We start from the raw sequence: 57,005 nt of genomic DNA on the forward strand, positions 1-57,005 counted from the left end.
ATGGAACGGGCCGCCTGCACGCTGCTCGCGCGCTTTCTGGAGCCGGGGCAGACGTCAGTCGGCACGGCGATGGACGTGTCACACACGTCGGCCACGCCGTCCGGCATGGCGGCGGAGGCGTCGGCGGAGATCGTCGCGGCGGAGGGCCGCCGGGTGGACTTCACCGTGTCCGCGCGGGACGCGGCGGGGGAGATCGGCCGCGGCACGCACAGCCGGGTGATTGTCGACGCGGCGCGCTTCCAGCAGAAGACGGACGCGAAGGCGGGTGCCGCGGAATGAAAAAGCTCGTGATTTTCGACCTCGACGGGACGCTGCTCAACACGCTCGACGACCTCGCCGCGGCGGGCAACCACCTGCTGCGGGCGCACGGCTGGCCGGAGCACCCGGCCGAACGGTACAAGCTCTTTGTGGGCAACGGCGTCTATAAGCTCGTCGAGCGGATGATCCCTGCGGACGCCGATCATTCGCCCGGTGCGCTCGCGCTGCTGCGGGACGAGTATAACGCCTATTACAGCGCGCACAATGCCGATTTGACCGCGCCCTACCCGGGGGTTCCGGAGCTGCTCGGCGCGCTGGAACAGGCGGGCGCCGCCTGCGCGGTGCTCTCCAACAAGCCGCACGCCTTTACAGTGGAGCTCTGCAGGAGCCTGTTGGGGGAGCGGTTCGCGGTCGTGCACGGCCAGCGGGAGGGCTATCCCACCAAGCCCGACCGGCTGCTGACGGCGGAGATCCTGGAGGAAACGGGGATCCGCGCCGCCGACACGGTCTACGTCGGGGACAGCGGCGTGGACATGCAGACGGCGAAGAACGGCGGGCTTTTCGCGGTCGGGGCGCTGTGGGGGTTCCGGTCGGAGGAGGAGCTGCGGGAGAACGGCGCGGACGCGGTCGCGGAGCGCCCGCTGGACCTGCTCCGGTATATCCGCTGAAAATTTTTTGAAAAAAACGGTATTGACAACGCCCAAAGTTTGCAGTATGATAGCGTCAATAACTTTTCAAAGACGATGACGGGGACGGCGCAGACACAGCCCAGCCCACAGAGAGCCGGCGTATGGTGAAAGCCGGCGGCGGGCCGTTTGACAGCTCATCACCCCCGAGTCGGGAGCCGAACGGAGATCAAGTAGGCTTCCCCGCTGGACGGCGTTAACGGTCGGGAGCTTGTTGGAGCTTCGCTAAGCGGCGCATTGTTGCGCAATTTGGGTGGTACCGCGGGTCGTAAATCGGACTCGTCCCTTATCTGAGGGACGGGTTTTTTTCATTTTCGCCGCGCCCGTTCCCGGGCCGCGGCCACAACAAATCCGGTCAATTTTGAGATGGAGGTCACCGATATGCAAGAGCAGAAACTACAGGAAATTGCCATGCGGATCCGTACGCTGCGGGAGATTATGGAGATTCCGGTCGCGGAGATGGCGCAGCAGACCGGCCTTTCCGCCGAGGAATACCTCGCCGCCGAGGACGGAAAGAGCGACTTCACCTTTACCTTCCTCTATAACTGCGCGCAGGCGTTCGGCGTCGACATCATCGAGCTGCTCACCGGCGAGGCCCCGCACCTCTCCTTCTACTCGATCGTCCGCAAGGGGGAGGGGCTGAGCATCAACCGCCGCGCCGGCTTCACCTACAATCACCTGGCCTACCGCTTTTCCCGCAAGATCGCCGAGCCCTTCCTCGTCACCGCGCCCTTTTCGCAGGAGGAGCAGGAGAAGCCCATCCACCTCTCCCAGCACGACGGGCAGGAGTTCGACTTTGTCCTGAGCGGGCAGCTCAAGGTGCAGATGGAGGACCACACCGAGTATATGGGACCGGGGGACGCGATCTATTACGACTCCGGCCACGCGCACGGCATGATCGCGACGGGCGGCGAGGACTGTGTGTTCCTCGCGGTCGTCATGAAGGATGAAAACGACAAGGGGGAGAACGACTGATGGATCTCGAGAATTTTTATCAGCGCTTCTGTAAGGAGGGCTTTGACGAAAACGGCGTGCTCAACTACTTTGAGCCGGTGATCGCCGACAACTTCAACTTTGCCTACGACGTGGTGGACGAGATCGCCCGCCTCGAGCCGAACCGCCGCGCCATGGTCTGGTGCAACGTGGCGGGGGAGGAGCGGGTGCTCACCTTCGGCGAGATGAAGCTCTATTCCGACAAATGCGCCCAGATGCTCGCCGACCACGGCGTCAAAAAGGGCGACATGGTCCTGCTGGTGCTGAAAAGGCACTATGAGTTCTGGTTCACCGTCCTCGCGCTCCACAAGCTCGGCGCGGTCGGCGTGCCCGCCACCAACCTGCTGACCACCCACGACCTCGTTTACCGCTTCGAGGCGGCTGGCATCACCGCCTGCGTCTGCTCGGGCGAGTGCAACATCTCCGAGTATGTCGACGAGGCGTGCAGGCAGTATGACGGGGTCCACTCCAAGTTTATCGTCCGCGGCAGGCGGGAGGGCTGGCTCACCTATTCGGAGGAGCTCGAAAAGTACGATGGGAACTTCGAGCGGGTCCAGACCTCCAGGGACGACCCGCTGCTCCTCTACTTCACCTCCGGCACGACGGGCATGCCCAAGATGGTCGTCCACAACCACGCCTACCCGGTGGCGCACATCATCACCGCCCGCTACTGGCACAACGTCCACTCGGACGATCTGCACCTGACCGTCTCCGAGACGGGCTGGATGAAGGCGGTCTGGGGCAAGCTCTACGGGCAGTGGTTCGCCGCGGCGTCGATCTTCGTCTACGACTTTGACAAGTTCGTCCCCCACGACCTGCTGCACATGATGGAAAAATACAAGGTTACCACCTTCTGCGCGCCGCCGACCATCTACCGCTTTTTCATCAAGGAGGGGATGGAGGGATACGACCTGTCCGCCCTGCACTATTCCACGACGGCGGGCGAGGCGCTCAACCCCGAGGTCTACAACCGCTGGTACGAGTTCACCGGCCTGCGCCTGATGGAGTCCTACGGCCAGACCGAGACGGTCATGCAGGTCGCGAACTTCGTGGGCACCACCCCCAAGCCGGGCTCGATGGGCAAGCCGTCGCCGATCTATGACATCCACCTGATCGACGAGGACGGCAACGACGTGCCGCGCGGCGCCGTCGGCGAGATCGTCATCAACACCGAGAAGCCCCATCCCGGGCTTTTCGGAGGCTACTACCGCAACCCCGAGGAGACGGCCGCGTCCTGGCACGACGGCTACTACCACACGGGCGATACCGCGTGGATGGACGAGGACGGCTACCTCTGGTATGTCGGACGCACCGACGACGTCATCAAGTCGTCGGGCTACCGCATCGGGCCCTTCGAGATCGAGAGCGTGCTGATGGAGCACCCCGCCGTGCTGGAATGCGCGGTCACCGGCGCGCCCGATCCCGTCCGCGGTATCGTGGTCAAGGCGACGATCGTCCTGACGAGCAGCTACCAGCCCTCCGAGGAGCTCAAAAAGGAGCTCCAGACCTTCGTCAAAAAACAGACCGCTCCTTATAAATACCCCCGCATCGTCGAGTTCGTCACCGAACTGCCCAAGACGATCTCGGGCAAGATCCGCCGCACCGAGATCCGCGCGAAGGATCAGAAGAAATAATCCGCTGAAAAAACGGACGCCCGACCGGCAGGTCAGGCGTCCGTTTTCGTTTTCCGGACGGTTTCGAGCGCCTCCGCGAAGGAGAGCCGCTTGGTGAGCGCGTCGAGCTCCGGGCTGGCGATCCAGTCGGGATGGGAGCAGTCCCCGAATTTGACCGTGTGCACGACGGTCCCGCGCGCGAGGCATTCGTTGTGGGGCACGCCGGGGACGGTGACCGCCCAGCCGCCGGGCGGGAGCTCCCGCAGGCGCGCCGTCCCCTCCCGGTATTCGGCGAAGACGACGCAGCCCTCCTGCACGATCACCATCTCCCGCAGGGCGCTGTGGGAATGGCTGTTTTCCCACACCGGGCCGCCCGTATTCTCGCAGCGGATATAGCTGCTGCCGTCCCGCCCCGTGAGACGGAAGCGGACCTCGCCGTTTTCCATCCGCTCGTGGTTGGTTGTGATCCCGAACTCCGCGAGCTCCCGTTCGTTCAGCTTTTGCGGCATGGCGTTCCCTCCTTTTTTTCCATCCTAGCACGAAACGCCCGGTTTGTCACCCAAAGCGGAGGGATTTGGCCGGATTTTCCGTCTGCGAGAACGTTTTGGAGCGGGGCCGAATACATTTATAGATAGACGCATACGGAAAGGGGGCGGTGCGGTGAAACCGATCACCATCCGCATCAGCCGCCGCAAGCTGCGCGCGCTCAAGATGCTCGCGGCGGGGATGCTGATCCTGCTGGCGGCCTTCTGGGTGGACGGGCGCATCCGGCCGCTCATTTCGACGGTGTCCACCTACCAGTCCAAGCTGGTGGCTACCCGCGCGGTCAACGACGCGGTGCTGCGGGTCATTTCCGAGGAAAACATCACCTATGGGAAGGTCATGAACGCGGTGCTCGATGAGAAGGGCAAGGTCACGACGGTCACCACCAATATGGTCGCCCTCAACCGGCTCAAGGCGGAGATCAACAACGCGGTCAGCGACGAGCTCCAGAAGGGGATCGACCAGCCGATTGACCTTCCGCTGGGCACCCTGCTCGGCGGGCATTTCCTGTCGGGGCGGGGGCCGAACGTCCAGTTCAAGGTCGTGCCGATGGGCTACACCGAGACGCAGATCTACAACAAATTCCAGTCGGCAGGCATCAACCAGACGCTGCACCAGGTGATGGTGACGGTCAACACCCGCGTGGCGGCGATCCTGCCCCTCTATACGGTCGAGACGGACGTCTCGACCGACATCTGCATCGCCGAAACGGTGATCGTGGGGGAGGTGCCGCAGTCGTTCACCGATATCTCGGGCGACAACCGCGGACTCATCGACAAGGTCAACGATTACGGCCTGAAAAATGTGGATTGAGACGGGGATTTGTGATAGAATAACAGGGAATGATACCGAACTGGAGGAAGAACGGCATGGACCGGAAAACGGCGGAAAACCGGGCGGGCGAGCTGCGCCCGATTTTGGAAAGATACAGCTATGAGTACTATGTGCTCGACAACCCCTCGATCAGCGACTATGACTACGACAGGCTGCTGCACGAGCTGCTGGATATCGAGACGGAGTTTCCCGACCTCGCGACGGAGAACTCCCCGACGCGCCGCGTCGGGGGCATGGCGCTCAACACCTTCGCGCCGGTGCGCCACGAGGTGCAGATGGGCTCCTTGCAGGACGTTTTCGACACGGCGGACATCGCCGCCTTCGACGCGCGGGTGCGCGAGACGGTGGCGGACCCCGTCTACATCGTCGAGCCGAAGATCGACGGGCTGTCCGTCTCGCTCGAATACCGGGACGGCGCCTTCTGGCGCGGGTCGACGCGCGGGGACGGCGTCACCGGGGAGGACGTCTCGGAGAACCTCAAGACGGTCGGGTCGATCCCGATGACCCTCACCGAAAAGCTCCCCTTCCTCGAGGTGCGCGGGGAGGTCTACATGCCGCGCGCGAGCTTCGACCGGGTGGTCGCCCGGCAGCTCGAAAACGAGGAGGAGCCCTTCAAAAACCCGCGCAACGCGGCGGCGGGCTCCCTGCGGCAGAAGGACAGCCGCGTCACCGCGCAGCGGGGGCTGGATATCTTCATCTTCAACATCCAGCAGATCGAGGGGAAGACCCTCACCGGCCACAAGCAGTCGCTCGACTACCTGGCGGCGCTCGGCTTCAAGGTGATCCCCTCCTATAAGGCGTTCACCGACATTTCCGACGCGATCGCGGAGATCGGGCGGATCGGCGAAAACCGCTATGACTTCCCCTTCGACATCGACGGCGCGGTCATCAAGGTCGACGACTTTACAGAGCGCGAGCAGCTCGGCGCGACGGCAAAATTCCCCCGCTGGGCGGTCGCCTTCAAGTATCCGCCCGAGGAGAAGCCGACCACTCTGCGCGAGATCGAAATCCGCGTGGGGCGCACCGGCGCGCTCACGCCCACGGCGGTCTTCGAGCCGATCACGCTGGCGGGCACGACGGTGAGCCGCGCGGTGCTCCACAACCAGGACTTCATCAACGAGAAGGGGATCGCCATCGGGGACACGATCGTCGTGCGCAAGGCGGGCGACATCATCCCCGAGGTCGTTTCGGTCGCCTTCCACCAGCCGGGCGCGCCGGTCTACCGGATTTCCAGCGTCTGCCCCTCCTGCGGCAGCATCGCCGAGCGGGAGGAGGGGGAGGCGGTGCTCCGCTGCGTCAACATGGCCTGCCCGGCGCAGGTGGCGCGCAACCTTGTGCATTTCGCCAGCCGCGACGCGATGGACATCGACGGCCTCGGCCCGGCGATCGTCCACCAGCTGCTGGAAAGCGGGCTCGTGCATTCGGCCGCCGACCTCTACACCCTGGAAAAGGAACCGCTTGCCGCCCTCGAACGGATGGGGGAGAAGAGCGCGCAGAACCTGCTGGAGGCGCTCGAGCGGTCGAAATCCCGCGACCTGTCGCGGCTGCTCTTCGCGCTGGGCATCCCGGGCATCGGGCAGCGGTCGGCGCAGCTGCTGGCCCAGCGATTCGGCAGCATGGACGGGGTGCTCGCCGCCACGGCGGAGGAGATCGCCGGAATCGACGGCTATGGCGGCATCATGGCGCAGAGCGTCGCGGATTTCTTCGCGCTCGGCCAGAACCGCGCGCTCATCGAGCGGTTCCGCTCCCTTGGGCTCAACATGCTCTGCGAGACGGCGCCCGCGGCGGACACCCTCGCCGGGAAGACCTTCGTGCTGACCGGCACGCTGCCGTCGCTGACCCGCAGTGAGGCCAAGGAGATGATCGAGGCGGCGGGCGGCAAGGTGAGCGGAAGCGTCTCGAAGAAGACCGACTACGTCGTGGCGGGCGAGGAGGCGGGCGGCAAGCTCACCAAGGCGCAGAGCCTGGGCGTGGCGGTGATCGACGAGGCGGGCCTGCGGGCGCTGCTCGAACCATAACGGACGGCCAAGGGCCGCCGGGGAAAACCCCGGCGGCCCTTTCTGCATGTTTGGGGGCCTTCTGGTAAAAATATCTGCGAACGATTAAAGAAATGGCGGTTTGCAGATGGACGGGAATAAACGGACGATGATCGAGGAACGGGTGCGCGCGGCCGCGCGGGAGGTCCCGCGCGGCGGATCGCGCCGGATCGCGCGCGGGCTGCGGCGGGAGCTTTCGGACCTGCGCGCGCGGTTTTCCGCCCTGCGGGAGACCGGCGCGCCCGAGGGCTGGGAGCAGTGGCTTTCGGACAATTTCTACGCGCTGGAGGCGCACGCCAAGCAGTCGCTGCTCGACCTGCGCGGCTGCCGAAAGCGGAGCGCGCCGCTGCTCGGGCTCTATCTGCAGCTCGAGGCGGTCTTTGCCGACGGGGAGATCCCGATCGGCATGGAGGAGGTCCGCGCGGCGCTTACGGCAGCGAACGAGCTTTCCGAGCTTGGGGAGCGGCAGCTGGAATTCACCTACACCGCGCTCAAATGCGTCCTGCTGCACGCGGCGGCGGACGCCTGCGCGGGGGAGCGGGATTCCGCAGGGCGGGAGCGCCTCCTCTCCTACGCGGTTACCGGGCTGACGGCGGTCTACGAACTCGATTTCGACGCGCTCACCCGTTCGGTGAGCGCGGTCGAGCGCATCTTCGAAAAGGACCCCGCCGGGGTCTACCCGCGCATGGCGGAGCAGTCCCGGCGGCATTATCGGCAGGTCGCCGCGCGCATCGCAAGATATACCGGAGCGGCGGAAAGCGCCGTCGCGCGCGACATCCTCATCTGCGCCGGGGACGCGAAGGGGGAGCGGGAGCGCCACGTCGGCTACTATCTGCTCGGGCACGACCCGCGCGCCATCCGCGCCCGGCGGCGCGGGCGCGCGGCGCTCCTGCTCTCCTGGGCGCTGCCGCTGGCCCTCTGCGCCTTTCTCTGGGCGGGCTTCGGTCCCGCCGCCGCGCTGCTCGGGTACCTGCCGCTCGTCGAGATCGTGCGGGTGCTGGCCTCCTCGCTGGCGATGAGCGGCGTCCCGGCGGGGCATATTCCGCGTGTTGAACTGACCGAGCTGCCGAAGACGGCGGTTGCCGTGACGACCCTGCTGCCCGCTGCCGACAAGGCGGACGGGCTGCGGAACCGGCTGGAACAGCTCTACTTTTCCAACCCCGCCGAAAACCTCTTTTTCTGCGTGCTCGCGGATTTCGGGGAGGACCGCCGCCCCTTCAGCCCGCAGGACGGCCCCCGGATCGACGCCGCCAAACGGGTGATCGAAGAGCTGAACCGCCGGTACGGCGGCCGGTTTTTCCTCTTTGTGCGGCGGCGGGTCTACAGCCCGACCCAAAACGCCTACTGCGGCTGGGAGCGCAAGCGGGGCGCGATCATCGAATTCATCCGCTTTGTGAAGGGCGGGGAGACGCCCGTGGCCTGCTTCGCGGGGGACCGCGAGGCGCTCGGGAACCTCAAATACCTCATTGCGCTCGACGCGGACACCAACCTCTCCTTCGACGGCGCGCGCCAGCTGCTCGCAGCGGCGGAGCACCCGCTCAACCGCCCGGTGATCGGCAAACACAACACCGTCGCCGCCGGCTACGGCATCTTGACCGCGCGGATCGGCACCGATTTGGAGTCTGCAAAGGTTACTGACTTTACACGCATCATGGCGGGCGCGGGCGGTATCTCCTCCTATGAGCAGGAGTGCAGCGACTTCTATCAGGACCTCTTTGGACAGACGGTCTTTTCCGGTAAGGGACTCATCGATATCGACGCCTTCCACGCGGTCGTCGGGCGGCGGTTTCCCGAAAACCGCGTGCTCAGCCACGACATCGTGGAGGGCGCCTACCTGCGGGTGGGGCTCCTCTCCGACGTGGAGCTCACCGACGGAATGCCCACCAACGCGCTCTCCTGGTTCACGCGGCTGCACCGTTGGATTCGCGGCGACTGGCAGAACCTACCATTCCTGCGCCGGACGATCGTGCTGAACGGTTCCAGCCGCCCCAATCCGGTCGGCCTGCTCGCAAAATACCAGCTCCTCGACAACCTCCGCCGCTCGCTGACGCCGGCGGCGGCGCTTTCCTGCGTGGTCGCGGCGGCTTTTCTGCCGCAGGGGACCGCGCTGCTGCTCTGTGCGCTGGCCTTCCTCTCGGGCGCGCTCGCGCCGCTTTTGGGCGCGGTGCGCGCCATCCTGAACGGCGGGCGGTTCGCGCTGACCCGCCGCTATTTCGCGCGCACACTGCCGCGCGTCTTCGAACTGCTGGGGCAGGCGCTGCTCGGCACGGTCATGACCGCCCAGCAGGCGGTCGTCTCCCTCGACGCGGCCTGCCGCGCCCTCTGGCGGATGGCAATCTCCCACAAGAACCTGCTCCAGTGGACGACCGCCGCACAGGGGGAGACGCGCGACGCGGGGGTGCTCGCCGTGCTGCGGAGAAGCTGGCTTTCCGAGCTCATCGGTCTCTGCCTGCTCATCTTCGCGCCGCCGCAGAGCCTCATCGTCAAGCTCTACGGCGCGCTCTTTCTGCTCTACGCGCCCGTCGCGGCAGCGTCCGCCCGCCCGACGCCGGAGGTCAAAGCGCTGCCCGGCCGCGTCCAGCGGGAGCGCCTGCTCTCCCTCTGCGCCCAGATGTTCCGTTTCTACGAGGACTATGCCGGGAAGGAGAACCACTACCTGCCGCCCGACAACGTCCAGTATTCTCCGGTGGAGGCCGTTGCGCGGCGCACCTCGCCGACCAACATCGGCATGATGCTGCTCTCGATGCTCGCGGCGCGAGACCTGCACCTGATCGACACCCCGGGTCTCTACACCCGCGTCGAGCATACGCTCTCGACGGTCGAAAAGCTTGAGACTTACCGGGGAAATCTCTATAACTGGTACGCGACCGACGACCTGCGGGTGCTGCCCGAGCCGTTTGTCTCGGCGGTGGACAGCGGAAACTTCCTCTGCGCGCTCGTCGCGCTGGGGGAGGGCCTGCGGGAGTACGCCGCGCAGGAGCCGCGGATGGGGGAGCTTGTCGGACGCGTGGAGGCGCTGCTGGAACGGACGGATTTTTCCGTCTTCTACAACCGCCGCCGCAAGCTCCTGACGATCGGCCTCGACCGGAACGGCAATCCCTCCGGCTCCCACTACGATTTCCTCATGAGCGAGGCGCGCACCGCCAGCTATTACGCGGTCGCCACCCGGCAGGCGGGACGGCGGCACTGGAGCGCGCTCGGGCGTGCGATGTCCCGCTGCGGCCCCTACGCGGGGCCGGTCTCCTGGACGGGCACGATGTTTGAATACTTCATGCCCCATCTGCTGCTGCCCGCCTACGACGGGTCGCTGCTGGGCGAGGCGCTCCACTACGCGCTCTACTGCCAGAAGCGGCGCGCCCGCCGCGCGGGGGTTCCGTGGGGGATCAGCGAGAGCGGGTATTTCGCCTTCGACCCGCACTTAAACTACCAGTACAAGGCACACGGCGTGCAGGCGCTGGGGGTGAAGCGGGGGCTCGACCGGGAATGCGTCGTCGCGCCCTACGCGACCTTTCTGGCGCTGCCCTTCGACCTTGACGGCGGGATGAAAAACCTCGACCGCCTCGAGGCGCTCGGCATGGCGGGACGGTACGGCTTCTATGAGGCGGCCGACTTCACGCCCGGACGCGCCCCGGCGGGAGGCTTTGCGGTGGTGCGCTCCTATATGGCGCACCATGTCGGCATGAGCATTGTCGCCTGCGCGAACGCGCTGCTCGACAACGTCATGCAGAAGCGGTTCATGCGCGACCACGCGATGGGTTCCGCCAGGGAATTTTTGCAGGAAAAAATATCAAAGGATGCGGTGGTGTACGACCAGATGAAACCGGAAAACGACCAGCGGCAAAAACCCGCGCCCGAGGGCGCGCCCATCGTGCGGGAGGGGCTCTCCCCGCTGTCGCCCGCCTGTACTCTGCTCGCGTCGGGGCTCTGCTGCCATCCGCTCTCCGAGACGGGGAACGGCTGGCTTCGCTATGGAGACTGCGACGTGACCCGCCGTTCCGACGACCCGCTGCTCCACCCGCAGGGGATTCTCGCCCTTGTGAAGGCGTGCGGCGAGACGATCTCGGCCACGGCCGCGCCCTTCTGGCAGGAGGGGGTGGCGCACCGCTGCGAGTTCACGACGGACGGCGCGTCCTACCACGCCCGGAAGGGGGAGATCGAGCTCACCCAGCGGTTCACCCTAGACGCGGTCCGTCCGGTGGAGCGGTGCGCGCTGACCGTCCGCAACCACACCGCGTCCAAGGCGGTCGCGCAGGTCTGCTTCTACTTCGAGCCGGTGCTCGCCCAAAACAGCGAATACGCCGCGCATCCCGCCTTCTCCAAGCTCTTTCTGCTGGGAAGCCGGGACGCGGCCACCGATTCGGTCAGCTTCTTCCGCCGCCACCGGGACGGCTCGGACGGGCTATTCCTTTCGGCGGGGCTCGCGGAACGGATCCCGTTCGACTGCTGCCTGCGCCGGGAGGAGATGACCCCCTATCCCGAGGGGCTCCAGAACCTGCTGCATTTCGACGCGCTGCCCTTCGGCGGCCAGACCGCCACGCCCGACGGCTGCTGCGCCCTCCGCCTGACCCTCACCGTCCCGGCGCGCGGGGAGGCGACGGTGACGCTGCTGCTCTCCTGCGGGCCGTCGCTCGCCGAGAGCGCGGGCAACCTCGCGGCCGCGCGGGAGGAGCGTTCGGCCCCCGCGCCCTCGCCGCTCATGGGCGATTCGATGGCCGCGCGGTTCGGTCTGCGGCTGCTGCCGCAGATGCTCTTCGGCGCGGACTGCGGCGATGCGGCGCGGGCCGCCCTCGCGGAGAACACCCGCGGGCAGGACGCGCTCTGGTCGCTGGGGATTTCGGGCGACCGGCCCATCGTCCTCTACGACTGGGACGCCGAGCCGGACGGGGCGCGGCTGTCGGCTTACCTGGAGCTCTGGACGATCATGCGGCTGCACCGGCTGGAATTCGACCTCTGCGTGCTTGGCGCGCCGGAGAATCCGCTTCCGGAGGGCGTGTACCGGATTCCGCGGGAGGTCTCCCGGGAGGTGCTCACCGCCCTCAGGGCCGCCGCCTGCCACACAGCGTCCGACGCGCGGGAGCCCGCCCCGGCCGAGTGGCGGCCCGCGCCCATCCTGCACGCCGAGCCGGCGGAGATCCCGCAGGACCCCAACCGGTTCGACTTGGTGGGCGGGGCCTACCTCGGGGAGGGCTTCTGCGTCGAGCGGGTGACGCCGCTGCCCTTCTCCCACGTGCTGGCGAACCCGTCGTTCGGGTGCCTCATGCAGGACGCGAGCCTCGGCAACACCTGGTGGCAGAACGCCCGCGAATGCAAGCTCAGTCCCTGGCGCAACGACATCGCCACGGGCAACGACGGCGAACGCCTGCTGCTGAAGCTGGGGGAGGAGATTTACGACCTGGTGAACGGCGCGCGCGCCTTCTTTTCCCCGTCGGAGGCCCGCTGGAAGGGGCGCGCGGGGAACCTTTCGACGGAGGTGCGCGTGACGGTATCCGACGCGGGGAGCGCAAAATTCCTCGATGTGACACTGGAAAACGAGAGCGACGGGGAGGTGGAGGCCATCTGCGCCTATGTGATCGAGCCGGTGCTGGGCGTCAGCCGGCAGACGGCGAAATATATCCGGTTCGGGCAGCTCGACGGCTGCCTGACGCTGCACAATCCCTATCACGCTCAGCTTCCCGCCTGGATGGCGGTCCGCGTCCCGGACGGGCATCCGAGCCACACGACCGACCGCGCCGCGTTTTACGCGGGGGACTGGTCGCCGCGGGAGCTGCTGCCGAATAACGACCCCATTGCGGGCACGGTGGTGCGCAAGCGCCTGCCGCCCCACCGGCGCGCGTCGCTCCGCTTCCTCCCCCCCCCCCCCCCCCCCCCCCCCCCCCCCCCCCCCCCCCCCCCCCCCCCCGCAGCTCGCGGGGCGGCCGCTGCCGCCCTCCGGCGGCTCCGGCCGCCGCTCGATCTCGATCTCCACCCCGAGCGAGCCGCTCGACCGCTTCATCAACACCTTCGCGCCCCACCAGATCCTCGCGGGGCGGCTGTGGGGCCGGTGCGCCTTCTACCAGTGCTCGGGCGCCTACGGCTTCCGCGACCAGCTGCAGGACGCGGGCGCCTACCAGCTGCTCGACCCGGAGATCGCCAGGGAGCAGATCGCGCGCTGCTGCGCCGTGCAGTTCCCCGAGGGGGACGTGCTCCACTGGTGGCACGCGCTGCCCAGCGAGACGCGCGGGGTGCGCACCCGCTTTTCCGACGACCTGCTCTGGCTGCCCTACACTGTCTGCGGCTATGTCGAGGCGACGGGTGACCGGGAGCTGCTCGACCTCGAGATCGCCTTCTGCGAGGGGGAACCGCTCACGGAGGGGGAACAGGAGCGCTACCAGGCGGTACGGCAGTCGGAGGAAAAGGCGACGGTGTTCGAGCACTGCGTGCGCGCGATCGAAAAGGCGAGCAATTTCGGGGACAAGGGCATCCCGAAGATCGGCTGCGGCGACTGGAACGACGGGTTTTCGGGCGTCGGCGCGGGCGGGCAGGGGCAGAGCGTCTGGCTCGGGATGTTCCTCGCCGTGGTGTGCGGGCGGTTCGCGCCGCTCTGCGCCGAACGCGGGGACGGCTTCCGCGCCGAGCTCATGAAGGGCACGACGGCGCTTCTGCGCCAGAACCTCGACAAATCCTGCTGGGACGGGAACTGGTACCTGCGCGCCTTCTACGACGACGGGACCCCGCTCGGCAGCCATAAGAGCGAGGAATGCCGCATCGACCTGCTCTCCCAGAGCTTCGCGGTCTTCGCGGGGATGCCCGACGCTTCGCGCGTGAAGACGGCGCTCGACTCCGCGCTCGGCCGCCTTGTGGACCATGAAGGGCGGATCGTGAAGCTCTTTACGCCCCCCTTCGACCGTTCCGACCACAATCCCGGCTATATCAAGGCGTACCCCACCGGCATCCGGGAAAACGGCGGCCAGTACACCCATGCGGCCATCTGGCTCGCGCTCGCGCTGCTGGAGGCGGGCCGCGCGGAGGAGGGCTGGCGGCTGCTCGACATGCTCAACCCCGCCTCCCGCTGCACCGACGCGGCGCTCGCCCAGAGCTACAAGACCGAGCCCTACTACCTCGCCGCCGACATTTACACCCACGCCGGGTGCTGCGGCCACGGGGGCTGGAGCATCTATACCGGCGCGGCGGCGTGGTACTACCGCGCGGTGGTCGGCGGGCTGCTGGGACTGGGCTTCCGCGGCGGGGCGCTCACTCTTTCGCCCCGCCTGCCCAAAAGCTGGAACCGTTTCTCGGTTACGGTACGGGAGGGGGAGGCGACCTACGCGATCGAATGCTCCCGGACGGGGAAGCGGACGCTCACGGTGGACGGGAATCCGGCGGAGGAAATCCCGCTCGACGGGGCGAGCCACACCATTTTGTTAACGATTTAAAAACGATGGAAAAAAGATGGTGCGCGCGCGGATTTTTATGGTATAATAACTTCTCGTAATATAGAAATATCCCCAAAGGAGATCATCGAATGAACGACCGCTTCCAACGGGAATCCATCGGCGACGGCGTCTGGTTCAGCAGCGTCACCGATCCCAAATTTAAACACAACCGCATCTCCGCCAATCTGCTGGTCGGGCTGGAGAGCGAAACGGCCTCGGTGAACGCGGCCCTGCCCTTTATCCTGCGGCGCGGCTGCCGTTCCTGCCCCGATTTTACCATGCTCAACCAGAAGCTGTGCGAGCTCTACGGCGCGTCCCTCTCCTGCGACGTGTCCAAGTTCGGCGGCTACCAGGTGCTGGAGCTTTCGATCTACGGCATCGACGACCGCTTCACCCTCGATAACGCCCCGCTCGCGCGCGAATGCGCGGCGCTGCTCTGCGACGTGCTGCTTGACCCGAAGCTGTCGGACGGCGCGTTCGACGAGCAGGACACGGCGCTCGAGCGCCAGCAGCTCGTGGACACGATCGAAGGGCAGATCAACGACAAGCGCCTCTACGCGCTGACCCGCTGCAAGTCGCTCATGTGCGCGGGCGAGCCGATCGCGGTCGACAAATACGGCTCCATCCCCGACGCGAAGGCGATCACCGCCCGCTCGGCGGCGGAGGCCTACCGCCGCGTCGTCGAAACGGCGCAGGTGGAGCTCTTCTTCGTGGGCAGCGGCGACCCGGCCGAGGCGAAGGAGACCTTCCGCAAGGCGTTTTCCGGAATCCGCCGCAGCCCTGCCGCGCTCGAAAAGGTCCAAACGGCCCTGCGCGCCGACAGGGTCCGCGAGCAGACCGACGAGATGGACGTCGCGCAGTCCAAGCTGGTAATGGGCTTCCGCACCGGCGAGATTAAGGATCGCCGCGCCTTCGGCGGCATGCGCATGATGGTCGCGCTCTTCGGCGGCACGCCGACCTCGCGGCTCTTCACCTACGTGCGTGAAAAGCTCAGCCTCTGCTACTACTGCGCCGCGCGGTTCGACCGCCTGACCGGGCTCATGTTCGTCGACAGCGGCGTGGAGAAGCAGAACGGGCGGAAGGCCTACGACGAGATCCTCCGCCAGCTCGACTGTGTGCGCAGGGGCGAATTCACCGACGAGGAGCTCACCGCCACCCGCCTGCTCATGCAGACCTCCCTGGAGGCGGTCGGCGATTCGCTCAGCGCGACCGAGGAGTGGTACCTCACCCAGATCGTGGGCGGCGCCCAGTACTCGGCCAAGGACGAGAGCGCCCTGCTCGACGAGGTCACCCGTGAGGACGTGATCGCGGCGGCCGGGCAGGTCACGCTCGACACGGTCTACTTCCTCACAGGAAAGGAGGCGGAGTAAGATGGATCAGCAGATTGTCAAATCCGCGCGGCTCGGGGAGGAGATGGTGCGGATCAAACACCGGTCCGGCCTCAACATGCTGCTCTGCCCGATGAAGGGCTACTCGACCGCCTACGCGACCTTCACGGCCAACGTGGGCTCGGTGGACACCGGCTTCAAGACGCAGGACGACGCGGAGTTCGTCGACGTGCCGGAGGGGATCGCGCATTTCCTCGAGCACAAGATGTTTGAAAACGAGGAGGGGGACGCGTTCGAGCGGTACGCCAGGACGGGCGCCTCGGCCAACGCCTATACCTCCTTCGACAAGACCGCCTACCTCTTCGCCTGCACCGGCAACTTCGAGCAGTCGCTCGAGATCCTGCTCGACTTTGTGCGCCGCCCCTACTTCACGAAGGAGTCGGTGCAGAAGGAGCAGGGGATCATCGGGCAGGAGATCCGCATGTACGACGACGACGGCGACTGGCGGGTGCAGTTCAACCTGCTCGCCGCGCTCTACCACAGGCATCCGGTGCGCATCGACATCGCCGGCACCGTCGAGTCGATCTCCAAGATCGACCACGAGCTGCTTTACCGCTGCTACCGCACCTTCTATAACCTGAACAACATGGTGCTCTGCGTGGCGGGCAACTTCGACGTGGACACCGTGCTGAAGGTCGCCGACCGGGTGCTCAAGCCGGATGAGAAACCGGTGGAGATCGAACGCCGCACGGTCGATGAGCCGGACGGCGTCTGCAAGCCGCTCGTCGAGCAGAAGCTGTCGGTCGCCACGCCGCTCTTCGAGTTCGGCTTCAAGGGCCGCGCCGGCGCCCCCCGGGAAAACCTCAAAAACCAGGTGCTCGACGAGCTGCTCGCCGACATCATCGCGGGGGAGGCGTCGCCGCTCTACCGCCGCATGTACGACGCGGGCATCATCAACGCGACCTTCGGCAGCGAGATCATGGCCGGGCGCGACTATATGTGCGCGATCTTCTCGGGCGAGAGCCGCGAGCCGGAACGGGTCGCGCGGGAGATCAAAGAGGAGATCGCCCGCATGAAACGGGAGGGGATCGACGAGCGGATGTTTGAGCTCTGCCGGCGGGCCACCTACGGGCGCTATATCGGCATGTACAGCCGTGTGGAATCGGTGGCGGGACTCATGGCCGCGACCTATTTCGCGGGCGTCGACGACATCTATTCGCTGCTTGACATCGTGGCGGACGCGACCGTCGAACAGCTCACCGAACGGCTGGAGACCGCCTTCGATGAGACGCGGTCGGCGCTTTCGATCGTGCGGCCGCTCGACGAATAAGCGGGGGAGGCTGACAGCATGGACTTTTACAGGCACGCGGTCTCCTTCCCGGGGCTTGGCATCGGGGAGTTCGAGATCAACCAGACCGCCTTTACGATCCCCGGCATCGACTGGCCGATCCGCTGGTACGGCGTCATCATCGCGGCGGGGTTCCTGCTCGCGATCCTCTATATCCTGAAGCGCACCCGCACCTTCGGCCTCGACGCCGACCGGGTGCTCGACGTCATCATCGGCGCGGTCATCGGCGGGATCGTCGGCGCGCGCCTCTACTACGTGATCTTCAGCTGGGAGATCTACGCGGACGACCCGATCAGCGTCTTCTACCTCTGGAAGGGCGGCATCGCCATCTACGGCGGCGTGATCGGCGGATTTCTCGTGGGCTACCTCATCTGCCGCTGGCGGAAGGTGAAGTTCCTGCCCATGGCCGACCTCGCGGTCGGCGGGCTCATCCTCGCGCAGTCGATCGGCCGGTGGGGCAACTTTGTCAACATTGAGGCATTCGGCTCCAACACCACCGCTCCCTGGGGGATGGCGGGCCCGGCGGTCCGGCAATACCTCGCGAGCCACCAGGCGGCGCTCGCCGCGCAGGGGGTGGTCGTCGACCCGTCGCTTCCGGTGCACCCGACCTTCTTCTACGAGTCGGCCTGGTGCCTGCTCGGGTTTCTGTTCATCGCGTGGTATGCCAAACGCCGCCGGTTCGACGGCGAGCTGGCCCTCGTCTATGCCGCGTGGTACGGCGCGGGCCGCGCCGTCATCGAGGGCCTCCGGACCGACAGCCTCATGTGGGGGAGCGTCCGGGTGTCGCAGGCGCTGGCGGTCGTCCTTGTGATCGCCGCGCTGGCGGTCGAGGTCTGGGTGCGCGGGCGCATCCGCGCGCACGCGGGGGATCCCGATTATCTGAAGCTCTATGTGGATACCGAGGAGGGACAGGCCGTGCTGGCCGGGACCTTCTATCAGCAGGCGGAGGCGAAGGCGCCCGAACCGTCGGAGCCTTCGGGAGCGGGGGAGGAACCCGTTTCTCCGGAACCTTTGGAGACGGGCGCGGACGCGTCCGAAGAGGCGGCGTCCGCCGGGGGACCGGCGGGGGACACGCCCGAGGAAAACGAGGAACCCGAGACGACCGATGGGGAGGACGATGAAGATGCAGGCAAAGCTGATTGATGGAAAGGCGGTAAGCGCCGCGCTGCGCGAGCAGCTCAAGGAGGAGGTCGCCGCGCTGGCGGAGGACGGCATCACGCCGGGGCTCGCCGTGGTGATCGTGGGGGACGACCCCGCGTCCAAGGTCTACGTGCGCAACAAGAAGAAGGCGTGCGAGGAGCTGGGGCTCCACTCGGAGGAGTACGCGCTGCCCGCGGAGACGACGCAGGAGGAGCTGCTCGCGCTCGTGGATAAACTCAACAAAAAGCCGGATATCGACGGCATCCTCGTGCAGCTCCCGCTGCCCGCCCACCTCGACGAGAAGGCGGTCATCGAGGCGATCTCGCCCGACAAGGACGTGGACGCGTTTTCCGCCGTCAACGTCGGAAAGATCATGATCGGCGACTACAAGTTTTTGCCCTGCACTCCGGCGGGCATCATGGAGCTGATCAAATCGACCGGCATAGAGGTGAAGGGCAGGGAGTGCGTCGTCGTGGGGCGCAGCAACATCGTCGGCAAGCCGATGGCCATGCTCCTGCTCCACCAGCACGGCACCGTCACGATCTGTCACAGCCGCACCGCCGACCTGCCCTCCGTCACCCGGCGCGCCGACATCCTCGTCGTCGCGGTCGGCAGGGCGAAGTTCGTCACCGCCGACATGGTGAAGCCCGGCGCGGTCGTCATCGACGTGGGCATGAACCGCGACGAGAACGGCAAGCTGTGCGGCGACGTCGACTTTGCGGAGGTCGCCGAGGTCGCGGGCGCGATCACGCCGGTGCCCGGCGGCGTCGGCCCCATGACGATCACGATGCTGATGAGGAATACCATCACCGCCGCCAAAAAGTGAGAGAAACGCCTGAAAATACCTCTCGTCCCTTGACATGGGAGCCCCGGTATGCTAGAATATCACTTGCCGCATGTTTCAGGCTATAAGTGCGCCCATACGCCGCCTGACCGCAGCGAGTCTATTGAAATGAGGAAACAGAATGTACGCAGTCATTTGCACAGGCGGAAAGCAGTATCGCGTTTCTGAAGGCGATGTTGTTTTTATCGAGAAGCTCGACGCCGAGGTTGACGCAACCGTGAATTTCGACCAGGTCCTCGCAGTCGGCAAGGACGACGGCGTGGTCGTCGGAGCCCCCACCGTGGCGGGCGCGACCGTGACCGGCAAGGTGCTCAGGAACGGCAAGGCCAAGAAGATCACCGTCTTCACCTATCGTCCGAAGAAGGGCTCCGCCCGCAAGCTGGGCCACCGCCAGCCGTATACGAAGGTCGAAATCCAGTCGATCAAGGCTTAATCGTAGAAAGGAAAGCAGAGGTGTTTTAAATGGCACATAAAAAAGGTGTAGGTTCTACCAAGAACGGACGCGATTCCGAATCCAAACGCCTTGGCGTGAAGCGTGCTGACGGCCAGTTCGTGCTTGCCGGCAACATCCTCGTCCGCCAGAGGGGCACTCATATCCATCCGGGCACCAACGTCGGCAGGGGCTCCGACGACACCCTCTTCGCCCTGAGCGACGGGAAAGTGAAATTCGAGCGCCTCGGTCGCGACCGCAAGAAGGTCTCGATCGTTCCTGTCCAGTAATCATTTTTGCAGCAAGTCCCGAGTGGAAACACTCGGGATTTTTGTTCTTTATTGGGGCATCCTAAATCCATCACACCCGGACCGAAGACAGGAGTAAAAGCATGTTTGTAGACAAGGTCAAGATCCGCATCAGGGCGGGGGACGGCGGCAACGGCGCCGTGGCGTTCCACCGGGAAAAATATGTCGCGGCGGGCGGACCCGACGGCGGGGACGGCGGGCGCGGCGGAAACGTCGTGTTCCAGGCGGACACCAACCTGTCCACGCTCGTGGACTTCAAGTACAAGCGCCGCTTCTTCGCGGAAAACGGCTCGCCGGGCGGCGGAGGCCGCCGCAGCGGCAGAAACGCGCCCGATCTCGTCATCCGCGTGCCGCGCGGGACCGTCGTGCGGGACGCGGCCTCGGGACGGGTTATGGCCGACCTGTCGGGGGAGGAACCCGCGGTGGTCGCGCGCGGCGGCAAGGGCGGCTGGGGCAACAGCCACTTTGCCACCCCGACGCGTCAGTGCCCCCGCTTCTCCAAGCCGGGGCTGCCCGGCGAGGAGTACGAGGTCGAGCTGGAGCTCAAGCTGCTGGCCGACGTGGGTTTGGTGGGCTTCCCGAACGTGGGCAAGTCGACCCTGCTTTCGATGGTGTCGGCCGCCAGGCCGGAGATCGCCAATTACCACTTCACCACCCTCACGCCGGTACTCGGCGTCGTCAAGGTGGCGGAGGGCAAATCGTTCGTCATGGCGGACATCCCCGGCCTTATCGAGGGGGCCAGCGAGGGGGTCGGGCTCGGGCACGAGTTCCTGCGCCACGTCGACCGTTGCCGTCTGATCGTGCACGTCGTCGACGTGTCCGGCTCGGAGGGCCGTGATCCCGTCGGCGACTTCGAGTCGATCAACGCCGAGCTTGAAAAGTTCAATCCCGAGCTCGCCACCCGTCCGCAGATCGTCGCCGCCAACAAGACCGACATGGCCTCCCCCGAACAACTCGCGGCCTTCCGCGGCTACATCGAGGAAAAGGGATATCCCTTCTATGAGATCTGCGCGCCGATCGGGGAGGGGATCGAACCGCTCGTCTACGCGATCTCGCAGAAGCTCGACACCCTGCCTCCCATCAGGGAATACGAGGTCGACCATGTCCCGCTCGAGGAGCGGGAGCGGCTCGCCCGCAACGTCTTCGACATTCATGTGGAGGACGGCGTCTACATCGTCGAGGCGGACTGGCTGATGCCCGCGCTCGGCATGGTGGATATGGACGACTACGAGAGTCTCCAGTATTTCCAGCGGGTGCTGCGCCAGAGCGGCATCATCGACAGGCTCGAGGAGATGGGCATCCAGGAGGGCGACACGGTCAGCATCCTCAATTTTGAGTTTGAATACATCAGATAAAGGACGGCTTTTATGCTCGATTTGAAACTGCAGGAACAGAACCCGAAGCTCTTAAGCCCGCTGACCCTCGCCTTTCTGGGGGACGCGGTCTATGAGCTGTGCGTGCGCCAGCGGGTCGTAGCGGAGGGCAACTGCCCCGTCAACGACATGCACCGCAAGGCGGTGAAGCTCGTCAACGCGGCGGCCCAGTCGGACGCGTTCGAGCGCATCTCCGGCGCGCTCACCGAGGAGGAGCTCGCCGTCTACAAGCGCGGGCGCAACGCCAACGCCACCAGTTCCCCCAAGCACGCGGCGCTCGCCGATTACCGCCGCGCCACCGGCGTGGAGGCGCTCTTCGGCTATCTCTATCTCAAGGGCGAGACGGAGCGCATCGGGGAGCTTTTCGACCTGGCCTGCGCCGCGGCGGAAGGGTAGGGGGATCGCGTTGGAGAGAGCGGGACTGCGCAAAACGCTGTGGGAACTGCTGGTGGAGCTCGCCTTCGACGGGGTGGGCAGCTTTGCCTTCGCCGTGGGGATGCAGATGTTTATCGCCCCCAACCAGATCGCGCCGGGCGGCGTGAGCGGCCTTGCGGTGGTACTCAACTACCTGACGCGGGTCCCAATCGGCGTCTGGTCCTTCTTCATCAATATTCCGCTGCTGCTGGTCGGGCTCCGGTTCCTCGGCAGGCGGTTCGCCCTGCGCACCCTCAAGACGGTGGTCGTTCTGTCCGTCATGATCGACTACGCCGCCGCGCCGCTGCCCGCCTACACGGGCGACCCGCTGCTTGCCGCGCTCTTCGGCGGCGTGCTCATGGGCGCGGGGATGGCGGTCGTCTTCCTGCGCGGCTCCACGACGGGCGGCAGCGATATCGTCTCCCGGGTGCTCCAGCTCCGGTATCCCTATATCCCGCTCGGCAGGATCCTGATGTCGATTGACGTGGTGGTCATCCTCATTTCGGCGGCGGTCTTCGGGCGCATCGAAACGGCTCTCTACGGCATGGTGGCAGTCTTCACCGCCTCCAAGGTGATCGACGGAATCCTTTACGGCATGGATACCGGGAAGCTCATCTACGTCATGTCGCGGGACTCCCAGACGATCGCCAAGCGGGTGATGGCGGAGCTGGAACGAGGCTGCACCCTTCTCAAGTCGACCGGGGCGTTCACACAGAGCGACGCGCAGGTCCTGCTCGTGGCAGTGCGCCGCCAGCAGTACCATCCGCTCAAGAAGATCATCCACGAGGTCGACCCAGCGGCCTTCATCATCGTGACCGATTCCACCGAGGTGATCGGGCTGGGCTTCAAGCCGATCACCGGATAAAAAGAGGGCCGGCCGCACGCGCGGCCGGTCCTTTTTGAAAAACGGCGAGGGAAAGCCCCCGGATCTGCCGCGCGTGGCGGAATATCCGGGGGCTTTCGGCGCTCTATCAGACGAAATGGCCTTAGTCGGACAGCTCGTTACGGTTCTTCTTCGCCTGGGAGGATTTCTGGTTGTTGTTGGAGGAGCTGTTCTGCTCGTTGCTGAAGCGGTTGGAAGAGTTGTTCTGCTCGTTGCTGAAGCGGTTGGAAGAGTTGTTCTGCTCGTTGCTGAAACGGTTGGAGGAGTTGTTCTGCTCGTTGCTGAAACGGTTGGAAGAATTGTTCTGCTCGTTGCTGAAACGATTGGAAGAATTGTTCTGCTCGTTTCTCAGGCTGTTCTGTTCGGAACGGTTGTTGTTCTTCGCCATGGTCATTTCACCTCTTTTCAATTAATGTACTCTTATTATTCGAAAATTCGGACGGTTTATTCCATGCAATGATCGGCAATGGCAGAAAATGCCCGACAGGTTGGAAAAAAGTTTACACGGAAACGGAAATATATTCAGAAAGATTTGTTATCATTTTCTCTGGAATTTTCCAAAAAGGCTTGACTTAACTATACTGTTGTGGTATAGTTAACCAGGGTTAAGAAAACCGCACTTGAAATCGAAATTGACAGGAGGATATGACGATGAAAAAGTTTGTTTGCACCATTTGTGGATATGTTCATGAGGGGGACACCCCGCCGGAGTTTTGCCCGCAGTGCAAGGCGCCCGCTTCCAAGTTCGAGGAGCAGAAGACCGATTCCCTGACCTGGGCCGATGAGCACCGTGTCGGCGTCGCGGCCGGCGTGGACCCGGAGATCGTTGAGGGTCTGCGCATGAACTTCACCGGCGAATGCTCCGAGGTCGGCATGTATCTGGCGATGGCGCGTCAGGCGCACCGCGAGGGCTACCCCGAGATCGGCCTCTACTATGAGAGGGCCGCCTACGAAGAGGCGGAGCACGCCGCGAAATTCGCCGAGCTGCTTGGCGAGGTCGTCTTCGCGGACACCAAGAAGAACCTCGAGCTGCGCGTGGCCGCCGAGAACGGCGCCTGCGAGGGTAAGAAGAAGCTCGCCACCCGCGCCAAGGAACTCGGCCTCGACGCGATCCACGACACCGTCCACGAGATGTGCAAGGACGAGGCGCGCCACGGCTGCGGCTTCCAGGGCCTGCTCAACCGCTATTTCAAGTAACGGCATAAACATAAAAGCGGCGGGATTCCCGCCGCTTTTATTCGTATATCCGGGGCCGGCGGAGGAATCCTAATGGAAAGAAATCCTGAGAGGGAGGAATCTCCGTTGGCAAAGAAGGCAAAGCTGCCCGACGGCCCCGCCGAGCGGGTCGAGGCGCAGAACGAAGGGATCCGGCCGGAGAGCAACCATCACGCGGCCAACCAGAACCAGCATCACAACGTCAAGAAGGAAGCGCTCGGACCGAACACCCGACGCTGAAAAAAGGCGGCCTCCGGGAACCGGAGGCCGCCTTTTTCTGCGTTTCTAGTCGGAAAAATGCCGGATGCGCAGCGGGATGCCCAGCCGCGCGGCCGTCTGCTTGCAGATTTCAATCTCGTCGGGGGGGATGACGTCGACGATCGAAAATTTGACGGCGGGGACGTACCGCTTGCAGTCCACGGCGAACTGTAACATCGCGTCGTAGGCCGCGGGCCCGAAGGAGGGGCGGCAGACGGCGTTGTATTTTTCCGCGTCGGAGGTGTTGAGACTGACCGATACGGTGTCCACGAGCCCCTCGAGCAGGGGGGCGGTGGGTTTGCCGTGGATGAGGTCGCCCAGGCCGTTCGTGTTGACGCGGATCTTAACGCCGCCCACGCCGCGCAGGTACCGGCAGACGGCGAGCAGGGTGTCGAGCGCGCACATCGGCTCGCCGTACCCGCAGAAGATGACCTCCTGATAGGCGGAGAGGTCGTAATCCCCAAAGGCCGCGATGACCTCTTCGGTGGTGGGGTCGTGGTCGAGCCAGAGGCTTTCGGCCGTGCCGAGCCCCTCCTTTTGGGAACGGATGCAGAAGGTGCACCGGCAGGGGCATTTGTTGGTCAGGTTGACGTAGAGGCTGTCGCCGTATACATAAAGGATATCTTCCATCACTCGTTCCCCCTGTAAAGTCCAAGCTGTTCTTTCACATTCAACCTGTCGAGCGCGAACGCCGCGAGCAGGAAGACGACCGCGCTCCCGCCCGACTGGACGACGCCCCCCCACAGGGTGACGAGCGGCGCGAGCCAGTTGCCCGAGAAGAGGGCCTCGGCGACGTAATAGCCGGCGTTGGAGACGATCCCCGCGAGCAGCAGGGCGAGCAGGTTGCGCCCGCAGAGGAGCTTTGGGGATTTCGCCGTGAACCAGACGGCGGTGAGGGGCTTGATGATCATCGTGGGGATCACCCAGACCGGGACGCCCGAGACGAAATCCGCGAGCCCCCCGCCGATCGCCGCCGCCGCGCAGGCGTAGGGCATCGGGAGCAGGCCGGCCGCCAGATAGATGAAGGCGTCGCCGAAGTGGATGTAGCCGCCGTTGACGCCGACGGGAATGTGGAAGAGGTAGGCGGTGGTCAGCGTGATCATCGCCGCGAACATCGCACTGGCGGTCAGCAGCTTATAGGATCTGCGGCTCAGGGCCGCCGAATTCGGACTTGTCATCGTTTATCCTTCCTTTCCGATCAGCAGGTCGAGATGGTTTTCAAAGGGGACGCCTTCGTTGGGATCGGTTCCGTCGGCCTCCGCGTCGGAGATCGCGGCCTCGAGCAGGCGGGCCGCCTTTTCCAGCGCGGCCTCCGCCGTTTCGCCGCGCACCAGCCCGCCGCAGAGGACCGAGGCAAGCAGGTCCCCGGTGCCTGAAAAGCTGCGTCCGCTGCCGACGCTGCGGTTGCCCACCGAGAAGCGCCTGCCCGTCCGCGCGTCGAAGCCCGCGTTGCAGATCAGATCCCCCCGGTGCACGCCGGTGACGATCACCGTGCGCGGCCCCATGCCGGCGAGCCGCTCGGCCAGCTCCCACACCGGCTCGAGGCTTTGTGCCCGCGCGACGGACGCATAGTCGCCGTCCGCCAGAATGCAGGCCTCGGTGAGGTTGGGAGTGATGACGTCGGCGCGCGCGACGAGGGATTTGAGGGAGTCGCACATCGTCCTGCCGAAGACGGGGTAGAGCTTGCCGTTGTCGCCGAGCACCGGGTCGACGAGCAGCAGCGTCCCAGGCAGGTAGAACCGGTCGAGGAACCGCTCGACCATCCGGACCTGCCGCGCCCCGCAGAGAAAGCCGGTGTAGACGCCGTCGAAACGGACGCCGCGCTTTTCCCACTCGCGGGTAAAGGCGTCGAGGTGCCGCGACAGGTCGACGCATGCGTAGCTGGGAAAGCCCGTCTGGTTGCTGAGCACCGCCGTGGGCAGGGGACACGCCTGCACCCCCATCGCGGATAAAACGGGGACCGCCGCTGTCAGCGAGCATTTCCCCAGCCCGGAAAGATCGTGGATCGCCGCCACCTTTGGAACCGCCATGCCTCCGCCTCCTTTTCACTGGTTCCATCATACCGCAGGCGGACGCAAAAGGGAAACGGCGCGGCAATGCCGCGCCGTCCCGGCGGGACTGTGAAAACCGCACTTTTTTGGCGTGCTTATACATGACAAATTTGTGGAATCTCACGGGAATTCAGACGCCGCGGCCGCGCCCGGAAAGCGGCATGGCAAAACTGCACAAAAAGGGCGGCGGGAAACCCGCCGCCCTTCGTGCGATTGGTAGAAACTAGAGCAGTTCACAGTCGTTGCGCGCCTTGAGGCGCAGCCAGCGGTGGTCGATCTCGTTCTGGATGGCCTGCACGACGTCGGCGTACCGCTCGTTCATGAGGTGTTTGGTGCGCCCCATCATCCCCAGCCAGTCGGCGGCGGGGAGCTTCTTGCCGGCCGCCTCGGGGTCGTAGGTGATTTTGGTGATTCCTCGCTCGATCTCGTAGAGGGGGAAGTAGCAGCAGTCGACGCCCGCCTGGATGACCCGGCGTTCGGTGTTCGGCTTGTCGCCCCAGTTGAGCGGGCAGGCGGAGAGCGCCTTGAGGTAGGCCATGCCGTGCTCGGCGGCGTAGGCCTTCGCCTTCGCGGCCTTCTTGAGGAAGTCGGCCGGGTTGCATTCGGCGACCGTCGCGACATAGGGGATGTTGGTGGCCGCCATGATCATCGGCGTGTCCTTGTGGAAGAAGTTTTTGCCGTACTGGTTGGGGCCGACGTGGGAGGTCGAGCTCTTCGCGCCCATCGGCGTCGAATAGGAGAGCTGATAGCCGGTATTCATATAGCCGCCGTTGTCGTACTCGAAGAGGATGAGGTGATTGTTGCGCAGCGCGGTGCCGATGGCGGAGCCCATGCCGATGTCCATGCCGCCGTCGCCGCTCACCATGACGAAGGTGATCTCCCCCTCGGGCAGCTCGCCCCGCTTCTGCCGCTGGCGGCACATCTCGACGAGTCCGGCGAGGGTCGCCGCGCCGTTCTGGAAGAGGTTGTGCACGTAGGGGACGCGGAAGGAGGTCTTGGGGTAGGCGGTCGTGACGACCATGCCGCAGCCGGTCTGGAAGAGCAGCACGACGTTGCCCTCGATGCCGCGTAGCAGGAGGTTCACGTTGACGGGGATGCCGCAGCCGGGGCAGGCGCCGTGGCCGGGGGCGAGGCGCTTAGGCATCGCGGTCGTCTCGTTGACGCGCCCGCCCCTGACGACGGCCTTGCCGTCCTCAAAGACGCAGGTGGTGAGCCCGGGGGAGGCGGCCTCCTCGGTGATCGGCGCGAAATACTGCTGGTTGTCCACCTGCTCGCCCGGATAGCTGCCGAGATAGTCGAAGGCGGGGGCTTTCGCGTCATAGCAGCTTTCGATCATCCGTTCGGCGTCCTCGACGTAGAAGTCGAGCCCCCCGAGGCCGTAGACGCGGCTGAGCACCCGCGCGGAAACGCCCGCGCGCTGGAGCGCGGCGCGGATTTCGAGGCTCATGTTGCCGCCTTCTGCGCCGTAGCTGTCCTGCCGGTCGCCGACGAGCACGGTTTTGGCGTTTTTACAGATCGCGGCGAGCTCCCCGCCGGGGAAGGGGCGCAGCACGTTGGTCGTGAAGACGCCCACCTTTTTGCCCTGCGCGCGGAAGCGGTCGGCCGCGACCTTGGCGGTGTGGTAGCTCGAGCCGAGCAGGAAGAGCAGCACCTCCGCGTCGTCCGCGAGGTAGCTTTCGGTTCGGCAATAGGCACGGCCGGAGAGCTTTTCATATTCCGCGAAGATCTCGGGAATCGCCTCGCGCGCCTGCTCCATCGCGAGGTGGAGCTGGAACTTGTTGTTGATGATGTCCGGCTCGTTCATATAGGAGCCGATCGAGACGGGATGCGCGAGGTCGAGGGCGCTGTAGGGCGCGTCGTATTTCCCGACGAACGCCTGCACGTCGGAATCCTCCTCGAACACCTCGCAGCGGCGCTTCTGATGGCTCGTAAAGAAGCCGTCGAACGCGACGATGACGGGCAGCTTCACCCGCTCGGCGAGCTTCAGCGCGCAGATGTTGAAGTCGTAGACCGCCTGCGGGGAGTTGGCGAAGAGGATGACCCAGCCGGTGTTGAGGGTATACATGATGTCGCTGTGGTCCCCCTTGATCGACAGCGGCCCCGAGACGGTGCGACAGGCGACGTTCATGACCATCGGGAAGCGCGTGCCCGACTGGACGGGCAGCTCCTCGAGCGCGTAGAGCAGGCCGTTGGCGGAGGTCGCGTTGAAGACGCGCCCGCCGCCCGTCGACGCGCCGTAGCAGATCCCGGCGGCGCTGTGCTCGCCCTCGGCGGCGATCAGCGAGATGTCGTGCTCGCCGTCCGCCTTCATCTGGTCGAGGAATTCGGCGATCTGGGTGGAGGGGGTGATGGGGTAGTAGCCCATCACATGGTAGTTGATCTGCTTGGCGGCGTAGGCCGCCAGTTCGTTACCGCTGTCGAAAAGCACCCGCTGTTTTTTCATCACACAACCCCTCCGTCCACACGTTTTTCATTGAGGAAGCTCTCGCTCGTCACCCACGAGTTGGGCCCCGCGTCCTCGAACTCCATCCGGTCGACGATGAGGTCCTTGTTGCGGACGAACCACTTCTTGTCCGGATGCTCGCGCTCGAGCCCGGCGACGAGCGCCTCGGTCGGGCAGACGTCGACGCACCGCAGGCAGCCCTTGCAGTGGTGGTAGTCGAGCCCGGTGTTGACCATCGCCTTGCGGCCCTTGTACTCGCCGGGCTGGAACTGGAAGACCATGTCGGGGCAGGTGGTGTCGCACAGCCCGCAGTTGATGCACTTCTCCTGGATGAAGAGGGGGATATACCCCTCGCGGGAGGCGGACAGGTCGTTGGACACGGAACTGCCGAACCGGGGGTTCACGCCGCCGAGCGGCGCGTTCCGGTAGCCCCATTTGTCGCGCGCCTCGGTGTAGGGGACGGCGGGGAAGCGGCCGTCGTCGGAGAACTGGCGGGAGACGCCCTCGGCGTAGCCGCGGCGGATGCCCTCGAGGTTCTGCTCGCAGAGGGCGGGGTACTTTTTGCCGATCGTCTCGCGCGCGAGGGAGAGCGCCGCGTCGAGCGGGATGAAGCCGGAGGCCTTGACGATCGCGCCGAGCATGACCATGTTGACGCGCGACTTGCAGTCCATGGCGATCTTCTGCGCGTCGACGCAGGTGAGCTCGCCGGCGTGCAGCTTGAGCCGCTCGCGCATCTCGTCGGGGGAGGCGCCGGTATTGACGATCACGCGCGTCTCCTCGGTGACGCCCGCCGTCACCGGCAGCTTGCCCGCCATCGCCTCGTGGAAGAGCCCGAGGATGTGGGGGGATTCGATGGGGCTGTTGACGCGCAGGTCCATGTCCTGCTCGCACCAGCGGATGAAGGCCTTGACGGGGGAACCGCGTTTTTCCGAGCCGTAGCTCGAAAAGGACGCGGAGTTGAGCCCCAGGTAGACCGCGCCGAGCTCGCCGAGCATCTTTCCGCAGAGGTTGGCGCCCAGCCCGCCGATGCTTTCCAGCCGGATCTCGTAATAGCCGTAGTCGTTTTTGACCGGAAGAACCGTCTTTTCGTTCATTTGCTCACTCCATTCGTTTGCAGGGATGGTTACATTATTTGCCTCTTTCCCGAAAGTATGTATCGGTGGGGAAGGAATCCCCGCTGCGGGATGAAAATACAGAAAAATTGGCGAACTTTCTTGTAAAATCCCCGGGAATTGAGTATAATGGAGAGCGGTAAGTTTTGTGGAGGTTGGAGATTTATGGAGCTGGGTTTTGACAACGAAAAATACCTGCGCACACAGTCGGAGCGCATCCTCGAACGGATCGCGCAGTTCGGCGGCAAGCTGTACCTCGAATTCGGCGGCAAGCTGTTCGACGACTACCACGCGTCCCGCGTGCTGCCGGGCTTCCGGCCGGACAGCAAGGTGAAGATGCTGCTCGAGCTCAAGGACGAGGTGGAGATCGTCATCGTCATCAACGCCTCGGACATCGAAAAGAACAAGCTGCGCGGCGACCTGGGCATCACCTACGACCTCGACGTGCTCCGCCTGATCGACGCGTTCCGCAGCATCGGACTCTACGTGGGCAGCGTGGTGATCTCCCAGTACAGCGCCCAGCCCGCGGCCGACGCCTTCCAGAAGCGGATGGAGAGCCTCGGCGTCAAGGTCTACCGACACTACCCGATCGCGGGCTATCCCTCCAACGTGCCCCTCATCGTCAGCGACGAGGGCTACGGCAAAAACGAATACATCGAAACGAGCCGTTCGCTCGTGGTCGTCACCGCGCCCGGCCCGGGCAGCGGGAAGATGGCGACCTGCCTCTCCCAGCTCTACCACGAATACAAGCGCGGCGTGAAGGCCGGTTACGCGAAGTTTGAGACCTTCCCGATCTGGAATCTGCCGCTCAAGCATCCGGTCAACCTCGCCTACGAGGCGGCGACCGCCGACCTCAACGACGTCAATATGATCGACCCCTTCCACCTCGAGGCTTACGGGGTCACCACGGTCAACTACAACCGCGACGTGGAGGTGTTCCCCGTCCTCCGGTCGATCTTCGAGAAGCTCGCGGGCGTCTCCCCCTACAAATCCCCGACGGACATGGGCGTCAACATGGTGGGCAGCTGCATCACCGACGACGGGGTGGTCTGCGCGGCCGCCCGGCAGGAGATCATCCGCCGCTATTACAGCGTGCTCTGCGAGCAGCGCCAGGGCCTCGCCGACGCGGACATGGTCTACAAGGTGGAGCTGCTCATGAACCAGGCGGGGGTGTCGACCTCCGACCGCCCGGTGATCGCCCCGGCGCTGAAAAAGGCGGAGGAGACGGGGATGCCCGCCGCCTCCATCCAGCTCGCGGACGGCCGCATCGTCACGGGCAAGACCTCGGCCCTGCTCGGCGCGTCGGCGGCGGTGCTGCTCAACGCCCTCAAGGCGCTCGGCGGCATCCAGCACGACATCCACCTGATTTCGCCGATCATCATCGAGCCGATCCAGAACCTCAAGACCAAGCACCTCGGCAACCACAACCCGCGGCTCCACACCGACGAGATCCTCGTCGCGCTGTCGATCTGCGCGGCGACCAACCCGACGGCGGAGCTCGCGATGCGCCAGCTCCAGAAGCTGCGCGGCTGCGAGGCGCACTCGACGGTCATCCTCTCCCACGTGGACGGGGACACCTTCCGCAAGCTGGGGCTCAACCTCACCTGCGAACCGCAGTACCAGACCAAAAAGCTCTATCACAAATAAACGAAAAAAGGCCGCCGGCATTTCCGGCGGCCTTTTTGATCCGTTTTTTCTATGCGAGGTAGCGCGAGAGGAACTCCCGCGTGCGCTCGTTTTTTGGGGCGGTGAAAATCTGCTCGGGCGGGCCCTCCTCGAGGATGATGCCGCTGTCCATGAAGACGACGCGGGAGGAGACCTCGCGGGCGAAGCCCATCTCGTGGGTGACGACGATCATCGTGAGGCCCGACTTGGCCAGATCCTTCATGACCGCGAGCACGCCGCCGACCATCTCGGGATCGAGCGCGGAGGTCGGCTCGTCGAAGAGGAGGACCTCCGGGTCCATGCAGAGCGCCCGCGCGATCGCGACGCGCTGCCGCTGGCCGCCCGAGAGCTGGGCGGGGGAGGCGCCGATGAAGCTGGACATGCCCACCGTGGCGAGCAGCTGCTCCGCCTTCTTCTGGCTCTCCTCCTTGCTGCGCTTCAGCACGGTCATCTGGCCGATCATGCAGTTCTTCAGCACGCTCATGTTGTTGAAGAGGTTGAAGGACTGGAAGACCATGCCGACCTTGGCGCGGTGCTTGTTGACGTCGAGCTCCCCCTTGAGGATGTCCTTGCCGTGGAGGAGGATCTCGCCGTCGTCGGGGATCTCAAGCAGGTTGATGCACCGGAGCAGGGTGGACTTGCCGCTGCCGGACGAGCCGATAACGGTGATCACGTCCCCCTTGTCGATGTGGAAGTTGATGTCGTCGAGGACGCGCAGCTCGCCAAAGTGCTTTTTGAGGTTTTTGATCTCCACGATGTGTTCCATCACTGCGCCCCTCCTTCCGGTTTGATGCGCGCCTCGGGCACCGTCTGCGAGGTCGGATAGCTGGAGGGCGGGCGGTGCATACGGATTTCGATCGCGCGCAGGATGCGGGTGGTCGTAAAGGTGAGCACCAGATAGACCAGCGCGGTCACGAGGAAGGTGTCGGTGAACTTGAAGATGCTGCCCGCGATCTTGTTGGACTGGAAGAACAGCTCGGTCACCGAGATGGCGTTGAGCACCGAGGAGTCCTTGATGTTGACGACGAACTCGTTGCCGATGGCGGGGAAGGCGTTTTTGACGCCCTGCGGCAGCACGACGTGGAACATCGTCTGCGCGGGGGTCATGCCGATGCTGCGCGCGGCCTCGGTCTGGCCGACGTCGACCGACTGGAGTCCGGAGCGCAGGATCTCCGCCATGTAGGCGCCGGTGTTGATCGAGATGATGCAGATGCCGGCGACGGTGGTGTCCCAGTTGAAGACCGGCTTGAGGCCGTAGTAGAGGAAGACCGCCTGCACCATCATCGGGGTGCCGCGGAAGAACTCCACATAGACGCAGGTGATGAAATAGACGATCTTTTTGACCGCCTTGGCGACGCCGGAATCCCGCGACTCGCTTTTGGAGCAGACCGACCGCACGCTGCCGACGACCAGGCCGATCAGCAGACCGATGACGGTGCCGGTGATGGACAGAAGCAGGGTCGTCTTGATGCCGGCCCAGAACATCGGCCAGTATTTGACGGCGATATCAATTGCAGATGCAAACATGGTCACACGATCCTATCTTTCGTACTTTCGGACGGCGTGCGCCGTGGATCATTCCTGCGCGGGCTGGCGCCCGGTCGCTTCGATCATCCACTGCTGGCGGGTCTCCTCGGTGATGCTGTCGAGCGCCTTCTGGATCTCGTCGAGCAGCTCGGTGTTGCCCTTCTTGACCGCGATCGAAACGGAGGTGTCGGCCTCAAAGCCCTTGTCCGCGTCGAACTCGACGTAGGTCAAATCGGAGTTGCTGCTGGTGACGCCGACCGCCACGGGCAGCTCGGCGGTCAGCGCGTCGACCTCGCCGTTCTGGAGCGCGACGACCATCAGCGGGTAGGTCGCGAGCGGGGTGACGTGGTCGACCCCGTCGATCTGATCGATGACGTCGTCGTAGATGGTGTTGAGCTGGCCCTGGACCTTGCGGCCGGAGAGCTGCTGGATGTCGGTGATGCCGGCCAGGTCGCTGTCCTTGCGGACGATGACGACCATTTTGCTCTCATAGTAGGGGGTGGTGAAGTCGACGTTCTGTTTCCGCTCGGGGGTGGCGGTCATGCCCGCGATGATCGCGTCGATCTCGCCGTTGTTGACGGCGGGCTCGAGGCCCTCCCAGGCGATCGGCTTGATGACCAGGGTGCGGCCGAGCTTCTCGGCGATGTATTTGCCCATGACGACGTCGTAGCCGTCCGCGTAGGAGGCGTTCCCGATGTCGACGGCGGTGTCGGTCTTTTCGAGCTGGGTCCAGTTGAAGGGGGCGTAGGCGCACTCCATTCCGATCGTGAAGGTCTTCTCCTCGGCGGGCTTGGAGCCGCAGCCCGCGGCCGCGAGCAGCATCAGGGTCGCCAAAACGAGAGCAAGTACTCTTTTCATTTTAATCCTCTCCCATATTAAACATTCTTGCAGCACAAGAAAAGGCGCTAAGCCTTTGAGATACAGTTTATGCAATCAGAGCGGTAAAGTCAAGGGGATTTGGGCCCATTTGCATCTTTTCCAGGAAAGTCTTGCAGAATCCGCCCAAATTTACCGGCTGCGGAGGGGAAAAATGCAAATATCCGTGCAGAAAAAGGCCGCCTTCGGCGGCCTTTTGCAGGATGCTGCACGGTTGCGATTCAGCGGTAGCTGATCTTGTCGAGGATGCCGCCGAGCTTGGCGAGCGCGACCCCGTAGTTGGTGATCGGGACCCCCGCCGCGCGGGCCCGTTCGATGCGGGAGAGGACGTAGCGGCGGTTGAACATGCAGGCGCCGCAGTGGATGATCAGATTGTAACCGCTGAGATCCTCCGGGAAGTCGGGGCCGCTGACCACGTCGACGGCGAGGGCCTCACCCACCCGCCTGCGCAGCAGGTGGGGGAGCTTGACGCGCCCGATGTCCTCTTCGAGGGGGGCGTGGGTGCACGCCTCGGCGATGAGCACGCGGGAATCGGGGGTGAGCGCGTCGATCGCGGCGGCCCCCTCGACGAAGGAGGCGATGTCCCCCTTGACGGCCGCCATCAGCACCGAAAAGGAGGTGAGCAGGCTTTCGGGCGGCTTTTTCTGGTAGACGGCGGGGAAGACCTGCGAGTCGGTGATGATGAGGCAGGGCGGCTCCCGCAGGGCCGCGAGGCCCTCGTCGAGCTTGTCGGCCGTGACCGACAGCACGACGCAGCGGTTGTCGAGCAGGTCGCGGATCGTCTGTACCTGTGGCAGGATGAGGCGGCCCTTGGGCGCCTGAATGTCCTGCGGCATGACGAGCAGGACGACGTCCCCCTCGCCGACGAGCCCGGCGGTGATGCTCTTTTTTTCGTAATCCTCGGGCAGCTGGCGGATGACCGCCTCGATCACGTCCTTGACGCCGGTGCGCTCCTTTGCGGAGACGACGATGGGGAAGAGGGAGAACGCGTCATGGATCGCCCTGGCGATCTCGGAGACGTTGCCGAGCAGATCGGCCTTGTTGATGACGGCGACGACCGGCGTGCCGCGTTCCTGCAGCGCCCCGATCCAGTCGGCCTCCAGCGAGACGTCCGCCTCGCAGAAGACGACGATCGCCACGTCGGTCTTTTCGAGCGCGTCGCGCGTGCGCCGGACGCGCAGCGCGCCGAGCTCCCCCTCGTCGTCGAAGCCGGCGGTGTCGATCAGCATGCAGGGCCCGATGCCGTGGATCTCCATCGCCTTGTAGACGGGGTCGGTCGTCGTGCCCGCGACCTCGGAGGTGAGGGCGGTGTCCTGGTTGGTGATCGCGTTGATAAGGGAGGATTTGCCGCTGTTGCGCTTGCCAAAGATGCCGATGTGCAGCCGGTTGGCGCTGGGGGTTGTTGTCAGGCTCATGGAATGGCACTCCTTTTATATGATGCGGTTTCGTGTCCGTCCCCGGCGCCATTGGCGGGGGCGGGCTGCCCGGTCAGAACCGAAAATCGCGCTTGCCCGCGGCGATGTCCGCCAGGTGCTCCACGGTGAGGCGGCGGACCTTCTCGTTCGGGATGAGGGGGACCGTGTCCGCGATCATCTTTTCGCCCTTGGCCTTCGTCTCGGGGGAGGCGTAGTCCTCGAGGTACTCCTTGAGGGTCATGAGCGCGTTGGGATCGCAGCAGTTGCCGATCTGCTGGTTCTTGACGAGGGTCATGAACCGGTCGCCGGTGCGTCCCTCACGGTAGCAGGCGGTGCAGAAGCTCGGGATGTGGCCGAGGTCGAGCAGCCAGCCAACCACCTCGTCGAGGGTGCGGTTGTCGCTGACGTCGAACTGGGCGGAGTTCTCCTCCTCGGCTTCGGCATAGCCGCCGACGCTTGTGCGGGAGGCGCCGGAGATCTGCGAGATGCCCAGGTGCAGCACCTTTTCACGGGTCCTCTGCGATTCGCGCGTCGAGATGATCATGCCGGTGTAGGGGACGGCGACGCGCAGCACGGCGACGATCTTCTGGAAGATCTCGTCCGAGATGGCGTTGTTGAACTCGTCGGGGTCGATGTCGTCGGCGGTGCGCACGCGGGGCACGCTGATCGTGTGCGGGCCGACGCCGAAGACCGCCTCGAGATGCTCGGCGTGCATGAGCAGGCCGACGAAGTCGTATTTATAGAGGTTGAGCCCAAAGAGCACGCCGCAGCCCACGTCGTCGATGCCGCCCTCCATGGCGCGGTCCATCGCCTCGGTGTGGTAGGCGTAGTTGCTCTTCGGCCCCGCCGGATGCAGGTATTCGTAGGACTCTTTATTATAGGTCTCCTGGAAGAGGATATACGTCCCGATACCCGCCTCCTTGAGGCGGCGGTAGTTTTCGACCGTCGTGGCGGCGATGTTGACGTTCACGCGGCGGATCGCGCCGTTTTTGTGCTTGATGCCGTAGATCGTCCCGATGCTCTCGAGCACGTATTCGATCGGGCAGTTGACGGGGTCCTCGCCCGTCTCGAGCGCGAGGCGCTTGTGGCCCATGTCCTGGAGCGCGACGACCTCCCGCACGATGTCCTCCTGGGAGAGCTGCTTGCGGGCGATGTGCTTGTTGTGGTGGTGGTAAGGGCAGTAGCGGCACTCGTTGACGCAGTAGTTGGAGAGGTAGAGGGGGGCGAACATGACGATGCGGTTGCCGTAGTTCTTCTTCTTGATGTCCATCGCGAGCGCGTAGATTTTTTTTATGTAGGCGGGGTCTTCACATTCGAGCAGCACCGCCGCCTCGCGGTGGGAGAGGCCCTTCAGCGTCGCGGCCTTCTCCAGGATCTGATCGATGAGGGGGAAATTCGCCTTGTTCTGTTCGGCGTACGCGAGCGTCTCCCTGATCTCAGCGTCGTCGATGAATTCGGTAGCGACCTTCGACTTCGGATTGTACATTTTCATTCAACCTTTCTTACTGCGGTATTTTTCCCAGACCGAGGATCATATTTTCCAGCTCGGCGCGCTCGGCCTTGATATCGGTATGCCCGAGCGCGGCGGGATAGATTTCATATTTCTGCTTGTAGGCGTCGGGCGTCACCTTGCGCATGATGACGTTTGCCCCGCAGGAGAAGACGTCGTTTTTTTCCTTCCCGTCGATCACCCCGAGGGAGGTGGTGGCGGGCAGGTTCGCCTTCGGCAGCAGCAGCCGCGCGAGCGCGACCGCCCGCTTGGTGAGTTCGGTGCTCCCGTGCGGCAGGTCCCGCAGCGGCGTGTCGGGGTGGGGGATGAAGGGCCCGATGCCCGCCATGTCGCAGCCGATCTCGCGCAGCAGCAGCAGGTCGCGCGCGACCGTCTCGTTCGTCTGGCCGGGCAGCCCGATCATGAACCCGCTGCCAGTCTCAAACCCGAGGGCCTTGAGGGTTTTCAGGCAGGCGATCCGCTCGGAGAGGGTGCCGCAGGGGTGCAGCGAATCGTAGAGGACGGGGTCGGCGGTCTCGTGCTTTAGAAGGTAGCGGTCAGCCCCGCAAGCCCGCAGGTGCGCGTAGTCCTCCCGCGGCATCTCGCCGCAGCTCGCCGTCACCGCCAGTCCCGTCCGCTTGATCTCCCGAATGATCTCCCCGAGCAGCGCGGAGGTAAAAAACGGGTCCTCGCCCGACTGAAGCACGATCGTTTTGTAGCCCGCCTCCCAGGCGGCGCGGGCGGAATCGACCATCTCCTCCGGCGTCATGCGGTAGCGGTCGCAGGCCGTGTTCCTGCTGTTGAGCCCGCAGTAGCGGCACTGCCGCCTGCAGTGGTTGGAAAATTCGAGGATGGCGCGGATGTGCACCACGTCCCCGACCGCCTCCCGACGGACCCGGTCGGCCTCGCGGTAGACGGGGGAGAAGTCCTGTAAAGCCAAAAGCCCTGCCAGCCCGGAAACCGTGTCATTCAGCGTCATGCGGGGGACCTCCTGCCTTGGAATAGACCGTCTTGATGCTGACGCCGGGGAGCATCCCGAGCTTGCCCGAAAGGGAACTGATCACGTTGTTTGGCGCGTCGACGACCACGCTGATGATGCTGACGTTTTTCGCGTGGTAGGGGATGCCCATCCGTCCGACGATGCAGCCCGCGAATTCGTGCAGGATGGCGTTGAGCCGGTCCGCCGCCCGCATGTCCTCCACGATGATGCCGATCAGGGCGATTCTTGTTTCCATCCGTCAGCCTTCCTTTCCGAAGCGGCCGCGTCTCCGCCGCCAAAAAAAGCGCCGCGTCCCCAAAGGCGCGGCGCCGCGTTTGCAGCACAAAAATACCACCGCCTTCTCCGCCGGGCCGAACCCGCGCGCTTTAGAACGATTTGCCTGAAAAGCCTTGATCCGCGGGAGCCCCCTTGGACGCAGGCGATGAAATTGTACCGGATATTTCCCGTTGGCAACATTATAGCACGGGTGGACGGAATTGGCAAGGGAGGCCGGGGACGTCCGGGCGGAGTTGCAAAAAGGGACGGAATTGGGTATACTGTTGCCAAACATCAAGGAACAGGAGCATGGATAACATGATCAGGAAGCTGACCCCGCAGGACAAAACGGATTTTCTCACGCTGCTCGATGAATTTTACCATTCGCCGGCCGTGCTGCACCCCGTCCCGGCGCATTTTTTTGAACGCACCTACGAGCAGGCGGTCTCGGACAGCCCCTATGTGGACGTCTTCCTCCTCGAGCAGGAGGGGAAGCTCGCCGGCTACGGGCAGGTGTCCCTCACCTGGTCGACCGAGGCGGGCGGCATGGTCGTGCTGCTCGAGGAGCTCTACCTGCGTCCCGAATTCCAGGGGAAGGGGCTCGGCAGCGCGTATTTTTCCTTTGTCAGCGAATACTATGCGGGGAAGGCAGCGCGCTTCCGCCTCGAGGTGGAGCCGGATAACGAAGGCGCGCGCAGGCTCTACGGCCGCCTCGGCTACGAAGAACTGCCCTATGTCCAGATGGTCCGCGAACTGGGAAAATGAACGGTCTGTGACGGATTCGTGAATTCACGGGCGGCCCGCTTGTACGGGACGCCGGGTTGTGCTAGGATGGTGGCAGGCCAAAAGAAAGGAACGATAAGATGAAAAAAATGTCTACCGGCGTGGTCGTCCTGATCGCGGTCCTCGCGATCATCGTGATCATCGGAGTCTCCCTTGTCGGGGGGTATAACGGCATCGCCGCGGCGCGCGAAAACGTCGACACCCAGCAGGCGGCGATCCAGACCCAGCTTCAGCGCAGGGCCGACCTGATCCCCAACCTCGTCAACACGGTCAAGGGGCTGGCGGCGCAGGAGCAGTCGGTCATCGACAGCGTCACCGAGGCGCGCGCGCAGCTGGCGGGCGCGCAGGGCATGGGGATGGAGGAGCTGGCCGCGGCCAACGACAATCTCTCCAGCGCGCTCTCCCGGCTGCTGATGGTCGTGGAGAACTATCCGGAAATCCAGTCGAGCCAGGGGTATATCTCGCTGATGGATGAGCTCGCGGGCACCGAGAACCGCATCTCGGTCGCGCGCAACGACTACAACGACGCGGTCAAGAGCTACAACAGCAGGATCATCACCTTCCCGAACCGCCTGGTCGCCGGCATGTTCGGATTCGAGAAGGCGGAGTACTTCACCGCGCCCGAGTCGGCGCAGTCTGCGCCGGACGTGAATTTCGACGCGTAAGCGGAGAGGGACGGGCATGAAAAAGACAGCAGCCATTCTCGCGGCGCTCCTGCTTGTGGCGGCGGCGCTCTGCGGCGCCGCCTATCCGAGCCCGACCAGCGACTTATTTGTAAACGACTATGCCGGCGTGCTTTCGCCGGATACCAAAGCGTATATCATGGAGCAGTCCGCCTCCCTCGCACAGGAGACGGGCGCGCAGATCGTCGTCCTGACGGTGCGGTCGCTCGACGGCGAGGACCCGGCGTCCTACGCGCTGAATGTGGGCCGCCAGTGGGGCATCGGCGACGGGGAGAAGGACAACGGCCTGCTCCTTCTGCTCGCGCCCGACGACGGGGAGATCCGCGTCGAGGTGGGGCGGGGGCTGGAGGGCGCGCTCAACGACGCGAAGGTCGGCCGCATGATCGATGCCTACGCGCTCGAAAGCTACAAGGCGGGCGACTTTGACGCGGGGACCCGCGAGCTCTACAGCGCCCTGCTTTCCGAGACGATGGTGGAGTACGGTCTCGAGGCGCTGCCCGGTTACGAGCCGCGCGACTATGGGGAGGATTCCCGCGAGGGAAACTTCGCCGGGGCGCTCGTGGTCTTCTTTGTCATGATCGCGGTCGTGATGCTCTTCATGCGAGGCGGCCGTCACCGCGGGCGCCGGCACTGGGGCGACGACGACTTCCACGGCGGGCCGTTCATCGGGGGCTTCTTCGGCGGCGGAGGCGGGTTTTCCGGAGGCGGCGGCTTCGGCGGCGGGGGAGGCTTCTCCGGCGGTGGAGGCGGCTTCGGCGGCGGCGGCTCCGGCCGCAGCTTCTGAAACTCGGAAAAAGAGAATGCGAAAACCGGCCCCGGCTTATGCCGGGGCCGGTTTTGCGCGCCGCCCCCGATTGATTTCGGCGGGGCGCGTATGGTATACTGGTGCTGATCAAAAATATTGCGGCAGCAGATAGGATGAAGCGGATGAAATATCAGGTGGTGCTCTGGGACTTTGACGGGACGCTCGTGGACAGCTCGCCCGGCCTCTTCCGGTCGCTTGGCCGGATGTTCGAGCGGATGGGCCGCCCGGTGCCCGGCGAAGAGGTCCTGCGCAAGTTTATCGGCCCGCCGATCGTCTACTCCCTCAAGACCTACACCGGCATGTCGGACGAGGACGCGGAAAAGGCGGTGTGGCTCTTCCGGGAGGACTACGAGGCGGGGGGCTGCTACCTCTCGAAGGTGTACGACGGGCTGCCCGAACTGCTCGGCCGTCTGCGGGAGCGGGGAATCAAAACGGGCGTCGCGACCCTCAAGCCCGAAAAGACCGCCCGGCACCTGCTGGAATACCTCGGGATCGACCACCTGATCGACACCTGCATCGGCAACCGTAACGACGAGAAAGGCGCGATCACCAAGAAGGACATCATCGAAACCGCGCTCGACCGGCTCGGTTGGACGGACAAGTCCCGCGTCGTGCTCATCGGGGACTCGGTCTACGATGCGGACGGCGCGATCACGGCGGGGATCGATTTTGTCGGGGCGGCCTACGGCTTCGGGCTCCTTCCGGAACAGGCGGAGGAGCTGGGCTGCTGCTACGTGGCGGAGTCCCCGGCCGACCTCGAGCCCTTTTTCTTTGGCCCCGGCGATTGCAATGCGGCGGCGGGCGCGGTAAAATAAGAGTGGACCAACAAGCTGGACGGAGGGGTAGCATGGACGCAAATGTCAGCGCGGTACTCGAAAAAAAGATCAACCGGACGATCGGCAATCTGCAAAACAACAAGATGGACGCCTACTATGTCAAGACCTGCGCGGAGGCGGTCGCGCTCGTGAAGGAGCTCTGCCCCGAGGGACAGTCGGTCTCATGGGGCGGTTCGATGACCCTCGCGGAGAGCGGGATCAAGGAGCTGCTGCGCTCGGGGGCCTACCGCTGCCTCGACCGGGAGGCAAAGGGCGCGGACCCCGAAAAGATCCAGCGGGAGGCGTTCTCCTGCGACACCTATTTTTGCAGCAGCAACGCTGTCACCGAGGCGGGGGAGCTCTATAACGTCGACGGCATCGGCAACCGCGTGGCCGCGATGATCTACGGCCCCAAAAGCGTGATCGTCGTCGTGGGCTACAACAAGATCGTGCCCGACCTCGAGGCGGCGCGGGTGCGCATGCGGGACACCGCCGCGCCCGCCAACGCGACCCGCCTCGACCGGCGCACCCCCTGCAAGGTGCTCGGCATCTGCCGCGACTGCCACAGCGACGACCGCATCTGCTGCGACTATGTCGTGATGTCCCAGCAGAAGGTGAAGGGCCGCGTCAAGGTGATCATCGTCGGCGAGCAGCTCGGCTACTGAGCGGAAAAACAGAGAAAAAGCCCCGGGAACGCGCCGCGTTCCCGGGGCTTTTGTGAAGTCAGATCCGCGCGGCCTTCGCGCGCTCGAAGAGGTCCTGGACCTCTTTGGAGGGCTCCCTGTCGAGGAGGGAGACGGCCGCGATCACGGCGAGCGCGAGGGCGAAGCCGGGGGCGAGGGAGTAGAGCCCGGTGGCCGCCAGCACGGGGACGTTTTCCCACAGCACGACGGTCAGCCCGCCGACCACCATGCCGGCGACCGCGCCCTTCATGGTCAGCCGCTTCCAGAAGAGGGAGAGCAGGATGACCGGCCCGAAGGAGGAGCCAAAGCCCGCCCACGCATAGGAGACGAGCCCCATGACCGAGCTGTTCGGGTCGAGCGCGAGCAGGTAGGCGACGACGGCGATCACCATGACGGCGGTGCGTGAGACCCACATGAGCTCCCTGTCGGAGGCGTTCTTGCGGAAGAGCGCCTTGTAGAAGTCGTTGGAGACCGCGGAGGCGGCGACGAGCAGCTGGGAATCGGCGGTGCTCATCGCGGCGGCGAGGATGGCGGAGAGCAGGATTCCTGCGATGAAGCCGGGGAAGAGGCGGGTGACGAGGTCCATGAAGATGACCTCCGCCGCGCCCACGTCGGCGTAGACGCCCCGCCCGCCGAGGAAGGCGATACCCACGATGCCGACGAAGACGGCCGCGCAAAGGGAGATGAGCACCCAGACCATCGCGATGATGCGGCTCTTTTTGATCATCGAGCTGTCCTTGATCGCCATGAAGCGCACGAGGATGTGCGGCATGCCGAAGTACCCGAGGCCCCAGACGAGGCCAGAGACGATCGTGACGAGCGCGACCCTGCCGGACGCGTCGGCGAAGAGGTTGAGGTAGTTGGGGCCTCCGAAGCCCGCGATCAGCTCGGGGGAGATGCCCGAGGTGGTGAAGGCGGCGGCGACCGGCACGATGATGAGCGCGGCGAACATCAGCATCCCCTGGATGAAATCGGTCCAGCAGGCGGCCAGGAAGCCGCCGAGGAAGGTGTAGGAGATGATGATGACCGCGCCGACGGTCAGCGCCACGACGTAGTCGAAGTGGAAGACGTACTGGAAGAGTTTCGCGCCGGTGCTGAAGGCGGAGGCGGTGTAGACGAGGAAAAAGACGAAGATGATCACCGCGCAGACGCTGCGGATCGCGGTGGACTTGCTGCAAAAGCGGTTTTGCAGATACTGCGGGATGGTGATCGAGTCGTCGGCGACGTAGGTGAACTTGCGCAGGCGCACGGCGACGAGCTTCCAGTTGAAATAGGTGCCGAGCGCGAGGCCGATGGCGATCCACGCGGCGGAGAGCCCCGACCAGAAGGCCGCGGCGGGAAGCCCGAGCAGCAGCCAGCCGGACATGTCGGAGGCCTGCGCGCTCAGCGCGGTGACCCAGCTCCCGAGGCTCCGGCCTCCGAGGAAATAGTCGGAGATGTTGTTGGACTTTCGGTAGAAGTAGAAGCCGATCCACACCATCAGGGCGAAATAGATGATGAATGCGATCAGGATGCCGATGTCAAGCTGCATGGCGGTTCCTCCTCATTTTCGTGCTTGGATGTCGGATGGGGCGCTTTCGCTCATTGCCGCAATGATGAGCTGCAAAACTTACCCATTATTATACAAAATTCCCCAATTCAATGCAAGGGCGGATTTCAAAAGTTGCAGAATTTCTGTTGACAGCGGGGAAAATATGCGTATAATTAGAATCTATCAGGGCAATGCAGTCTTTACTACCTTTTCGGAGGCTTTTGGCATATGTTCAACCGGATTTCCAAGAGAATCGCTTCGATGCTGGCCGCGCTTTTCTGTGCGGTCTGCCTCGCTACCCCTTCTTTCGCGCTCATTCCGAATACGGGCGACGGTTCCGGGATGCTCCTGCCGATTATGGGCGGGCTTCTTGTGGTATCCGTAATCCTTATTATTATCTATGTCGTACTGTCCGCAAAGAAGAAAAAGTAGCAATTTAGGGACGATTTTCACGACCTTCCCGGATTGCGGGAAGGTTTTTTTATATACTTTTTCCAGTTGCTTTTGCATGAATCGTTTTTGTACATTTCATACTTTATTGATGCAGTATTTTAAAGCGCATTTGTGGAAAAGCTGGAAATTCTTTCGTTGCCTTGTGAATAATCATGCAGAATGCTATAATCAAACTTAACGCTTTCGCAGAAGGGAGCGCCTATGCTGACCAATCTCAAACGGATCGTCGTGGTCGTCGGCCACTACGGCAGCGGGAAGACCAATTTTTCGGTCAACCTCGCGGTGGACCTGAAGGCCGCCGGCCGGGACGTGATCCTCGTCGACCTCGACATTGTAAACCCCTATTTCCGCAGCGCCGATTTCGGCGCGCTGCTGGAGGAGAAGGGGATCGGGCTGATCGCGCCCGTCTACGCGCGGTCCAACCTCGACGTGCCCGCCCTCGACGGGCGCCTGGACGCCGTCATCGAATCGGAAAAGACGCTGGTGATCGACGTGGGCGGCGACGACGCGGGCGCGGCCGCGCTCGGCCGCTACAGCGCCATGATCAGAGAGGCGGGCGGATGCGACATGCTCTACGTCGTGAACGCCTACCGCTATCTCACCCGGACGAGCGAGGAGGCCGCCGAGATCCTCGGGGAGATCGAGCGGAAGGCCCGGCTGAAGGTGACGGCGGTGGTCAACAATTCCAACCTCGCGGACATCACGACGGCGGGCGACATCGTTTCGTCGGCGGAATATGCCGAGGAGACGGCGCGGCGGTACGGCATCCCCGTGCTCTGCACGACGGCGTGGAAAAAGCTCGCCGCCGAGGTGGGGGAGAAGCTGCCCGGCCGGGAGATCTATCCGGTGGATATTTATGTAAAAAAACCGTGGGAAGTCTAGAGGCCCCACGGCGGTATAGAGTTAAGGAGGTGTTTTTGTAATGGCGAAGATGACGGTGAACCGTGACATCTGTAAAGGCTGCGGCCTGTGTGTGGAAGTCTGCCCGAAGAAGATCGTTTTTCTGGATAAATCGGTACTGAACGGAAAAGGGTACCATCCCGCTACCGTGACGGATATGGAGAGCTGCATCGGCTGCGCGATGTGCGCGACGATGTGCCCCGACTGTGCAATTACCGTTGAGAAATAGCGGCCTCAAACAGAATTGATCCACGAAAGGCAGTGAAGTTATGTCATCCACGCAAAAAATGTTAATGAAGGGGAATGAGGCGCTCGCGGAAGCGGCGATCCAGGCGGGCTGCCACCATTTCTTCGGCTACCCCATCACCCCGCAGACGGAAGTCGCGGCGTATATGGCCAAAAAGATGCCCAAGATCGGCGGTACATATATGCAGGCGGAGTCGGAGATCGCCGCGATCAACATGGTCTACGGCGCGGCCTCCGCGGGCGTGCGCGCCATGACCTCCTCCTCTTCCCCGGGCATCTCCCTCAAATCCGAGGGGATCTCCTATCTGGCGGGCTCCGACCTGCCCTGCCTGATCGTCAACGTCCAGCGCGGCAGCCCGGGGCTCGGCGGCATCCAGCCCTCCCAGGCCGACTACTGGCAGTCCACCCGCGCCCCCGGCCACGGCGACCTGCACGTGCTTGTCTTCGCCCCCTCCTCCATCCAGGAGATGGTCGACATGGTGTTTGACGCGTTCGACCTCGCCGACTGCTACCGTATGCCCGCGATGATCCTCGCGGACGGCATGCTCGGCCAGATGATGGAGCCGATTTCCTTCCCTGAAAAGCAGGTCAAGACCTACGACAAGAGCGGCTGGTCGACCAGCGGCCACCAGCACAAGCGCGCCCACCACATCGTCAACTCCCTCTACCTCCAGCCGGAGGAGCTGGAAGCCAAAATCCTCGAGCGCTTCCAGCGCTATGAGGAGGTCAAGGCGAAGCACACCCGCTGCGAGGAGTACCTCATGGAGGACGCGGAATACGTCGTCGTCGCCTACGGCGCGACCTCCCGCATCGTCCGCAGCTCGGTCAACTCCGCGCGGGAAAAGGGGATCAAGGTCGGTCTTATCCGCCCGCTGACCCTCTGGCCGTATCCGTACGCGCCGATCGAAAAGGCGGCCGAGCGCGGCGCAAAGGCGTTTTTGAGCGTCGAGATGAGCATGGGCCAGATGGTGGACGACGTGCGCATCGCCGTGAACGGCAGGGCGCCCGTATCCTTCTTCGGACGCACCGGCGGCGTCATCCCGACCCCCGCCGAGGTGCTCTCCGAAATCGAAAAAATGGCAGGAGGTGACCGGTAATGGCCGTCGTCTATCAAAGACCCCACGCGCTGCTGGATGTCAGCACCCACTATTGCCCCGGCTGCACCCACGGCATCATCCATAAGCTGGTCGCGCAGGCGCTCGACGAGCTCGATATCGAAGGCCGCACGATCGGCATCGCGCCGGTCGGCTGCTCGGTCATGGCGTACAACTATTTCGGCTGCGACATGATCGAGGCCGCGCACGGCCGCGCCCCCGCGATCGCGACGGGCGTCAAGCGTTCGCTGCCCGACAGCGTCGTCTTCACCTACCAGGGCGACGGCGACCTCGCCGCCATCGGCACTGCCGAGACGGTCCACTCCGCGACCCGCGGTGAAAACATCACGATCATCTTCGTCAACAACGCGATCTACGGTATGACCGGCGGCCAGATGGCCCCGACCACCCTGCCCGGGCAGGTCACCCAGACGACCCCCTACGGCCGCGACGTGTCCTACTCCGGCTTCCCGATCCATGTGTGCGAGATGCTCTCCACCCTCGACGGCGTGGCCTACGCCGAGCGCGTCTCGGTGGACAGCGTCCCCAACATCCGCAAGGCGGGCGCCGCGATCAAGAAGGCGTTCAAATGCCAGGTGGAAAAGAAGGGCTTCTCGATCGTCGAGGTGCTCTCCGCCTGCCCGACCAACTGGGGCCTTACCCCCTCGGAGGCGCTCCAGTGGCTGCGTGACAACATGATGCCCTACTACCCGCTGGGCGTTTACACCGATAAGACGGAGAAGGGGGTGCGTCCGTAATGCTGAGTATCCTGCTCGCAGGCTTCGGCGGCCAGGGCGTCCTGTTCGCCGGCAAGATCATGGCCTATTCCGGGCTCATCGAGGACAAATACGTCTCCTGGCTGCCCTCCTATGGGCCCGAGATGCGCGGCGGCACCGCCAACTGCTCGGTCTGCATCTCCGACGAGCCGATCGGCTCCCCGCTGGTGCTCAACCCCGACGTGCTCGTCGCGATGAACCTGCCCTCCTACGACAAGTTCATCGACAAGGTCGCCCCGGGCGGCATCGCCGTGGTGGACAGCTCGCTCATCGCCAAGAAGAGCGACCGCACCGACATCAGCTGCTTCTACGTCCCCGCCACCGAAAAGGCGGATTCCGAGGGCCTCAAGGGGCTCTCCAACAACATCCTGCTCGGCAAGGTCCTGCAGGAGGCGAAGTTCGCGTCGCTGGAGACGGTCGAGGCGGCCGTGGCCAAGTGCGTGCCGCCCAAAAAGCAGCACCTGCTCGAGCCGAACATGCGCGCCATCAAGCTGGGCATGAGCCTCTGAGAGGCGGCCCGGACTCGCGGCCCGGAAGGAATTTCCTTCCGGGCCGTTTCCATGCCCGCCGGGCGCGGCATTTCCGGGGAAAAGGCGCGGGCGGGAAAAATCCCCGCCCGCTTGTCCGCCGGGAGGGGATTGTGGTAGAATAGGAAGCATGAATGGAGGTGGAACGGATGCTGCATCTGATTCTGGGCGCGGCCGGCACCGGCAAGACGGCGCTGCTGCACGAGAGGATCGCGGAGTGCGTGCGCGGCGGCGGAAAGGCGGTCCTGCTGGTGCCCGAGCAGTATTCGTTCGAGAGCGAGAAGACCCTCTACCGGAGGCTCGGCGCGAAGGACGCGCTGTCTGTGGAGGTGCTGAGCTTTACACGCCTCTGCGACCGGATCTTCCGGGAGTACGGCGGGCTGGCGGGGGTGCACCTCGACGAGACGGCCAAGGTGCTGCTCATGAGCGTCGCGCTCGGCGAGATCGGCGGAGAGCTGTGCGCTTACCGCAAAAACGTCTCGGGCGCTGCGTTCGCCGCCACGATGTGCGAGGCGGTCGGCGAGCTCAAGACCGCGGGCGCGGACCCCGAAACACTGCGCGCCGCGGCGGCGGACGCGTCGGAGGACCTGCGGGACAAGCTCTCCGACGTGGCGCTCATCTTCGACGCCTACCAGGCGCTGATCGAGCGCGGCTACTGCGACCCGGACGACAGCCTGCGCCGCGCCTGCCGGAAGCTCGAGGGGCGGGGGTTCTTCGCGGAGTACAGCGTCTTTATCGACGGGTTCATGGCGTTCATGGGCGCGGAGTGGAAGCTGCTCGGACGGATTCTGGAGGGGAGCCCGGCGGTGTGGGCGGCGCTGCCCTGCGACGGCCTTTCCTGCGCCGACGAGACGGGCGCGTTCGCCGCGGCCGCGCAGACCGCCAACCGGCTGGTGCGCGACGCGAAGGCGGCGGGGGTCCCCGTCGCGGCGCCGGTCGTCCTGCGGGAGCCCCGGCGGTTCGCGCGGCCGGCGCTCGCGCACATCGCCGTAGCCTTTTCCGACGCCGCGCCCGAGGGGTGCGAAACGCATGAGGGGGTGAAGCTCGCCGCGTGCGAGGACCTCTACGACGAGCTGGAGTTCGTCGCCTCGCGCATCTGCGCGCTCGTGCGGGAGGAGGGCTGCCGCTACCGTGACATCGCGGTGATCGGGCGGGACCTCGACCGCTACCTCGTGCCGCTCGAGACGGTCTTCACGCGCTATGAGATCCCCTTCTTCGCCGATCTGCGGGCCGATATCCAGGTGCACCCGTTCGCGGCGGGGCTGCTGGCCGCGCTCGACGCGGCGCGCAGCGGGTTCCATTCCGAACACCTGCTCGCGCTCGCCAAAAACTGCGTCACCGGCATCGGCCCGGCCGAAGCGGGGGAACTGGAGAACTACTGCTTCGTCTGGGGGGTCTCGGACGCGGCGTGGCGGGCGGACTTCACCAACAACCCCGACGGGATGTCGGAGGGCTTCACCGAGGAGCAGGCGGAACGGCTGGGGCGGATCAACGAGACCCGCCGAAAGCTGGTCGGCCCGCTCGTGACGCTGCGGCGCGAGCTTGCCGACTGCGACGGGCGCGGCTTTGCCGCGGCGGCGTTCGGGTGGTTCGAGCGGGTGAAGGCGGCGGAGCACCTTCAGGAGGCCGCCGCCGGGATGGAGGAAGGGGAGCAGAAACGCTTCCTTGAGATGTCGGCGCAGGTGTGGGAGGCGCTGCTCGGCCTGCTCGACGTGTTCGGCGGGGCGCTCGCCGACGTGCGCCTGCCGCTTGGGCGGCTGATCGATCTGCTGCGCATGGGGATTTCCGCCGCCGACATCGGGCTCATCCCACAGACGATCGACCAGGTGATCGTCGGCGCGGCCGACCGCATCCGGCCGGACAGTCCGCGCGCCGTCTTTGTGATCGGCTTCAACGAGGGGGTCTTCCCGCGCTGGGAGACGTCGGCGGGCATCTTTTCCGCCGCCGAGCGCGACCTGCTCAAGGCGCGCGGGGTGGACCTGCTGCGCACGCCGGGACAGACGGCGCTCTTCGAGCGGTATTATGTCTATTTTGCGCTCACACAGGCGTCCGAGCGGCTGTGCGTCAGCTGGCCGCTGCGGGATACGGCGGGGGCGGCGCTCGCCCCTTCGTCCGCGCTTGACCGGGTGCGCGCGCTGACCGGATGCCCGGTGGAGTCCTCTCTGGAGGGGCCGCTCGGGCGGGTGGCCAACGAGCGCACCGCCTTTGACGAGCTGGCGCGCGGCTGGCGGGAACGGACGCCCGCCGAGGCGTCCCTGCGCGCGTGGTTTTCCGCGCGGGAGCCCGCGCGGATGGAGGCGCTCGCGCGGTGCGCCGGGACGAGGGGATTTTCCATCGGAGACCGCGCGGCGGCGCGCGCCCTCTTCGGCGCGCAGGTGCGCATCTCCCCGTCGCGCGCCGAGCAGTATTACCAGTGCCCGTTTTCCTATTTCTGTAAGGCGGGCCTGCGGATCAGCCCCCGCCGCAGGGTGGAGTTCAACCCGATCGAGTCGGGCTCCCTCATCCACCTCGTGCTCGAAAAGATGGTGAAAAAATACGGCGGGCGCGGGCTTTCCGCGCTCGACGACGCGCGGCTGGAGCGGGAGGTCACCGAGATCATCGAGACGGACCTCTCCGCCAAGATCGCAAACCTCGACGAGATGCCCGCGCGCTTCCGGTACCTCTTCCGGCGGTTGGTGGGCACCCTTGTGCGGCTGCTGCGGCGGCTGGCGATGGAATTCGCCCAGAGCGAGTTTGAGCCGGCGGCCTTCGAGCTGCCGATCAATCTCGAAGCGGAGATGAAGCCCCTCGACCTGCGCGCCCCAGACGGCACGCGGGTGATCGTCGAGGGGATCGTCGACCGGATGGACGTCCTCGAGCGGGAGGGGGTCCGCTATGTGCGGGTCGTCGACTACAAATCGGGACACAAGAGCTTCAACCTCTCGGACGTCTGTTACGGGCTCAACATGCAGATGCTCATCTACCTCTTTTCGATCTGCGAGAACGCGCCCGGGGGCGGCGCGGTCCCGGCGGGCGTGCTCTACATGCCCGCGCGCGACAGCGTCGTTTCGGCGGAGCGGGGCGCCACGGAGGGCGAGGTGCGCGCGGAACAGCAAAAACGCCTGCGGATGAACGGCATCCTGCTCGAGGACCGGGAGGTCCTCTCGGCGATGGAGCCGGGCCTCGCGGGGCTCTATATCCCCGTCAGGACGAAAAAGGACGGCTCCTTCGACGCGCACAGCCAGCTCGCCACCCTCGAACAGATGGGGACCATCCGGCGGCAGGTCGAGCGACTGCTCATTGAGCTGGCGGACAGCCTCGCGGGCGGGAAGATCGACGCGGCGCCGGTCGACGGGCTGAGCGACTACCGGCCGTGCGACTGGTGCGACTACCACGCGGTCTGCGGGCATGAGGATTCCGACGCGGTGAGAAAGCTCGCGGAGCTGGACCGCGCGGCCGCGCTCAAGGCGATGGAAGGGGATGAGGCGGATGGCTGAGCGTCAGTGGACCCCCCGGCAGCGGGACGCGATCGAAGCGCGCGGCGGGACGGTGCTCGTCTCGGCGGCGGCGGGTTCGGGCAAGACGGCGGTGCTCGTCGAACGGGCGGTCGGGCGCATCCTCGACCCCGGGCAGCCGGTCGACGCCGACCGGCTGCTCGTCGTGACCTTTTCCAACGCGGCGGCGCTCGAAATGAAGCAGCGGATCATGGCGAGGGTGGCGGCGCTGGCCGCCGAACACCCCGAAAACGCCCGCCTGCGCCGCCAGCAGCTGCTGCTCGGGCGGGCGCAGATCAGCACGATCCACGCCTTTTGCAGCGAGCTTATCCGGCAGAATTTCCAGCTGCTCGGCATCGCCTCCAACATCCGCACGGGGGACGAGAAGGAGCTTGAGGTCCTGCGGCGGGACTGCGCGCGCGGCGTGGTGGAGGAGTTCTTTGCGCGGGAGGACGGCGGGCGGTTTGCCCGGCTCGTCGAGCTGCTCAGCACCGGGCGCGACGACAGCCGCGTCTTTACCACCCTCTTCTCCCTCTACGACTTCGTGCGCTCCCATCCCTTCTACCACGGCTGGATGGAGGCGAAGCACTCCTATTATAATGAGGGGGTGCCGGTCGCCGATTCGATCTGGGGCAAGTGCATCCTCGGCTACGCCGCCGACGCGCTCGGGCACGCCTGCGCGCTCTGCGGGCGCGCGCTGTCCCTCGTGGAGGAGGACGAGACGCTCTCGAACGCCTACGGCGGCGCGCTGCGGGCCGACCTGCGGCAGCTCGAACGGGTGCGGGAATCGGTCGCGGCGCGCGACTGGGACGGGACCTGCAAGCGGCTGGGGAGCTTCGTCTTTGAGAAGCTGCGCCCCGTCCGGGGGGACGACCCCCGCAAGGGGGCGGCGCAGGCGCTGCGCAAGAGCGTCCGGGGAATCGTCGAGACGCTGCGGGACCGGCAGTTCTGCGCCACGGCGGCCGAGTTCTCCGAGGACGTCGCCGACCTGCGCCCGATGGTGGAGACCCTCTTCGAGCTGGTGGAGGCGTTCGACCGGGCGTTCACCGAACAGAAGCGGCAGAAAAACCTGATGGATTTTTCCGATATGGAGCAGTACGCGATCGCGCTGCTCGTGCGGCCCGCGGGGGAGGGGTACGTCAAGACCCCGCTCGCCCGGGCGGTGTCGGAGCGCTACGACGAGGTACTCGTCGACGAGTTCCAGGACACCAACGCGGCGCAGGAGATCATCTTCCGGGCCGTCTCGCAGAAGGAGCGGAACCTCTTCCTCGTCGGGGACGTCAAGCAGAGCATCTACCGCTTCCGCCAGGCCTGCCCCGAGCTCTTCATGGAGAAGAAAAAACGCTACGCCCCCTACGACGGCAAACAGTTCCCGGCGAAGATCACGCTCGGGAAGAACTTCCGCAGCGCGCCGGAGGTGACGGGCGGGGTAAACTTCCTGTTTTCGCTGCTCATGAGCGAGGAGATCGGGGAGATCGACTACAACGAGGAGGAGGCGCTCATCCCCGGCAGGAGCTTCCCCGAGGGGACGCCCGCCGGATGCGGGCTGCGCCTTCTGGACCTCACGGGCTACGCGGGGGAGCGGACCCGCGCGCAGGTCGAGGCGGACTACGTCGCCGATGAGATCGCCGGGATGCTCGAGCGCGGGGAGCTCGTCGCGGAGGGGGACGCCCTGCGGAAGATCCGCCCGTCGGACGTCTGCATCCTGCTGCGCTCCCCCTCCGGACGGGCGCAGACCTATCTGGAGGCGCTGCAAAAGAGGGGCGTGCCCGTCTGGGCGGAGCCGAAGAGCGGCTTTCTCACCTCGAAGGAGGTCGCGCCGGTCGTCGCGCTGCTGCGGGTGATCGACAACCCCCTGCTCGACGTCGACCTCGCGGCGGCGATGATGTCCGCCCTCTTCGACTTTACCGCCGACGAGATGGCGCATATCCGCCTTGCCGACCGGCGCGCGCCCCTCTACACGGCGGTGCAGAGGCGCGCCGGAGAGGGGGACGCGCACTGCCTGGAATTCTGCGGGACGCTCGCGCGGCTGCGGCGGTTCGCGGCGGGCGCGACCGCCGACGCGGTCATCCGCCGCGTCTACGACGAGTGCGGCTGCCTTGCCAAGGCGCAGGTGATGCGGATGGGCGCTTCCCGCCGCGCGAACCTGCTGCTGCTCGTGCAGTACGCCTGCGACTACCACGCGAGCGGCTACCGGGGGCTTTCGGGGTTCGTCGGGTTCGTCGACCGGCTGATCGAGCGGGGAGGCGACTTCGCGCCTGCGGCGAGCCTGTCGGAGCAGGCGGACGTCGTGCGGATCATGAGCATCCACCGCTCGAAGGGGCTGGAATTCCCCGTCGTCTTCCTCTGCGACTGCGCCAAGCAGTTCAACCGTCAGGATTTGAACGGCACGACCCTGCTGCACACCGAGCTGGGCTTTGCCTGCGTGCGCCGCGATCCCAAATTGCAGACGCAGTTTTCCACCGTGCCGATGCAGGCGCTGCGGCTGGCGATCGAGCGGTCGATGCTCTCGGAGGAGCTGCGGGTGCTCTATGTGGCGCTCACCCGCGCCAAGCAGCGGCTCATCCTGACCGGGACGCTCATCAGGCCGGGGGAGAAGCTCGCGGGGCTGGCCTGCGCGCCGGAGGGGAACGGCAAGCTGCCGCCCTACCAGGTGCGCGGCGCGGCGAGCTATCTCGACTGGGTCCTGATGGCGGCGGTCCACCACCCCGGCGCGGCAGGACTGCTGGCGCAGTACGGCGTCGAGGCCGGCGCCGTTCCGGCGCAGGCCGCGTTTTCGGCCGCCGTCCTGCCCGTTGGGGGCGACCCGCCCGCGGCGGGGGAGACGGCGGAGGAGACGCCGCCCCCGCCCGACCCGGCGCTCACCGGGGCGCTGGAGCGGCGGCTCGCCTGGCGCTATCCCTTCGCGCCCGAGACGCGGATCCCCACCAAGATGGCGGTTTCGCAGATCTCCAAGGGAGAGCTCGCCAAAAGCTACCGCTTCGCGGGACGGCCCGCCTTTTTGCAGGAGCGGGGGCTCACCGCCGCGCAGCGAGGCAGCGCGCTCCACAAGTTCATGCAGTTTTCCGACTACCGCGCGGCGGCAAAGGACGTCGCCGCCGAGCTCGAACGGATGGCGCGGGAGGGCTTCCTCTCCCGGCAGGAGGCGGACGCCATCGACGCGGGAAAGCTCGCGGCGTTCTTCCGCTCGCCGCTGGCGGGGCGCATCTTCCGCGCGGACAGGGTGTGGCGGGAGCTGCGCTTTCTGGCCGAGGTGGGGAGGGAGACGCTCGGGGCGTATACCGACCTCTTCGACGCGGGCGGAAAAACGGCAGTCCAGGGCGTGGCCGACTGCGTCTTCGCGGAAGACGGCGGCGCGGTGATCGTCGACTACAAGACCGACCATGTCAGGACGCCCGCGGAGCTGGTCGAACGCTACCGGGTGCAGCTTGAGCTCTACCGGAAGGTGCTCGGCGACGCGCTGGGCATGCCGGTCAGGGAGTGCGTGCTCTATTCCTTCGCGCTGTCAAAGGAAATCATCATTTAGGGGTTGACATCCGCGCATGCGCGTGGTATCATAATTCGGTAAACAAAGTAGAGCAGTTTCTGTTCTCACCTCGCCGCCGGTGGGCGGCTGGTCAATAGCGATTTCCCCTGCGGGGGAGACTGTGGTTGATTTTACGAGCGTGGGCGGTTTCTGCCCACGCTCGTTTTCAATTCAATGCAAAAAAGGCTTTGGAGGTGTTTCGTATTAGCAGCAAGGAATTGCTCATCAATGAGGAGATCAGGGACAAGGAAGTGCGTCTGGTCGGCACGGAGGGGGAACAGCTCGGCGTTGTGCCGCTTGCGACGGCCCAGAACATGGCGATCGAAAAGAACCTTGACCTCGTGAAGATCGCTCCTCAGGCCACGCCGCCCGTCTGCAAGATCATGGACTACGGCAAGTATAAGTTCGAGCAGGCGAAGCGGGAGAAGGAAGCAAGGAAAAATCAGAAGGTGATCGAAATCAAGGAGGTCCGCCTCTCGCTGAACATCGACACCAACGATTTCAACACCAAGGTGAACCGCGCCATCAAGTTCCTTGAGGGCGGGGATAAGGTGAAGGCGTCCCTGCGATTCCGCGGCCGCGAGATGGCGCATCCCGAGCTGGGGACGAGCATCATGAAGCGTTTCACCGAAGCGGTGGCCGAGGTCGGCAACGTCGAGAAACAGCCGAAGCTCGAGGGCCGCAGCATGGTGATGTTTATTTCGCCGAAGCCCGCAACCAATATTAAGGGAGGAAACAAAAATGCCTAAGCTGAAGACCCACACCGGTGCCAAAAAGCGCTTTAAGCTTACCAAGAACGGAAAGGTGAAACGTGCGCACGCCTACAAGAGCCACCTGCTCAACGGGCACGGGAAGACCGCCAAGAGCAAACGTCGCCTGCGCCGCGGCGCTTACGCCGACAAGACCAACGTGGCGACGATCAAGCTGCTCGTTCCTTACAAATAATCGGAATAAGACGGAGGTAAATAGATATGGCTCGTGTTAAGGGCGCAATGATGACCCGTAAGAGAAGGAAAAAGACACTGAAGCTTGCCAAAGGCTACTTTGGCGCCAAGAGCAAGCTCTTTAAAATGGCCAAACAGCAGGTGATGAAGTCGGGCAACTACGCCTTCATCGGCCGCAAGCAGAAAAAGCGCAATTTCCGCCAGCTGTGGATCACCCGCATCTCCGCGGCCTGCCGCATGAACGGCGTCAACTACAGCACCTTCATGAACGGCCTCAAAAAGGCCGGCGTGGAGCTCAACCGCAAGATGCTCTCGGAGATTGCGATCAACGACGCCGCGGCGTTCACCGCGCTCGTCGAACAGGCGAAGGCCGCCCTTTAATAGGAACCGCATACGCCCGCGCGCATTCGCGCGGGCGTATCTTTTGTATGTAGGGGAAGGAGGTACCCGCCGTGGCAGAAAAGGAGATCACTTCGCGCCAGAGCCCTTCCGTCAAGCGGTATGTCCGACTCGCGGGCTCCCGCAGGGCGCGGTATGAGGAGCGACTCTTCGTGACCGAGGGGGCCAAGCTCACCGGGGAAGCGTTTGCGGCGGGGTATTTTCCCGTCGAGCTCTTCGCCGCCGAGGAGGCGTTCGAGAGCGCTTTCGACACCCTTTCGCCCATTGCGCTCGCGGCGGAAACCTTCTGCCGCATTACCCCGGCCGTGGCGGACAAGCTCGCCCAGTCGGTCAGCCCGCAGGGCGTTTTCGGCGTTTTCCGTATGCTTGACAACGGGACGCAACCTGTTAAAATAAGCAGTAACGGCAAATTTCTCCTGCTTTCCTCGCTGCAGGACCCGGGAAATCTCGGCACCATCCTGCGCACGGCGGCGGCATTCGGGGTCGGCGGCGTCCTCCTTTCGGACGACTGCCCCGACCTGTACAGCCCCAAGGTGCTGCGCGCGTCGATGGGCGGCGTCTTCCGGGTGCCCGCCGCGGTGACGGACGACCTCGGGGGCTGGATCGACGCGCTGAAAGCAGCGGGCGTGCCCGTGTGGGCGGCCGCCCTGCGGCGGGACGCGAAGACCCTCCGGGAGGTCTCGCTCGGCGAGGGCGGCTGCGCGGTCGTGATCGGAAACGAGGGCGGCGGGCTGGCGGACGGCGTGATCGGCCGCTGCACCGGAAGCCTCGTCATCCCGATGGAGCCGGGCAGCGAATCGCTCAACGCCGCGATGGCGGCGGGGGTCTTTTTGTGGGAAATGTACCGTTAGACTGATTTCGGGGGTGCGCGGCATGGCGGACGGCCTCTATTGGATCTGGCTGCAGGAGGCGCTCGGCGCGGGCAGCATCAAGGCGGACAGGGTGATCCGGGAGATCGGCGCGCCCGAGAAGCTCTACCGCATGAGCGAGGAGGAGCTGCGCGCCACGGGGATTTTCGCGCCCAAGGAGATCGAGCGCATCCGCTCGGCCGACCTTCGGAAGGCGGAGGAGAACCTGCGCCTCTCCCGCCGGTGCGGGTGCGCCGTGATCACCCCGGATTCTCCCGATTATCCCGAGGCTTTGACAAATATCGACGGTATGCCGTGTGTATTATATGTACTGGGCGACCTGCGCGGCCTGCGGGAGGAGCTGGTCCTCACGCTGGTGGGGACGCGGACCTCGACCGATTACGGCGAGCAGTGCGCGAGACGCCTCGCCTATGACCTCGCCTCGGCGGGCTGCACCGTGGCCAGCGGGCTCGCGGTGGGCGTCGACTACGCCGCCCACGACGGGGCGCTCGCCGCCAACGGGCGCTCGGTCGGCCTGCTCGCCTGCGGGCTCGACATCGACTACCCGAGCGAAAGCCGCGGCCTCAAGCGGCGCATTCTCGACGAGGGCGGCGTGCTGATGACCGAGTTTCCCTTTGGGGAACGCCCGCAGCGCTACAACTTCAACATCCGCAACCGGCTGCTCGCGGGCATCTCCGCGGGCGTCGTGGTGGTGCAGGCCCCCAAGCAGAGCGGCGCGCTCAACACCGCGCGCCACGCACTGGATCAGA

Annotated in this window: 52 protein-coding genes and 1 pseudogene (2 of these 53 only partly in view); 38 read left to right on the forward strand and 15 right to left on the reverse strand. The window is 64.9% G+C overall.

The genetic code is table 11. The features are described 5' to 3' along the window. The 4 genes from NE609_RS00555 to NE609_RS00570 form a co-directional block, all read left to right on the forward strand. Nucleotides 1-279, forward strand: partial view of a thioesterase family protein gene (locus NE609_RS00555; RefSeq protein WP_121585782.1) — the 3' portion only. The gene continues 111 nt to the left of window position 1, outside the view; only the last 279 of its 390 coding nucleotides appear in the window; its start codon lies beyond the left edge, outside the window; it ends in the stop codon at nt 277-279. Beyond that, nucleotides 276-926, forward strand: coding sequence for an HAD family hydrolase (locus NE609_RS00560; protein ID WP_121585780.1), 651 nt, complete (start codon nt 276-278; stop codon nt 924-926). The genes NE609_RS00555 and NE609_RS00560 overlap by 4 nt, the downstream gene beginning before the upstream one ends. Nucleotides 927-1,325: 399 nt before the next feature. Continuing rightward, nucleotides 1,326-1,919: a helix-turn-helix domain-containing protein gene (locus NE609_RS00565; RefSeq protein WP_101550998.1), complete on the forward strand. Its 594-nt coding sequence runs from the start codon at nt 1,326-1,328 to the stop codon at nt 1,917-1,919. Then, nucleotides 1,919-3,571 carry an AMP-binding protein gene (locus NE609_RS00570; protein ID WP_256151377.1) on the forward strand — a complete coding sequence of 551 codons (1,653 nt, stop codon included), beginning with the start codon at nt 1,919-1,921 and terminating at the stop codon, nt 3,569-3,571. The genes NE609_RS00565 and NE609_RS00570 overlap by 1 nt, the downstream gene beginning before the upstream one ends. A 32-nt stretch (nt 3,572-3,603) precedes the next feature. Here NE609_RS00570 and NE609_RS00575 read toward each other — a convergent pair whose 3' ends face one another. Further along, complete coding sequence (locus NE609_RS00575) at nt 3,604-4,059, reverse strand: hypothetical protein (protein ID WP_256151378.1); 456 nt, start codon at nt 4,057-4,059, stop codon at nt 3,604-3,606. 151 nt (nt 4,060-4,210) lie between these two features. Between NE609_RS00575 and yunB the strand changes: the two genes are divergently transcribed. From yunB to NE609_RS00640, 13 genes and pseudogenes are all read left to right on the forward strand, one after another. Continuing rightward, complete coding sequence (yunB, locus tag NE609_RS00580) at nt 4,211-4,906, forward strand: sporulation protein YunB (RefSeq protein ID WP_121585774.1); 696 nt, start codon at nt 4,211-4,213, stop codon at nt 4,904-4,906. A 56-nt stretch (nt 4,907-4,962) separates the two neighbouring features. Next, a complete protein-coding gene (ligA, locus tag NE609_RS00585; RefSeq protein ID WP_256151379.1) occupies nt 4,963-6,945 on the forward strand; it encodes an NAD-dependent DNA ligase LigA in 1,983 nt (660 codons plus the stop codon). A gap of 3,142 nt (nt 6,946-10,087) precedes the next feature. Next, nucleotides 10,088-12,691 (forward strand): annotated as a pseudogene (locus tag NE609_RS00590) (glucoamylase family protein); the annotation flags it as partial. Nucleotides 12,692-12,749: 58 nt separating this feature from the next. Further along, nucleotides 12,750-14,375 carry a GH36-type glycosyl hydrolase domain-containing protein gene (locus tag NE609_RS00595; RefSeq protein ID WP_256151380.1) on the forward strand — a complete coding sequence of 542 codons (1,626 nt, stop codon included), beginning with the start codon at nt 12,750-12,752 and terminating at the stop codon, nt 14,373-14,375. A gap of 89 nt (nt 14,376-14,464) precedes the next feature. Next, nucleotides 14,465-15,745: an EF-P 5-aminopentanol modification-associated protein YfmF gene (gene yfmF / locus NE609_RS00600; RefSeq protein WP_101550984.1), complete on the forward strand. Its 1,281-nt coding sequence runs from the start codon at nt 14,465-14,467 to the stop codon at nt 15,743-15,745. A 1-nt stretch (nt 15,746) separates the two neighbouring features. Beyond that, nucleotides 15,747-17,033 carry an EF-P 5-aminopentanol modification-associated protein YfmH gene (gene yfmH, locus NE609_RS00605; protein WP_101550982.1) on the forward strand — a complete coding sequence of 429 codons (1,287 nt, stop codon included), beginning with the start codon at nt 15,747-15,749 and terminating at the stop codon, nt 17,031-17,033. 18 nt (nt 17,034-17,051) lie between these two features. After that, on the forward strand, nt 17,052-18,194 hold the full coding sequence (gene lgt / locus NE609_RS00610) for a prolipoprotein diacylglyceryl transferase (protein ID WP_121585766.1): 1,143 nt from the start codon (nt 17,052-17,054) through the stop codon (nt 18,192-18,194). Continuing rightward, on the forward strand, nt 18,175-19,017 hold the full coding sequence (folD, locus tag NE609_RS00615; protein ID WP_121585764.1) for a bifunctional methylenetetrahydrofolate dehydrogenase/methenyltetrahydrofolate cyclohydrolase FolD: 843 nt from the start codon (nt 18,175-18,177) through the stop codon (nt 19,015-19,017). Before lgt ends, folD begins: the two co-directional genes overlap by 20 nt. Nucleotides 19,018-19,156: 139 nt before the next feature. Continuing rightward, nucleotides 19,157-19,468, forward strand: coding sequence for a 50S ribosomal protein L21 (rplU, locus tag NE609_RS00620; RefSeq protein WP_101550976.1), 312 nt, complete (start codon nt 19,157-19,159; stop codon nt 19,466-19,468). 29 nt (nt 19,469-19,497) lie between these two features. Continuing rightward, complete coding sequence (gene rpmA, locus NE609_RS00625; RefSeq protein ID WP_101550974.1) at nt 19,498-19,755, forward strand: 50S ribosomal protein L27; 258 nt, start codon at nt 19,498-19,500, stop codon at nt 19,753-19,755. Between the two features lie 101 nt (nt 19,756-19,856). Next, a complete protein-coding gene (gene obgE / locus NE609_RS00630) occupies nt 19,857-21,128 on the forward strand; it encodes a GTPase ObgE (RefSeq protein ID WP_256151381.1) in 1,272 nt (423 codons plus the stop codon). Between the two features lie 12 nt (nt 21,129-21,140). Further along, a complete protein-coding gene (locus tag NE609_RS00635) occupies nt 21,141-21,542 on the forward strand; it encodes a Mini-ribonuclease 3 (protein WP_256151382.1) in 402 nt (133 codons plus the stop codon). A 10-nt stretch (nt 21,543-21,552) separates the two neighbouring features. Then, on the forward strand, nt 21,553-22,425 hold the full coding sequence (locus NE609_RS00640; RefSeq protein ID WP_121585758.1) for a YitT family protein: 873 nt from the start codon (nt 21,553-21,555) through the stop codon (nt 22,423-22,425). Between the two features lie 121 nt (nt 22,426-22,546). Here the strand turns inward: NE609_RS00640 and NE609_RS00645 are convergent, their stop codons facing one another. Continuing rightward, the gene (locus NE609_RS00645; protein WP_256151383.1) at nt 22,547-22,852 is read right to left on the reverse strand and encodes a hypothetical protein; all 306 of its coding nucleotides are present in this window, start codon (nt 22,850-22,852) and stop codon (nt 22,547-22,549) included. Nucleotides 22,853-23,094: 242 nt separating this feature from the next. Between NE609_RS00645 and NE609_RS00650 the strand changes: the two genes are divergently transcribed. Together NE609_RS00650 and NE609_RS00655 are read left to right on the forward strand one after the other, a co-directional pair. Next, a complete protein-coding gene (locus NE609_RS00650) occupies nt 23,095-23,640 on the forward strand; it encodes an NADH peroxidase (RefSeq protein WP_121585754.1) in 546 nt (181 codons plus the stop codon). A 72-nt stretch (nt 23,641-23,712) separates the two neighbouring features. Further along, nucleotides 23,713-23,898 carry a hypothetical protein gene (locus tag NE609_RS00655; protein WP_256151384.1) on the forward strand — a complete coding sequence of 62 codons (186 nt, stop codon included), beginning with the start codon at nt 23,713-23,715 and terminating at the stop codon, nt 23,896-23,898. Between the two features lie 45 nt (nt 23,899-23,943). On the opposite strand, the gene NE609_RS00660 is transcribed toward NE609_RS00655, so the two are convergent. From NE609_RS00660 to NE609_RS00680, 5 genes are all read right to left on the reverse strand, one after another. Further along, nucleotides 23,944-24,546, reverse strand: coding sequence for a TIGR04100 family radical SAM protein (locus tag NE609_RS00660; RefSeq protein ID WP_256151385.1), 603 nt, complete (start codon nt 24,544-24,546; stop codon nt 23,944-23,946). After that, nucleotides 24,546-25,094, reverse strand: coding sequence for a TIGR04002 family protein (locus NE609_RS00665; RefSeq protein WP_256151386.1), 549 nt, complete (start codon nt 25,092-25,094; stop codon nt 24,546-24,548). Before NE609_RS00665 ends, NE609_RS00660 begins: the two co-directional genes overlap by 1 nt. A 3-nt stretch (nt 25,095-25,097) precedes the next feature. Then, on the reverse strand, nt 25,098-25,946 hold the full coding sequence (locus tag NE609_RS00670) for a pyridoxamine kinase (protein WP_121585748.1): 849 nt from the start codon (nt 25,944-25,946) through the stop codon (nt 25,098-25,100). Nucleotides 25,947-26,190: 244 nt separating this feature from the next. After that, the gene (locus NE609_RS00675; RefSeq protein ID WP_121585746.1) at nt 26,191-28,410 is read right to left on the reverse strand and encodes a thiamine pyrophosphate-dependent enzyme; all 2,220 of its coding nucleotides are present in this window, start codon (nt 28,408-28,410) and stop codon (nt 26,191-26,193) included. After that, nucleotides 28,410-29,504 carry a 2-oxoacid:acceptor oxidoreductase family protein gene (locus NE609_RS00680; protein ID WP_121585745.1) on the reverse strand — a complete coding sequence of 365 codons (1,095 nt, stop codon included), beginning with the start codon at nt 29,502-29,504 and terminating at the stop codon, nt 28,410-28,412. Before NE609_RS00680 ends, NE609_RS00675 begins: the two co-directional genes overlap by 1 nt. Nucleotides 29,505-29,687: 183 nt before the next feature. Here NE609_RS00680 and NE609_RS00685 point away from each other — a divergent pair, with 183 nt between their 5' ends. Beyond that, on the forward strand, nt 29,688-31,169 hold the full coding sequence (locus tag NE609_RS00685) for a DUF1846 domain-containing protein (RefSeq protein WP_101550954.1): 1,482 nt from the start codon (nt 29,688-29,690) through the stop codon (nt 31,167-31,169). A gap of 49 nt (nt 31,170-31,218) precedes the next feature. Here the strand turns inward: NE609_RS00685 and NE609_RS00690 are convergent, their stop codons facing one another. The 7 genes from NE609_RS00690 to NE609_RS00720 form a co-directional block, all read right to left on the reverse strand. Next, nucleotides 31,219-31,953: an amino acid ABC transporter ATP-binding protein gene (locus tag NE609_RS00690; RefSeq protein ID WP_101550952.1), complete on the reverse strand. Its 735-nt coding sequence runs from the start codon at nt 31,951-31,953 to the stop codon at nt 31,219-31,221. Beyond that, entirely contained in the window at nt 31,953-32,714 is a 762-nt protein-coding gene (locus NE609_RS00695) for an amino acid ABC transporter permease (protein WP_101550950.1), read from the reverse strand. The genes NE609_RS00690 and NE609_RS00695 overlap by 1 nt, the downstream gene beginning before the upstream one ends. A 48-nt stretch (nt 32,715-32,762) precedes the next feature. Further along, a complete protein-coding gene (locus NE609_RS00700; RefSeq protein ID WP_256151387.1) occupies nt 32,763-33,572 on the reverse strand; it encodes a transporter substrate-binding domain-containing protein in 810 nt (269 codons plus the stop codon). Nucleotides 33,573-33,811: 239 nt separating this feature from the next. Continuing rightward, a complete protein-coding gene (gene hydF / locus NE609_RS00705; RefSeq protein ID WP_256151388.1) occupies nt 33,812-35,005 on the reverse strand; it encodes a [FeFe] hydrogenase H-cluster maturation GTPase HydF in 1,194 nt (397 codons plus the stop codon). Between the two features lie 73 nt (nt 35,006-35,078). After that, nucleotides 35,079-36,491, reverse strand: coding sequence for a [FeFe] hydrogenase H-cluster radical SAM maturase HydG (gene hydG, locus NE609_RS00710; RefSeq protein WP_256151389.1), 1,413 nt, complete (start codon nt 36,489-36,491; stop codon nt 35,079-35,081). Nucleotides 36,492-36,507: 16 nt separating this feature from the next. Beyond that, nucleotides 36,508-37,473, reverse strand: a complete 966-nt coding sequence (gene hydE, locus NE609_RS00715) for a [FeFe] hydrogenase H-cluster radical SAM maturase HydE (RefSeq protein ID WP_256151390.1) — start codon at nt 37,471-37,473, stop codon at nt 36,508-36,510. Then, nucleotides 37,460-37,729 carry a TM1266 family iron-only hydrogenase system putative regulator gene (locus tag NE609_RS00720; RefSeq protein ID WP_121585740.1) on the reverse strand — a complete coding sequence of 90 codons (270 nt, stop codon included), beginning with the start codon at nt 37,727-37,729 and terminating at the stop codon, nt 37,460-37,462. The genes hydE and NE609_RS00720 overlap by 14 nt, the downstream gene beginning before the upstream one ends. Nucleotides 37,730-38,067: 338 nt before the next feature. Between NE609_RS00720 and NE609_RS00725 the strand changes: the two genes are divergently transcribed. From NE609_RS00725 to NE609_RS00745, 5 genes are all read left to right on the forward strand, one after another. After that, nucleotides 38,068-38,514: a GNAT family N-acetyltransferase gene (locus NE609_RS00725; protein WP_256151391.1), complete on the forward strand. Its 447-nt coding sequence runs from the start codon at nt 38,068-38,070 to the stop codon at nt 38,512-38,514. A 98-nt stretch (nt 38,515-38,612) separates the two neighbouring features. Further along, entirely contained in the window at nt 38,613-39,197 is a 585-nt protein-coding gene (locus tag NE609_RS00730) for a LemA family protein (protein WP_199724006.1), read from the forward strand. Nucleotides 39,198-39,213: 16 nt separating this feature from the next. Next, nucleotides 39,214-39,999, forward strand: a complete 786-nt coding sequence (locus tag NE609_RS00735; RefSeq protein WP_256151392.1) for a YgcG family protein — start codon at nt 39,214-39,216, stop codon at nt 39,997-39,999. A gap of 143 nt (nt 40,000-40,142) precedes the next feature. After that, entirely contained in the window at nt 40,143-40,835 is a 693-nt protein-coding gene (locus NE609_RS00740) for an HAD hydrolase-like protein (RefSeq protein WP_172439219.1), read from the forward strand. Nucleotides 40,836-40,867: 32 nt separating this feature from the next. Continuing rightward, entirely contained in the window at nt 40,868-41,500 is a 633-nt protein-coding gene (locus NE609_RS00745; RefSeq protein WP_101550937.1) for a lactate utilization protein, read from the forward strand. A gap of 58 nt (nt 41,501-41,558) precedes the next feature. On the opposite strand, the gene putP is transcribed toward NE609_RS00745, so the two are convergent. Next, complete coding sequence (putP, locus tag NE609_RS00750; protein ID WP_121585736.1) at nt 41,559-43,049, reverse strand: sodium/proline symporter PutP; 1,491 nt, start codon at nt 43,047-43,049, stop codon at nt 41,559-41,561. 228 nt (nt 43,050-43,277) lie between these two features. Here putP and NE609_RS00755 point away from each other — a divergent pair, with 228 nt between their 5' ends. The 13 genes from NE609_RS00755 to dprA all read left to right on the forward strand — a co-directional run. Further along, on the forward strand, nt 43,278-43,481 hold the full coding sequence (locus NE609_RS00755; RefSeq protein WP_121585735.1) for a hypothetical protein: 204 nt from the start codon (nt 43,278-43,280) through the stop codon (nt 43,479-43,481). 222 nt (nt 43,482-43,703) lie between these two features. Further along, nucleotides 43,704-44,384, forward strand: a complete 681-nt coding sequence (locus NE609_RS00760; protein ID WP_256151393.1) for a cobalamin biosynthesis protein CobQ — start codon at nt 43,704-43,706, stop codon at nt 44,382-44,384. 40 nt (nt 44,385-44,424) lie between these two features. Further along, on the forward strand, nt 44,425-44,631 hold the full coding sequence (locus tag NE609_RS00765) for a 4Fe-4S binding protein (RefSeq protein WP_101550929.1): 207 nt from the start codon (nt 44,425-44,427) through the stop codon (nt 44,629-44,631). A 40-nt stretch (nt 44,632-44,671) separates the two neighbouring features. After that, complete coding sequence (locus NE609_RS00770) at nt 44,672-45,745, forward strand: 3-methyl-2-oxobutanoate dehydrogenase subunit VorB (RefSeq protein ID WP_256151394.1); 1,074 nt, start codon at nt 44,672-44,674, stop codon at nt 45,743-45,745. Beyond that, entirely contained in the window at nt 45,745-46,500 is a 756-nt protein-coding gene (locus NE609_RS00775; protein ID WP_101550925.1) for a thiamine pyrophosphate-dependent enzyme, read from the forward strand. Before NE609_RS00770 ends, NE609_RS00775 begins: the two co-directional genes overlap by 1 nt. Next, on the forward strand, nt 46,500-47,027 hold the full coding sequence (locus tag NE609_RS00780) for a 2-oxoacid:acceptor oxidoreductase family protein (protein ID WP_121585731.1): 528 nt from the start codon (nt 46,500-46,502) through the stop codon (nt 47,025-47,027). The genes NE609_RS00775 and NE609_RS00780 overlap by 1 nt, the downstream gene beginning before the upstream one ends. 167 nt (nt 47,028-47,194) lie before the next feature. Continuing rightward, nucleotides 47,195-50,521 carry a PD-(D/E)XK nuclease family protein gene (locus tag NE609_RS00785; RefSeq protein ID WP_256151395.1) on the forward strand — a complete coding sequence of 1,109 codons (3,327 nt, stop codon included), beginning with the start codon at nt 47,195-47,197 and terminating at the stop codon, nt 50,519-50,521. Then, on the forward strand, nt 50,514-54,044 hold the full coding sequence (gene addA, locus NE609_RS00790; RefSeq protein WP_256151396.1) for a helicase-exonuclease AddAB subunit AddA: 3,531 nt from the start codon (nt 50,514-50,516) through the stop codon (nt 54,042-54,044). The genes NE609_RS00785 and addA overlap by 8 nt, the downstream gene beginning before the upstream one ends. Nucleotides 54,045-54,238: 194 nt before the next feature. Beyond that, nucleotides 54,239-54,793 (forward strand): translation initiation factor IF-3, encoded by a 555-nt coding sequence (gene infC, locus NE609_RS00795; protein ID WP_243107394.1) that lies wholly within the window; start codon nt 54,239-54,241, stop codon nt 54,791-54,793. Next, complete coding sequence (gene rpmI, locus NE609_RS00800; RefSeq protein ID WP_101550915.1) at nt 54,786-54,989, forward strand: 50S ribosomal protein L35; 204 nt, start codon at nt 54,786-54,788, stop codon at nt 54,987-54,989. The genes infC and rpmI overlap by 8 nt, the downstream gene beginning before the upstream one ends. Before the next feature lie 26 nt (nt 54,990-55,015). Further along, complete coding sequence (gene rplT, locus NE609_RS00805) at nt 55,016-55,369, forward strand: 50S ribosomal protein L20 (protein WP_101550913.1); 354 nt, start codon at nt 55,016-55,018, stop codon at nt 55,367-55,369. A gap of 71 nt (nt 55,370-55,440) precedes the next feature. Continuing rightward, nucleotides 55,441-56,238, forward strand: a complete 798-nt coding sequence (locus NE609_RS17695; RefSeq protein WP_121585724.1) for an RNA methyltransferase — start codon at nt 55,441-55,443, stop codon at nt 56,236-56,238. A 22-nt stretch (nt 56,239-56,260) separates the two neighbouring features. After that, nucleotides 56,261-57,005 carry the 5' portion of a DNA-processing protein DprA gene (gene dprA / locus NE609_RS00815; RefSeq protein WP_256151397.1) on the forward strand. 506 nt of this gene lie beyond the right edge of the window, so the window shows 745 of its 1,251 coding nt (coding positions 1-745); it begins with the start codon at nt 56,261-56,263; its stop codon lies off the right edge, out of view.

Source organism: Anaerotruncus sp. DFI.9.16 (genome assembly GCF_024461615.1).
GTDB classification, from domain to species: domain Bacteria; phylum Bacillota; class Clostridia; order Oscillospirales; family Ruminococcaceae; genus Anaerotruncus; species Anaerotruncus massiliensis.

Excerpts from the sequence above, each read along its gene's own strand:
- NE609_RS00775 (WP_101550925.1), top strand. The coding sequence starts at position 45,745 with ATGGCCGTCGTCTATCAAAGACCCCACGCGCTGCTGGATGTCAGCACC.
- NE609_RS00570 (WP_256151377.1), top strand. The coding sequence starts at position 1,919 with ATGGATCTCGAGAATTTTTATCAGCGCTTCTGTAAGGAGGGCTTTGAC.
- NE609_RS00670 (WP_121585748.1), bottom strand. The coding sequence starts at position 25,946 with ATGGCGGTTCCAAAGGTGGCGGCGATCCACGATCTTTCCGGGCTGGGG.
- NE609_RS00695 (WP_101550950.1), bottom strand. The coding sequence starts at position 32,714 with ATGTTTGCATCTGCAATTGATATCGCCGTCAAATACTGGCCGATGTTC.
- rplU (WP_101550976.1), top strand. The coding sequence starts at position 19,157 with ATGTACGCAGTCATTTGCACAGGCGGAAAGCAGTATCGCGTTTCTGAA.
- NE609_RS00755 (WP_121585735.1), top strand. The coding sequence starts at position 43,278 with ATGTTCAACCGGATTTCCAAGAGAATCGCTTCGATGCTGGCCGCGCTT.
- rplT (WP_101550913.1), top strand. The coding sequence starts at position 55,016 with ATGGCTCGTGTTAAGGGCGCAATGATGACCCGTAAGAGAAGGAAAAAG.
- putP (WP_121585736.1), bottom strand. The coding sequence starts at position 43,049 with ATGCAGCTTGACATCGGCATCCTGATCGCATTCATCATCTATTTCGCC.
- NE609_RS00660 (WP_256151385.1), bottom strand. The coding sequence starts at position 24,546 with ATGGAAGATATCCTTTATGTATACGGCGACAGCCTCTACGTCAACCTG.
- hydE (WP_256151390.1), bottom strand. The coding sequence starts at position 37,473 with ATGACGCTGAATGACACGGTTTCCGGGCTGGCAGGGCTTTTGGCTTTA.
- NE609_RS00675 (WP_121585746.1), bottom strand. The coding sequence starts at position 28,410 with ATGAAAAAACAGCGGGTGCTTTTCGACAGCGGTAACGAACTGGCGGCC.
- NE609_RS00700 (WP_256151387.1), bottom strand. The coding sequence starts at position 33,572 with ATGAAAAGAGTACTTGCTCTCGTTTTGGCGACCCTGATGCTGCTCGCG.
- NE609_RS00685 (WP_101550954.1), top strand. The coding sequence starts at position 29,688 with ATGGAGCTGGGTTTTGACAACGAAAAATACCTGCGCACACAGTCGGAG.
- NE609_RS00770 (WP_256151394.1), top strand. The coding sequence starts at position 44,672 with ATGTCATCCACGCAAAAAATGTTAATGAAGGGGAATGAGGCGCTCGCG.
- ligA (WP_256151379.1), top strand. The coding sequence starts at position 4,963 with ATGGACCGGAAAACGGCGGAAAACCGGGCGGGCGAGCTGCGCCCGATT.
- NE609_RS00760 (WP_256151393.1), top strand. The coding sequence starts at position 43,704 with ATGCTGACCAATCTCAAACGGATCGTCGTGGTCGTCGGCCACTACGGC.
- NE609_RS00560 (WP_121585780.1), top strand. The coding sequence starts at position 276 with ATGAAAAAGCTCGTGATTTTCGACCTCGACGGGACGCTGCTCAACACG.
- yfmF (WP_101550984.1), top strand. The coding sequence starts at position 14,465 with ATGAACGACCGCTTCCAACGGGAATCCATCGGCGACGGCGTCTGGTTC.
- hydF (WP_256151388.1), bottom strand. The coding sequence starts at position 35,005 with ATGAGCCTGACAACAACCCCCAGCGCCAACCGGCTGCACATCGGCATC.
- NE609_RS00690 (WP_101550952.1), bottom strand. The coding sequence starts at position 31,953 with ATGGAACACATCGTGGAGATCAAAAACCTCAAAAAGCACTTTGGCGAG.
- addA (WP_256151396.1), top strand. The coding sequence starts at position 50,514 with ATGGCTGAGCGTCAGTGGACCCCCCGGCAGCGGGACGCGATCGAAGCG.
- NE609_RS00730 (WP_199724006.1), top strand. The coding sequence starts at position 38,613 with ATGAAAAAAATGTCTACCGGCGTGGTCGTCCTGATCGCGGTCCTCGCG.
- NE609_RS00655 (WP_256151384.1), top strand. The coding sequence starts at position 23,713 with ATGGAAAGAAATCCTGAGAGGGAGGAATCTCCGTTGGCAAAGAAGGCA.
- NE609_RS00780 (WP_121585731.1), top strand. The coding sequence starts at position 46,500 with ATGCTGAGTATCCTGCTCGCAGGCTTCGGCGGCCAGGGCGTCCTGTTC.
- yfmH (WP_101550982.1), top strand. The coding sequence starts at position 15,747 with ATGGATCAGCAGATTGTCAAATCCGCGCGGCTCGGGGAGGAGATGGTG.
- NE609_RS00565 (WP_101550998.1), top strand. The coding sequence starts at position 1,326 with ATGCAAGAGCAGAAACTACAGGAAATTGCCATGCGGATCCGTACGCTG.
- lgt (WP_121585766.1), top strand. The coding sequence starts at position 17,052 with ATGGACTTTTACAGGCACGCGGTCTCCTTCCCGGGGCTTGGCATCGGG.
- NE609_RS00650 (WP_121585754.1), top strand. The coding sequence starts at position 23,095 with ATGAAAAAGTTTGTTTGCACCATTTGTGGATATGTTCATGAGGGGGAC.
- folD (WP_121585764.1), top strand. The coding sequence starts at position 18,175 with ATGCAGGCAAAGCTGATTGATGGAAAGGCGGTAAGCGCCGCGCTGCGC.
- obgE (WP_256151381.1), top strand. The coding sequence starts at position 19,857 with ATGTTTGTAGACAAGGTCAAGATCCGCATCAGGGCGGGGGACGGCGGC.
- NE609_RS00680 (WP_121585745.1), bottom strand. The coding sequence starts at position 29,504 with ATGAACGAAAAGACGGTTCTTCCGGTCAAAAACGACTACGGCTATTAC.
- NE609_RS00740 (WP_172439219.1), top strand. The coding sequence starts at position 40,143 with ATGAAATATCAGGTGGTGCTCTGGGACTTTGACGGGACGCTCGTGGAC.
- rpmA (WP_101550974.1), top strand. The coding sequence starts at position 19,498 with ATGGCACATAAAAAAGGTGTAGGTTCTACCAAGAACGGACGCGATTCC.
- NE609_RS00725 (WP_256151391.1), top strand. The coding sequence starts at position 38,068 with ATGATCAGGAAGCTGACCCCGCAGGACAAAACGGATTTTCTCACGCTG.
- NE609_RS00745 (WP_101550937.1), top strand. The coding sequence starts at position 40,868 with ATGGACGCAAATGTCAGCGCGGTACTCGAAAAAAAGATCAACCGGACG.
- hydG (WP_256151389.1), bottom strand. The coding sequence starts at position 36,491 with ATGTACAATCCGAAGTCGAAGGTCGCTACCGAATTCATCGACGACGCT.
- NE609_RS00735 (WP_256151392.1), top strand. The coding sequence starts at position 39,214 with ATGAAAAAGACAGCAGCCATTCTCGCGGCGCTCCTGCTTGTGGCGGCG.
- NE609_RS00765 (WP_101550929.1), top strand. The coding sequence starts at position 44,425 with ATGGCGAAGATGACGGTGAACCGTGACATCTGTAAAGGCTGCGGCCTG.
- rpmI (WP_101550915.1), top strand. The coding sequence starts at position 54,786 with ATGCCTAAGCTGAAGACCCACACCGGTGCCAAAAAGCGCTTTAAGCTT.
- NE609_RS00665 (WP_256151386.1), bottom strand. The coding sequence starts at position 25,094 with ATGACAAGTCCGAATTCGGCGGCCCTGAGCCGCAGATCCTATAAGCTG.
- NE609_RS00575 (WP_256151378.1), bottom strand. The coding sequence starts at position 4,059 with ATGCCGCAAAAGCTGAACGAACGGGAGCTCGCGGAGTTCGGGATCACA.
- NE609_RS00785 (WP_256151395.1), top strand. The coding sequence starts at position 47,195 with ATGCTGCATCTGATTCTGGGCGCGGCCGGCACCGGCAAGACGGCGCTG.
- NE609_RS00720 (WP_121585740.1), bottom strand. The coding sequence starts at position 37,729 with ATGGAAACAAGAATCGCCCTGATCGGCATCATCGTGGAGGACATGCGG.
- NE609_RS00635 (WP_256151382.1), top strand. The coding sequence starts at position 21,141 with ATGCTCGATTTGAAACTGCAGGAACAGAACCCGAAGCTCTTAAGCCCG.